This is a genomic window from Comamonas avium (assembly GCF_014836675.1).
GTDB classification, from domain to species: domain Bacteria; phylum Pseudomonadota; class Gammaproteobacteria; order Burkholderiales; family Burkholderiaceae_C; genus Comamonas; species Comamonas avium.
The window spans coordinates 182,763-240,433 of sequence record NZ_JACSQK010000003.1 but is presented as its reverse complement, the minus strand read 5'-3'; the positions used below and the strand labels follow the sequence as shown (position 1 = coordinate 240,433).

Annotated in this window: 46 protein-coding genes, 1 pseudogene and 1 riboswitch (1 of these 48 only partly in view); of the genes and pseudogenes, 24 read left to right on the top strand and 23 right to left on the bottom strand. The window is 57.4% G+C overall.

All coding sequences use genetic code 11. The features are described 5' to 3' along the window. Positions 1–150, bottom strand: the 5' portion of a protein-coding gene (locus H9646_RS06395) for a M81 family metallopeptidase (RefSeq protein ID WP_191722511.1). Its footprint begins 1,401 nt before the window's first position; the window shows 150 of its 1,551 coding nt (coding positions 1–150); it begins with the start codon at positions 148–150; its stop codon lies beyond the left edge, outside the window. Positions 151–289: 139 nt separating this feature from the next. On the opposite strand from H9646_RS06395, the gene H9646_RS06390 reads away from it, so the two are divergent. The 4 genes from H9646_RS06390 (at position 290) to H9646_RS06375 (ending at position 6,334) form a co-directional block, all read left to right on the top strand. Continuing rightward, positions 290–1,174 carry a LysR family transcriptional regulator gene (locus H9646_RS06390; RefSeq protein ID WP_191722510.1) on the top strand — a complete coding sequence of 295 codons (885 nt, stop codon included), beginning with the start codon at positions 290–292 and terminating at the stop codon, positions 1,172–1,174. Positions 1,175–1,430: 256 nt separating this feature from the next. Then, positions 1,431–1,913, top strand: a complete 483-nt coding sequence (locus H9646_RS06385; protein WP_191722509.1) for a GreA/GreB family elongation factor — start codon at positions 1,431–1,433, stop codon at positions 1,911–1,913. Positions 1,914–2,559: 646 nt separating this feature from the next. Next, positions 2,560–4,443, top strand: a complete 1,884-nt coding sequence (locus H9646_RS06380; RefSeq protein ID WP_191722508.1) for an AAA family ATPase — start codon at positions 2,560–2,562, stop codon at positions 4,441–4,443. A 481-nt stretch (positions 4,444–4,924) separates the two neighbouring features. Continuing rightward, the gene (locus H9646_RS06375; RefSeq protein ID WP_225214023.1) at positions 4,925–6,334 is read left to right on the top strand and encodes a hypothetical protein; all 1,410 of its coding nucleotides are present in this window, start codon (positions 4,925–4,927) and stop codon (positions 6,332–6,334) included. A gap of 545 nt (positions 6,335–6,879) precedes the next feature. Here the strand turns inward: H9646_RS06375 and glmS are convergent. Then, positions 6,880–8,778 (bottom strand): glutamine--fructose-6-phosphate transaminase (isomerizing), encoded by a 1,899-nt coding sequence (glmS, locus tag H9646_RS06370; RefSeq protein ID WP_191722507.1) that lies wholly within the window; start codon positions 8,776–8,778, stop codon positions 6,880–6,882. A gap of 133 nt (positions 8,779–8,911) precedes the next feature. Here glmS and H9646_RS06365 point away from each other — a divergent pair, with 133 nt between their 5' ends. After that, the gene (locus H9646_RS06365) at positions 8,912–9,424 is read left to right on the top strand and encodes an Lrp/AsnC family transcriptional regulator (protein WP_191722506.1); all 513 of its coding nucleotides are present in this window, start codon (positions 8,912–8,914) and stop codon (positions 9,422–9,424) included. Positions 9,425–9,528: 104 nt separating this feature from the next. Here H9646_RS06365 and H9646_RS06360 read toward each other — a convergent pair whose 3' ends face one another. Together H9646_RS06360 and glmU are read right to left on the bottom strand one after the other, a co-directional pair. Next, entirely contained in the window at positions 9,529–10,320 is a 792-nt protein-coding gene (locus tag H9646_RS06360; protein WP_191722505.1) for a sensor histidine kinase, read from the bottom strand. Between the two features lie 12 nt (positions 10,321–10,332). Beyond that, positions 10,333–11,775, bottom strand: a complete 1,443-nt coding sequence (glmU, locus tag H9646_RS06355; RefSeq protein WP_191722504.1) for a bifunctional UDP-N-acetylglucosamine diphosphorylase/glucosamine-1-phosphate N-acetyltransferase GlmU — start codon at positions 11,773–11,775, stop codon at positions 10,333–10,335. A gap of 264 nt (positions 11,776–12,039) precedes the next feature. Between glmU and H9646_RS06350 the strand changes: the two genes are divergently transcribed. Further along, positions 12,040–12,471: a bacteriohemerythrin gene (locus tag H9646_RS06350; RefSeq protein ID WP_191722503.1), complete on the top strand. Its 432-nt coding sequence runs from the start codon at positions 12,040–12,042 to the stop codon at positions 12,469–12,471. Positions 12,472–12,642: 171 nt separating this feature from the next. Here the strand turns inward: H9646_RS06350 and tyrS are convergent, their stop codons facing one another. Next, on the bottom strand, positions 12,643–13,875 hold the full coding sequence (gene tyrS / locus H9646_RS06345) for a tyrosine--tRNA ligase (protein WP_191722502.1): 1,233 nt from the start codon (positions 13,873–13,875) through the stop codon (positions 12,643–12,645). A 184-nt stretch (positions 13,876–14,059) separates the two neighbouring features. Here tyrS and H9646_RS06340 point away from each other — a divergent pair, with 184 nt between their 5' ends. Together H9646_RS06340 and H9646_RS06335 are read left to right on the top strand one after the other, a co-directional pair. Further along, complete coding sequence (locus tag H9646_RS06340; RefSeq protein WP_191722501.1) at positions 14,060–15,418, top strand: M23 family metallopeptidase; 1,359 nt, start codon at positions 14,060–14,062, stop codon at positions 15,416–15,418. Positions 15,419–15,484: 66 nt separating this feature from the next. Further along, the gene (locus H9646_RS06335; protein ID WP_191722500.1) at positions 15,485–16,654 is read left to right on the top strand and encodes an anhydro-N-acetylmuramic acid kinase; all 1,170 of its coding nucleotides are present in this window, start codon (positions 15,485–15,487) and stop codon (positions 16,652–16,654) included. A gap of 20 nt (positions 16,655–16,674) precedes the next feature. Here the strand turns inward: H9646_RS06335 and mdtD are convergent, their stop codons facing one another. From mdtD to rplM, 4 genes are all read right to left on the bottom strand, one after another. Further along, entirely contained in the window at positions 16,675–18,078 is a 1,404-nt protein-coding gene (gene mdtD, locus H9646_RS06330; protein ID WP_191722499.1) for a multidrug transporter subunit MdtD, read from the bottom strand. Between the two features lie 135 nt (positions 18,079–18,213). Continuing rightward, the gene (gene erpA, locus H9646_RS06325; RefSeq protein WP_191722498.1) at positions 18,214–18,579 is read right to left on the bottom strand and encodes an iron-sulfur cluster insertion protein ErpA; all 366 of its coding nucleotides are present in this window, start codon (positions 18,577–18,579) and stop codon (positions 18,214–18,216) included. A 236-nt stretch (positions 18,580–18,815) separates the two neighbouring features. Then, on the bottom strand, positions 18,816–19,208 hold the full coding sequence (gene rpsI / locus H9646_RS06320) for a 30S ribosomal protein S9 (RefSeq protein WP_191722497.1): 393 nt from the start codon (positions 19,206–19,208) through the stop codon (positions 18,816–18,818). Between the two features lie 10 nt (positions 19,209–19,218). Next, a complete protein-coding gene (gene rplM / locus H9646_RS06315; protein WP_191722496.1) occupies positions 19,219–19,647 on the bottom strand; it encodes a 50S ribosomal protein L13 in 429 nt (142 codons plus the stop codon). A 333-nt stretch (positions 19,648–19,980) separates the two neighbouring features. On the opposite strand from rplM, the gene H9646_RS06310 reads away from it, so the two are divergent. Then, positions 19,981–20,883 carry a 23S rRNA (adenine(2030)-N(6))-methyltransferase RlmJ gene (locus H9646_RS06310; RefSeq protein ID WP_191722495.1) on the top strand — a complete coding sequence of 301 codons (903 nt, stop codon included), beginning with the start codon at positions 19,981–19,983 and terminating at the stop codon, positions 20,881–20,883. Between the two features lie 122 nt (positions 20,884–21,005). Here H9646_RS06310 and H9646_RS06305 read toward each other — a convergent pair whose 3' ends face one another. Next, on the bottom strand, positions 21,006–21,518 hold the full coding sequence (locus tag H9646_RS06305) for a septal ring lytic transglycosylase RlpA family protein (RefSeq protein WP_225214022.1): 513 nt from the start codon (positions 21,516–21,518) through the stop codon (positions 21,006–21,008). On the opposite strand from H9646_RS06305, the gene H9646_RS18555 reads away from it, so the two are divergent. Beyond that, positions 21,517–21,651 (top strand): hypothetical protein, encoded by a 135-nt coding sequence (locus H9646_RS18555; RefSeq protein ID WP_255501784.1) that lies wholly within the window; start codon positions 21,517–21,519, stop codon positions 21,649–21,651. The genes H9646_RS06305 and H9646_RS18555 overlap by 2 nt on opposite strands. A gap of 63 nt (positions 21,652–21,714) precedes the next feature. Here H9646_RS18555 and metF read toward each other — a convergent pair whose 3' ends face one another. The 4 genes from metF to dtd all read right to left on the bottom strand — a co-directional run bounded on the left by metF (position 21,715) and on the right by dtd (position 26,180). Further along, positions 21,715–22,548, bottom strand: a complete 834-nt coding sequence (gene metF / locus H9646_RS06300; protein ID WP_404813084.1) for a methylenetetrahydrofolate reductase [NAD(P)H] — start codon at positions 22,546–22,548, stop codon at positions 21,715–21,717. Between the two features lie 111 nt (positions 22,549–22,659). After that, positions 22,660–23,823 carry a TlyA family RNA methyltransferase gene (locus H9646_RS06295; RefSeq protein WP_191722493.1) on the bottom strand — a complete coding sequence of 388 codons (1,164 nt, stop codon included), beginning with the start codon at positions 23,821–23,823 and terminating at the stop codon, positions 22,660–22,662. A 134-nt stretch (positions 23,824–23,957) separates the two neighbouring features. After that, complete coding sequence (gene ahcY, locus H9646_RS06290) at positions 23,958–25,388, bottom strand: adenosylhomocysteinase (protein WP_191722492.1); 1,431 nt, start codon at positions 25,386–25,388, stop codon at positions 23,958–23,960. 75 nt (positions 25,389–25,463) lie between these two features. Then, a riboswitch (S-adenosyl-L-homocysteine riboswitch) is annotated at positions 25,464–25,573 on the bottom strand. 151 nt (positions 25,574–25,724) lie between these two features. Beyond that, positions 25,725–26,180 (bottom strand): D-aminoacyl-tRNA deacylase, encoded by a 456-nt coding sequence (gene dtd, locus H9646_RS06285; RefSeq protein ID WP_191722491.1) that lies wholly within the window; start codon positions 26,178–26,180, stop codon positions 25,725–25,727. A gap of 298 nt (positions 26,181–26,478) precedes the next feature. Here dtd and H9646_RS06280 point away from each other — a divergent pair, with 298 nt between their 5' ends. From H9646_RS06280 to H9646_RS06270, 3 genes are read left to right on the top strand one after another with little or no spacing between them, the layout of a single operon-like run. Further along, complete coding sequence (locus H9646_RS06280; protein WP_191722490.1) at positions 26,479–28,563, top strand: putative bifunctional diguanylate cyclase/phosphodiesterase; 2,085 nt, start codon at positions 26,479–26,481, stop codon at positions 28,561–28,563. A 3-nt stretch (positions 28,564–28,566) separates the two neighbouring features. After that, positions 28,567–30,066, top strand: a complete 1,500-nt coding sequence (locus H9646_RS06275) for an AMP nucleosidase (protein WP_191722489.1) — start codon at positions 28,567–28,569, stop codon at positions 30,064–30,066. A gap of 29 nt (positions 30,067–30,095) precedes the next feature. Next, positions 30,096–31,304, top strand: coding sequence for a GGDEF domain-containing protein (locus H9646_RS06270; protein WP_191722488.1), 1,209 nt, complete (start codon positions 30,096–30,098; stop codon positions 31,302–31,304). Here the strand turns inward: H9646_RS06270 and H9646_RS06265 are convergent. From H9646_RS06265 to H9646_RS06245, 5 genes are all read right to left on the bottom strand, one after another. Beyond that, positions 31,301–32,527 (bottom strand): acetate/propionate family kinase, encoded by a 1,227-nt coding sequence (locus H9646_RS06265; RefSeq protein ID WP_191722487.1) that lies wholly within the window; start codon positions 32,525–32,527, stop codon positions 31,301–31,303. The two genes, H9646_RS06270 and H9646_RS06265, sit on opposite strands and share 4 nt — an antisense overlap. 19 nt (positions 32,528–32,546) lie before the next feature. After that, positions 32,547–33,980, bottom strand: a complete 1,434-nt coding sequence (locus H9646_RS06260) for a bifunctional enoyl-CoA hydratase/phosphate acetyltransferase (protein WP_191722486.1) — start codon at positions 33,978–33,980, stop codon at positions 32,547–32,549. Positions 33,981–34,058: 78 nt separating this feature from the next. Beyond that, positions 34,059–34,835: an enoyl-ACP reductase FabI gene (gene fabI, locus H9646_RS06255; protein WP_191722485.1), complete on the bottom strand. Its 777-nt coding sequence runs from the start codon at positions 34,833–34,835 to the stop codon at positions 34,059–34,061. Positions 34,836–34,943: 108 nt separating this feature from the next. After that, positions 34,944–36,734, bottom strand: coding sequence for a PHA/PHB synthase family protein (locus H9646_RS06250; protein WP_287915593.1), 1,791 nt, complete (start codon positions 36,732–36,734; stop codon positions 34,944–34,946). 163 nt (positions 36,735–36,897) lie between these two features. Continuing rightward, positions 36,898–38,547, bottom strand: coding sequence for a GMC family oxidoreductase (locus tag H9646_RS06245; protein ID WP_191722484.1), 1,650 nt, complete (start codon positions 38,545–38,547; stop codon positions 36,898–36,900). Between the two features lie 107 nt (positions 38,548–38,654). Between H9646_RS06245 and H9646_RS06240 the strand changes: the two genes are divergently transcribed. Then, positions 38,655–39,503 carry a 3-hydroxybutyryl-CoA dehydrogenase gene (locus H9646_RS06240; protein WP_191722483.1) on the top strand — a complete coding sequence of 283 codons (849 nt, stop codon included), beginning with the start codon at positions 38,655–38,657 and terminating at the stop codon, positions 39,501–39,503. A 182-nt stretch (positions 39,504–39,685) separates the two neighbouring features. Beyond that, positions 39,686–40,105 carry an organic hydroperoxide resistance protein gene (locus H9646_RS06235; protein ID WP_191722482.1) on the top strand — a complete coding sequence of 140 codons (420 nt, stop codon included), beginning with the start codon at positions 39,686–39,688 and terminating at the stop codon, positions 40,103–40,105. Between the two features lie 7 nt (positions 40,106–40,112). On the opposite strand, the gene H9646_RS06230 is transcribed toward H9646_RS06235, so the two are convergent. Continuing rightward, positions 40,113–40,787 carry a 2'-5' RNA ligase family protein gene (locus H9646_RS06230; RefSeq protein WP_191722481.1) on the bottom strand — a complete coding sequence of 225 codons (675 nt, stop codon included), beginning with the start codon at positions 40,785–40,787 and terminating at the stop codon, positions 40,113–40,115. A 217-nt stretch (positions 40,788–41,004) separates the two neighbouring features. Between H9646_RS06230 and H9646_RS06225 the strand changes: the two genes are divergently transcribed. From H9646_RS06225 to H9646_RS06205, 5 genes are all read left to right on the top strand, one after another. After that, on the top strand, positions 41,005–41,760 hold the full coding sequence (locus H9646_RS06225; protein ID WP_191722480.1) for a metallophosphoesterase family protein: 756 nt from the start codon (positions 41,005–41,007) through the stop codon (positions 41,758–41,760). Continuing rightward, positions 41,757–43,220 carry a serine/threonine protein kinase gene (locus tag H9646_RS06220; RefSeq protein WP_191722479.1) on the top strand — a complete coding sequence of 488 codons (1,464 nt, stop codon included), beginning with the start codon at positions 41,757–41,759 and terminating at the stop codon, positions 43,218–43,220. Before H9646_RS06225 ends, H9646_RS06220 begins: the two co-directional genes overlap by 4 nt. A gap of 169 nt (positions 43,221–43,389) precedes the next feature. Then, on the top strand, positions 43,390–44,130 hold the full coding sequence (locus H9646_RS06215; RefSeq protein WP_191722478.1) for a response regulator transcription factor: 741 nt from the start codon (positions 43,390–43,392) through the stop codon (positions 44,128–44,130). Positions 44,131–44,719: 589 nt separating this feature from the next. Beyond that, the gene (locus H9646_RS06210) at positions 44,720–47,533 is read left to right on the top strand and encodes a HAMP domain-containing hybrid sensor histidine kinase/response regulator (protein ID WP_191722477.1); all 2,814 of its coding nucleotides are present in this window, start codon (positions 44,720–44,722) and stop codon (positions 47,531–47,533) included. Beyond that, complete coding sequence (locus H9646_RS06205) at positions 47,530–48,477, top strand: GGDEF domain-containing response regulator (protein WP_191722476.1); 948 nt, start codon at positions 47,530–47,532, stop codon at positions 48,475–48,477. Before H9646_RS06210 ends, H9646_RS06205 begins: the two co-directional genes overlap by 4 nt. Here the strand turns inward: H9646_RS06205 and H9646_RS06200 are convergent. Continuing rightward, a complete protein-coding gene (locus tag H9646_RS06200) occupies positions 48,474–48,902 on the bottom strand; it encodes a hypothetical protein (RefSeq protein ID WP_191722797.1) in 429 nt (142 codons plus the stop codon). The two genes, H9646_RS06205 and H9646_RS06200, sit on opposite strands and share 4 nt — an antisense overlap. Positions 48,903–49,168: 266 nt before the next feature. Beyond that, the gene (gene htpG / locus H9646_RS06195; protein WP_191722475.1) at positions 49,169–51,115 is read right to left on the bottom strand and encodes a molecular chaperone HtpG; all 1,947 of its coding nucleotides are present in this window, start codon (positions 51,113–51,115) and stop codon (positions 49,169–49,171) included. A 235-nt stretch (positions 51,116–51,350) separates the two neighbouring features. On the opposite strand from htpG, the gene H9646_RS06190 reads away from it, so the two are divergent. The 4 genes from H9646_RS06190 (at position 51,351) to aqpZ (ending at position 56,606) form a co-directional block, all read left to right on the top strand. Then, on the top strand, positions 51,351–53,648 hold the full coding sequence (locus H9646_RS06190; RefSeq protein ID WP_191722474.1) for a TonB-dependent receptor: 2,298 nt from the start codon (positions 51,351–51,353) through the stop codon (positions 53,646–53,648). A gap of 144 nt (positions 53,649–53,792) precedes the next feature. Beyond that, entirely contained in the window at positions 53,793–54,473 is a 681-nt protein-coding gene (locus H9646_RS06185; RefSeq protein WP_191722473.1) for a Fe2+-dependent dioxygenase, read from the top strand. Further along, positions 54,473–55,624, top strand: a complete 1,152-nt coding sequence (locus H9646_RS06180; RefSeq protein ID WP_191722472.1) for an alpha-hydroxy acid oxidase — start codon at positions 54,473–54,475, stop codon at positions 55,622–55,624. Before H9646_RS06185 ends, H9646_RS06180 begins: the two co-directional genes overlap by 1 nt. A gap of 277 nt (positions 55,625–55,901) precedes the next feature. Then, a complete protein-coding gene (gene aqpZ / locus H9646_RS06175) occupies positions 55,902–56,606 on the top strand; it encodes an aquaporin Z (protein WP_191722471.1) in 705 nt (234 codons plus the stop codon). 111 nt (positions 56,607–56,717) lie between these two features. Here aqpZ and H9646_RS06170 read toward each other — a convergent pair. Next, a pseudogene (locus tag H9646_RS06170) lies at positions 56,718–57,671 on the bottom strand (hypothetical protein); the annotation flags it as partial.

The following is a 57,671-nucleotide window of genomic DNA, read 5'->3' as shown; positions in this document are numbered from 1 at the left end:
ACTGTTGGTGCCTTCGCAGGCTTGACGAGCAAGTGCGCCGAAGGAAGGGCCATGCGGGTTGCCAGTGCCGCGCCGAAAGTCCGACAACTGCGTGGAGACAGGAGAGAACGTGTTGGTCTCATGGCGGATCATGGCAATGACGAACTTCATGGTGCTGCGCTTTCGGTGAGTGTGCTGGGAGGGTTTCAGCGCGGTGGATGAAGCCCGCGGCTACCCGTTCAACGAAAGTTTAGAAAGCATGAAAAGCAATGTCTAATATATAGTTAGTCTTTCAATATATATTTTTTATATGGATGAGCATCGTCTCAAATGCTTTGCTGCTGTGTATGAACTGGGCAGTGTCTCAGCGGCTGCAGTGCGCCTGCATATGACACAGCCGCCGCTGAGCATGCTGCTGCGTAAACTGGAAGATGAGCTGGGCGTGCAGCTTTTTGACCGCAGCAGCAAGCGCCTGGTGCCTACCGAGGTGGGTCAGCTTTTTTATGTACGCGCCAGGGCTATGTTGGCAAACATGGAGTCCACCCGGCGTGAGCTGCGCAAGGTGGAGCGAGGCGCAGGCGGTGTGGTCAATATTGGTTGCCCCACGGCGGGCAGCCTGTTTGTGATTCCGTCCGTGATGGAAGAGGTTAAGCATGAATGCGCCATCCATGTGCATGAGGGTGAGGCAGGTCTTATGCTGCAGCGCTTGCGTGAGCGCAGCCTGGACTTGCTGATCAGCCGCAGCCGCTTGCACGCCCCGGAGATGGAGGTATGCCCCATCTTGCACGAACCTTTGCTGGTGGCGCTGCCGCCAGCACACCCGCTGGGCCAGCGCCACAGCATCCGGCTGGAAGAACTAAAGGGCGAGCGCTTTTTAATTCATCGCTCTTCGGCAGACTCGGGGCTGCACGAGGTGGAAATGCAGGCCTGCCAGCAAGCAGGGTTCGTACCCAATGTGGTGTATTTAGGGGGAGAAACAATCCCCATGCTGCTGATGGTGCAGCAGGGCCTGGGCGTGGCTTTTGCCCCGTACAGCTTTTCCCAGCTGCAACTGGCACAACAGATGCACATGGTGCCGCTGGAAGAGCCCGTGCTGACCACTTGCCTGAACCTGATCTGGAGCAAGCAGCATGTCCTGGCACCCGCCGCCGAGCGCGTACGCCGCTTTGTGATGCAAGCGTTTGGAAGTACGTGACCTTGCCCCTGAAAAGGGGGCTCTCGGCTTTTTCAAAATGCAGACAAGAAGCCAGGAAATGGTTACGGCCCAGTGTCAACGAGACCGGCAGCAGCCCAGCGCACTCCTATCGCGTTGAGGGTCTTGCAGGCTGCTCTCAGCAGCCTGCCATCAACAGCTTTTTCCTCCCCAGAGCTACTTGACCTGCAGCCAGCAGCAGCGTCAAAGTTGGCATGGCATTTGATAATCCAGAACTCACTCTCGATTTGCGTTGATTATGGATAAATTGTTTCTGCAAAAGCAGGTGTTAGAACGGCTGGCCGAAGACCTGCTACAAGTTGAAGAGGCAGCGCGCCAAGCACATGAAGCTGCGACTCACGAAGAAAATGTCGCTGAAAACAAATACGACACATTGGGTCTAGAAGCCGCCTACCTGGCCACAGGCCAGGCTCGACGCGCTGAAGCTATCCGTCAGACTATGGCCAATTGGCGCAGGTTTCACCCACACCCCTACAACGCCAGCAAAGGCATAGAGCTCGGCGCATTGGTCTGTCTGGTTGATTCCGACGAAAAGCAGCAACTACTTTTTCTCGGTCCCAACGGGGGCAGCATGAAGTTGGTCAGCGGCGCTGAACCCATTCAGGTCATCAGCAGCGAAACACCACTGGGCAGGGCCATGCTGGGAAAGTTCGAGGGTGATGAAGTGTCGATACAGATCGCTCAAATCCGACAGCAGTTTGAAGTGCTTAGAGTTCATTAGCCAGTGGAAAAGACGAATTGGTCTCCACCCCTTTGGAACAGCTGAAGGCTGCAAGCACACAGCCGAAAGTTAATCTGTGACTGCTTTCAGTGAAGATTCTGAAATGGAGCTACCGGCCAGAAGTCATCCTTGGAGGTCTTCCCATTTACGACTGCTTCAGGCTGATTGCGGTCGATCAATTCCGCAAAGCCAACGACTGCTGCATCCCAAAGCAGTGATTGCACAGGACTTTCGAGAAGGTCAGCTCTACCCCTTAAAGCTGCCAGTGGAATCCGAGCATCGCCAAGTGACTGCTTTGGTGTGTGCTGACCTTGTGCTATCGACCCATTGCGGTCGGTCGCAGTGTGGTCGATCAATGCCTGCTTTTCAGGACGGACATACGTAGGCTGACGATGTAATTAGGCGATCGAGCAGCGGGCGGCGCTCCGTGCCGTGTGCTTTCTGCAAAAGCAGGATGGACCGGAAGGCGGCGTCACCACCGAAGGCCAATCAGCCCGGTGGCATTGAAGCAGCTGTGGACTCGCATCTGTTCATTAACGGGCCTCACCTTCCGCTGCGACACGCGCTTGAAATGCGACGAACAAAATCTTTAAGGCTGTGTCAATTGGTATCATTGTGTTTCACGCCTACCCCCTCTCTCGACCCCATGCATGTCTCTAGTTTCGCTGTCAACGAACATATCGCGTCGCGCCTTGGTTTAAGGAACACCACTCTGAGCGATTTGGGGCCACTGGTCGTTCTGGTCGGTGAAAACGGCTGCGGTAAGACCCGACTTCTTGAAGCTATCGACTGGCTACTTCGTCGCACACGGCATGTCGGCTTTGATCGACTATCTGGGCTTCGAAAAGGTCGTGCAAAGAAGAAGGAGTTCTTTGACGCGCTAGCAAGCGAGCCGCCCGATGACCACTACACGTTTGCAGCCGCCGGCGACGACATTGATGCGTACAACGCCTTGCTTTCGCCCTTTGAGGGGTTTGAGCTGGCTGTCGAGAGCGGTGAGACTGTTGACGAGTCACTGTCGACGTACTGCGAACTCTCCGACATCCTCCGAAACTCACTCTCCTCCAACCGCGAGCACTTCGCGCGCCTTGCAATCGGCGTCCCGCGAGGCGACGACGAGACAGACCCGATCCTTATTGGAACACCGCTCGCTTATATCGACGACGTCTGCATACGGCAGGCCAGTGCCAGCGGCTACGAGACCGTCGGATTTCACAGTCCAAACAATGCAGTTGCGGGCGACTACGACCGGCTTCGCAAGCTGTTCAGCGACCTAGCTGGAATGGAGTTGGATATTGCAAGCGGCCATGGGAGCCTCGACGGCCGCAGTATCCGTAACACATCGTTCTCGGACGGGCAGATGGCGCTATTCCGTATCGTCGTGCTGCTGCACTCAAAGGTTCTCAAAAACGCGGCGATACCAATTCTTCTCGACGAGCCCGAGCGACACCTTCATCCCTCTCGGCTAATTGCACTCGTCGATGCACTGCGCGAGTACTTGCCGCACGCGCAGCTGTGGATCGCTACACACAGCCTTGCATTGACGGCCCATCTCGCTGCTGTGGAGCCGCGCGCGATCTGGTTCGGAGCAGATGGGCATTTCGAACGCGCGGGACTCACTCAGGAGAAAGTAGTGAATGGCCTTCTCGGCGGGCCAGCGGGAGCAGAGCAGATCAGCGATTTTTGTATCCGCGCCGACCAGTTTGCAGCATGTGCATTCTCGGCAGATTGCCTAAGTCCACCTGAGACCGCGGTCTACAAACCTAACGACCCGCAAGTCAAGCAAATCAACGACTTCCTAGCGTTTGCAGGCGCGAGACGCATAACCATCGTCGACATCGGTGCTGGACAGGGACGACTCCTCAACGGTTTGGCGGCGACCCTCGCAGGTAAGCTCACCAGCCGGGTGTCGTACTACGCTATCGAGCCTAATCCGACAACGCGGGCGGAGTGCACCAAGCAGGTTCGCCGCTATTTCGATGACGGAATCGAGCGAGTGTTTGTCTCTGCGTCGGACTATCTGGCCGCGGTGCATGAGCGTGCCGATGTTGCAGTTCTGATCAACGTTCTGCACGAAATCGAAGTACAGCACTGGGCGTCTGTGTTGAGCGACGCCCATTCCTTGCTAAGCGACGAAGGATCCCTACTGATTGTGGAGGATACGCGGCTACCGCGCGGAGAGCTCGCTCACGCGAATGGGTTCCTTGTTCTTGAATCCGACGCACTATGCGAGCTCTTTGGGACGCACAGCAGTGCGCAGGGGGTTCAATGCATCGTCTCATCTCGCGGCGGTACCCGACTTCAAGCCACCGCCTTCAGGAAAGAGCACCTGGCGATGGCGACAACACAGTCCATCGAGCGCGCATTGCAAATGCAAATGAAAAGCACTGCAATCAATATTCGCGACCTTCGCAAGTCACCTCGGAAGCCAGACTACCGTCTTGGCCATGAGCATGCCTACCACACCCAACTCTTTGCAAATATAACCCTTGCAATCGAGGACTTGCAGGCGTTTAAGCCTCAGGCTTGATGCGACGAGCCCGAAGCCTACCCGCAGACCGCAGTGGGTGTATTGGAGCTAGCCTTTCTAGTCGGATTAGTAAGAGCAAAGTCCTCTGCTAACACAGATGCTGTGCGGGATTGAGGAATACTTCGAGACGCTGCGCCCGTCGCGATCATGGCGAATTCCATTCGTTTCCTATGTCGCCCATTATGTCTCTTGTAACAACTTTGCACCGAGATCGGTACAACCGATGCCGCTGCGCGAGAGACCACAATCAGCTTAAAGCAGCCAACTGCGACAAAGCGTTGATCGGCTGCTTCCTGGCCGGTAGTGCCATTTCACTCATGTCCCCGAAAGCAGTCACTGAGTGGCACTGATGGGCACGCTTTGGGTAGCCATGACGATCGCGTACTTTCAGCCAAAAGTGGATGCTTTACGGAACGCAGCGACCAAATAAACTCGGCGTCAGCTTCATCACCGAGCGCATCGCACATTTTTTTGGAATGCAATGGACTCCTTTCTTAATGCAACACTTGGCACGTTTTTTACCCCTCGGTTGGAAATGCGCCTTTTCGATAAGGCGGAGAAATTTTCAAGGGAAGCCGCTACGAATGGGAACTTGCTCACATATTTCCATGAGCACGTTCACTATTTCCAGACATTGTTCACAGGTTACGGCCATATTCAATGGAGTAGTTACAGGCAAGCTTCAGGCTTCACTTTCCGTAAATGGAAAGAGATGTGGCCGGTTATGGGCGGACCTAGGATCCCTCTAGCCAACTGCAATACGAGGTTGGATGTACACCAGTACGCCCATTTCCTCTACAAAGTGTTCGAGGAGCAGAATAAGATGAACCAAGCTAGGTTCATCACTATCCCGGGCGCTAAGACACTTGACGCTTTGAAGCTGACGCTTATCACTCAATCTTGGCGAATCAACCCTGAGATCACAATCGCCCAGAGGGCACGAGAATTGTGTACCAAGGACATATTGGAAGGTCACGCCTTTTTCCTTGAACGCTCTTTCGGAAATCAGATCCTTGGAATGCCACAGGACGTTGCATGGGACAGATCAGGGGTCCCTGATGTTTACACAGCAGCATACGATTGGTTTGTGGAGCGGTGCGGAGAGTCCGCCAGCGAGCTATTCCCCATACTGTGCGATCTCTCTTTGCAGATAAGTTGGGAGCCACTGACACCCTCTACTGAAGAGGAATGGCGGGCATCGAACCCTTCATGGAGGTTCTATTTGCTAACCAATGCGCTCGCAGCTGCGCCAGAGATCTTCATAGATATGGAAGGGGACTGGCAAGAGCGCTATACGGCATTCTGCGATCAGTTACTAGAACGCTGCCAATTTAAAGGGCTCAATCAGATTCTTTCTGAGCGATTGCAAGCACTCACCGATCTTGAGCACCATCCTGGCATATCGCCTATGCAGCGCATCATGAAGAAAGCCTTGGAGCTCAGGATCGAGCAACCATGGATTTCGGTCTACCCCACAGGCACCGAAGTTGAACTCATGGAGCTCTTTGAGGAGTTTCGCATTCCGGCAGTGCTAGTTGAGGGGCGTTATCAGGCTCAATCACCGGTAAATGCCGACATGGTCACCGAGTTGATTGGTGAGCTGCACTACCAAGCGTTTAATGATCAGTTGCTCGGTAGCCCTTCTGCGTCTGCACGCCACACCAATAGCATTGAATGTGGGTTTTCGAAATTTAAAGTTTTCAACGGATGTCCTTTCCAAGTGAGCGGAGAATGCATTGGAAGGTTTGATCCTAGGACGGGCCTACCAATAGCTTTGTTACATGATTCCGCTGGGAACATTGAAGGGTGTACGTTTGGAGCACTATTTCAATCCTCAGGAATCCGCGTTGAAGATTTGCTAGTGGACTATGGTGCCCGGTTTGACACTTAAATTCGGTGCCTGTCGGAAATCAGTCAGAGTTCTTCATTAGGTGGACCCTCCGCTTTGAGTCGAAAGAACCATTAGCCCCCGCGTGATAACAGACAGTCAGCATCAACTTGACTCCTCTGTATCCGTTGACTGCTACTCACCCCAAAGCTGCCGTTGTAGATTCGTAGCCGTGATCCTCGGAACGGATGGTATCTGTGTGAAACCGGAATTTAGAGTTGCAGGCATGACCGACAGCAACCGCTGCATAACAGACCTACAACCAAAGTGCTTTGGCGATCTCAGACAACACATACAAGCCTAACTAAGCATCAAAACAAAAAGCGCTCCATTGGAGCGCTTTTTTCATAGCATTTAAGGTAACACCGTAAAGCCAGACGTTTAGATATTGCAAGAAAAAACACTCAGATGTTTCTGAGTTTACGACTTTGCAGTTACAAACCATCGCCCCGCAAAACCGCATGAATACTAGCCCGGGGTTTACGACTTTAATTGCGAGTTTACGACTTTAATTACCCAGAATAAAAGCAACGCTGGAAACTGAGTTTTCACTCCACGGTCACGCTTTTGGCAAGGTTGCGCGGCTTGTCTACATCGGTGCCGCGCGCCACAGCGGTGTGGTAGGACAGCAGCTGCAGTGGCACCACGTGCAAGATGGGGCTGAGAGCGCCGTAGTTTTCGGGCATGCGAATCACGTGCATGCCTTCGGCGTTTTCGATGTTGGTTTTGGCATCTGCCAGCACATACAGCACGCCGCCGCGCGCACGCACTTCCTGCATGTTGCTTTTGAGCTTTTCCAGCAGTTCGTCATTGGGAGCGACCGTGACCACGGGCATGCTGCTGTCGACCAGCGCCAGCGGGCCGTGCTTGAGTTCTCCAGCGGGGTAGGCTTCCGCATGAATGTAGGTAATTTCTTTGAGCTTGAGCGCACCTTCCATGGCGATGGGGTAGTGCATGCCACGGCCCAGGAACAAGGCGTTTTGCTGCTTGGCAAAGTTTTCTGCCCAGCTCACCACTTGAGGCTCCAGCGCCAGCACCGACTGCAGGGCCACAGGCAAATGGCGCATGGCGGTCAGATATTCCTGCTCCTGCGCTTCGCTTAGCTTGCCCTTGGATTGCGCCAGAGCCAGGGTCAGCAAGAACAAGCCCGCCAGTTGCGTGGTAAACGCCTTGGTGGAAGCTACGCCAATCTCCATGCCCGCACGGGTGATGTACGCCAGTTTGCATTCACGCACCATGGCACTGGTGGCGACGTTGCAAATGGTCAGCGTATGGTGCATGCCAAGGCTTTGCGCATGCCGCAGTGCGGCCAGGGTGTCGGCAGTCTCACCGGACTGGCTGATGGTGACCACCAAGGTTTTCGGATTAGGTACGCTGGTGCGGTAGCGGTATTCACTGGCCACTTCCACGTTGCAGGGAATGCCCGCAATCGATTCCAGCCAGTACTTGGCCGTGCAGCCGCTGTAGTAGCTGGTGCCGCAGGCCAAAATCAGCACGTTGTCGATTTCATTGAATACACGCCACGCTGCTGCACCCTCTGCGCCGTCGAACAGCTCGGGGGCGATGTTGACAATGCCTTCCAGCGTGTCACCAATAGCGCGTGGCTGTTCAAAGATTTCCTTTTGCATGTAGTGGCGGTAGGGGCCCAGCTCTACAGCACCGCTGTGCGCATGCACAGTTTTTACGGGCCGCTGCTCGGGCAGTACCGCATGGCCAGTTTTGTCTGCAATCCAGTAGCGGCCCGGCTGCAGGTCTACCAGATCGCCCTCTTCCAGATACACGATCTGGTCGGTCACGCCAGCCACCGCCATTGCATCACTGGCCAGAAAGAATTCACTGTTGTCGCGCCCCACACCCAGCACCAGAGGTGATCCGGCGCGGGCTCCCACCACGCGGTGTGGCTCGTCCTTGTGCATCACGGCAATCGCGTAAGCGCCATGCAGTTGTGCACGCGCTGTTTTGACAGCGTCAAACAGGTCGCCGTTGTAGTGGCTGTCCACCAAGTGGCAGATCACTTCGGTGTCGGTCTGGCTGGCAAACACATAACCCTTGGCTTGCAGCTCGGTGCGCAGTTGTTCGTAGTTTTCGATGATGCCGTTGTGTACCAGCGCTACGCGGGGCGGTTTGCCGCTGTCCACGGTTTCGCCCGGTCCGTAGCTGAAGTGGGGGTGGGCGTTGCGCACAGCAGGTTCACCGTGCGTGGCCCAGCGTGTGTGAGCAATGCCTGCCAGGCCTTGCAGGTCATCTTGGGTCACTTGCTCCAGCAGCTCCGATACGCGCGCTGTGCTGCGTGCGCGCTGCAGGCCCTGGCTGATGGGTGAGCCAGCCACCATGCGGTGTACAGCTACGCCGCAGGAGTCATACCCGCGGTATTCCAGGCGCTGCAGGCCTTGAACCAGAACAGGAACGATATTGCGCGTGGAAACGGCGCCGACGATGCCACACATAGGCTGTACTCCGAAAAGGTTGGAACGATGCACGATGCTAAAAGCAACGCAATAAAACTTATGATCTATTTTTTGATATTTAAGAAATTAAATTTCATAGAAAAACACCGAAGAAATTAAATTTCACAAATATATGAATGATGAAATTAATTTATCAGACTCTGCACTCGATCTGACTGACCTGCAACTGCTGGATTTGCTGCAACGCGATGCCGGGCAAAGCAATGTGCACCTTGCACAACAAGTGCACATTTCGCCCCCCACCTGTTTGCGGCGCATCCGCCGTCTGCATGCTTTGGGCCTGATTGAGCGCCAGGTAGCCATTGTGCGACCGCAGGCTCTGGCCCACCTGGTTGGCCATGGTTTGCAAGCCTTGGTTGAAGTGACGCTGGAGCGCCAGAACGCCGAAGCGCTGGATGCATTTGAAGCCGCAGCTGTGGCCCACGAAGGGGTGCAGCAATGCTGGCGCGTTTCGCCGGGGCCCGACTTTGTGCTGGTGGTGGCCTGCCGCGACATGCCGGCCTACTTGGCGCTGTCGCAGCAACTGTTCACGGCGCAGGGCAATGTGCGCAATGTCAAAACCTTTTTTGCCACCAAGCGGGCCAAGTTCAGCCCCCACTTGCCACTGCTCGCCACCAAGCCCTAAAGACTCAAGACTCAAGACTCAAGACTCAAGACTCAAGAGCAGCGTGATGGATCGCTGTTATCTGTTGCTGCACAAGTGCTGGAGACGCCTGCCGCCTGAAGCAGTCAGCGCGCACCCGGCCAGTCCAGGCTGACCGTGCAACCCATTCCGGGCTGTGATTGAACGCCCCAGCGTGCGCCATGGCGCTGCGCCACCGTGCTGACCAGGGCCAGCCCGCAGCCTACGCCGTCAAATTCGTTCTCGTGGTGCATGCGCTGAAACAGCTCACCCAGTTGCTGGGCACGGCTGTCGTTAAAGCCAGCACCGTTGTCCTGCACCACCAGGCGCCACCAGCCATCGGCCAGCGGCCAGGCTTGCACCTGCACTTGCGGTGGCTCCTGGCGGGCAGAGAACTTGATGGCGTTATCCAGCAAAGCTTGCATCGCCACGCGCAGCCACTCGGCATGCGCCAGCACGGGCACCTGAGCTGGCGTGGGCAAGCTCCACTGCACTTGCGGGTACTGGGCTTGCAGGGCCTGCACCAGGGGCACGGTCAATGCCACCCAGTCCACCAACTCGGGCTGCAGCTCGGCACGGGCTGCACGCGAGATGTGTACCAGCCCATCGAGCATGGCCGACATCTTGCGCGCAGCGCGCTCCATGGTGGATGCAAATTCGTGCGCATCTTCGGCGGCATGCACCGCTTGCGGCGCAGCGGCTGCCAGCTCATCCACCGATTCTTTGAGCAAAGGCGCAAACGACACCAAATGTCGCAACGGCGCACGCAAGTCATGTGCCACGGCACGCATCCACGACGCATGGGCGGCGTGCAGGCGCGCCATGTCTGCCTGCTGCTGCGCAATCAGGGCCAGCGCCTCGTTCAGCGTGCCGGGGGTGGGTGATTGCGCCTGCTGCATGGTGGTGGGCCTTCAGGGTTTGGGTTGTTTGGTGGGGCGCTTCCAGTTCGTAATCGATACCTGCTTGCCGCGCGAGACGGCCAAAACGCCTGCGTCCACTGACTTCGTTATGGTGGAGCCGCCGCCCACGGTGCTGCCCGCACCAATGGTGATGGGTGCTACCAGCACGCAGTTGCTGCCCACGTGCACATCAGCCTCAATCACGGTGCGATGCTTGTTGGCACCGTCGTAATTGGCGGTGATGGCACCCGCGCCGTAGTTCACGCGCTCACCCACCGTTGCGTCACCCAGATAAGCCAGGTGGTTGGCTTTGGCGCCTTCGGCCATGATGGAGTTTTTCACCTCCACAAAATTGCCGATGTGCACGTCCTTGCCCAGCTGTGCACCCGGGCGCAGGCGGGCAAACGGGCCAATCAAGGCACCTTCGCCCACGCTGGCACCGAGCTTTTCTCCGTCGATATGCGTGAATGGATGGATCACTGCACCCGCCGCAATGGTGGCATTGCTGATGTGACAGTGCGCGCCAATGCTGGCACCTTCACCAATTTGCACCTTGCCGGTAAAGATGCAGCCCACGTCAATTTCTACGTCTTGCGCGCAGACAAGCTGCGCCGCATTGCCACGCACGTCGTCACGCACATCAAAGCGTGCCGGGTCTGCCAGCCGCACGCCCTGCTCCATGTAATGGCTGGCTTGGCGCAGCTGGTGGGCCCGCTCCAGCTCGGCCAGTTGCAGCGGGCTGTTCACGCCTGCCACCTGCACCGCATCGCTGATGCGGTGCGCCACCACATCCACCCCGTCTGCCACAGCCATTGCGACAATATCGGTGAGGTAGTACTCGCCCTGGGCGTTGTGGTTGTTCAGTTGCGCAAGCCATTGCGCCAGGCGTCTGGCGGGCACGGCCATGATGCCGCTGTAAATTTCTTGGATGGCGCGCTCGGCATCGCTGGCGTCTTTTTGCTCGACGATGCGCTGCACCGTGCCAGCAGCGTTGCGCACGATGCGGCCATACCCGGTGGGGTTGTCCAGCGCCACGGTCAGCAATGCCATGCGCGAGCCGTCTGCAGCCTGCACCAGATCATGCAGCGTTTGCGCCTGCGTCAGCGGCACATCGCCCGACAGCACAATCACCATGCCGTCATCGGCCAGGGCAGGTACCGCCTGCTGCACAGCATGGCCGGTGCCCAGTTGCTGCTCCTGGCGCACAAATTTCAACTCCACCCCAGCTTTCGCACTGCTGCACTGGCTGATGGCAGCTTCTACCTCTGGCGCGCCATGCCCGGTAATCACTACCGCGGAACGCGCCTGCAATTGCACGGCCGTATCCAGCACATGCTGCAGCAAAGCACGCCCCGCCAGCTTTTGCAGCACCTTGGGCAAACGGCTTTTCATGCGGGTGCCTTTGCCGGCAGCCATGATGACGATATCAAGGGGGAGTGCGTTCTGAGAAGACATAAACATTCTTTGTGAGGTCTGACAACCCCCAGCGCGGAGGTGCGCAATTATCTCGCGCTCTGTCGGCGCTGAAAGCGAGCGTGCATACGGATTTACGTGGGTCGCACACGACAGCCCCTGATTAAGTGTTTGATTTTTATCAGACATCCCCAGCAACACCCTGCTTTACCCATTGGTGTGCGCTCGGGCTTTATGCATTCTGTACAGATCTTTGCGCTGGCAACGGCTGCACCCTTACCCCAACCACATCCAGAAGGAAGCTCCATGGCCTTCATTGCATGGTCCAGCGCGCTCATGCTGGGCATCCCCAAGATCGATGCCCAGCACCAGGTCCTGGTGGAATTGATCAACGCTTTGCACGATGAGCTGGGCAAGCCCACCCCTTCGCGCACCACCCTGGCCGAAGTGCTGGAGGGGCTGGTCGACTACACGCACAACCACTTCATTGAAGAAGAGGTGATGTTCCAGTGTTACGGCTATCCCCAGACCACCGCGCATACTGCCGAACACAGCCAGTTCACCGCCAAGGCCATGGACTGGCTGATGCGCTTTGAAGATGGCGAGGACATCAACCTTGAGGCCATGGACTTTCTCAAAGACTGGCTGCTGCACCACATTCTGCAAGAAGACCGCGCCTATGTGCCCTTTCTGAAAGCCGCCCTCACAGCACATGCACCAAGCCTCAGTACGGCATGAAGAAATAATAAAGATAGTTATCAGCGCTTTAAATTCAATGCTTTCAAATACAAAAGTATCCAAAAACACCAGCAGACAAGCGCTGTGCGCTCTTATTTCAGATACACCATCAAAAAGGCGGCTGCCTCATTGCGAGACAGCCGCCTTTTTTGCTGGTCGCAAAGGCTCTGCTTAGCTCAGCGTCACACGGGCAAACTTGCGCTTGCCCACTTGCACCACAAAGGTGCCCACGTCCAGCTTCAGACCACGGTCGCTGACCACATTGCCATCCACACGCACACCGCCACCGTCCATCAGGCGATTGGCCTCGCTGGTCGACGGAGCCAGATTGGCCTGCTTGAGCAGCGCACCAATGCCCAGCGGCGCGCCGCTCAGGCTCACCTCGGGAATGTCGTCAGGAATGCCGCCCTTGGAGCGGTTCATGAAATCTTGCTCCGCCGCATCGGCTGCCGCAGCACTGTGAAAGCGCGCAGTAATTTCCTTGGCCAGCACCACCTTGGCGTGCTTGGGGTTGCCGCCTGCTTCAATCTCGGCCTTCAGCGCCGCAATCTCGGCCAGGCTCTTGAACGACAGCAGGGTGTACCAGTCCCACATCAGCGTGTCAGAGATTGACAGCACCTTGGCAAACATGGTGTTGGCATCTTCAGTAATACCAATGTAGTTGTGCTTGGACTTGGACATCTTGTCCACGCCATCCAGGCCCACCAGCAAAGGCATTGTCAGCACGCACTGCTGCTCCTGGCCATATTCAGCCTGCAGATGGCGGCCCATCAACAGGTTGAACTTCTGGTCGGTGCCGCCCAGCTCCAGATCACTTTGCAACGCGACCGAGTCATAGCCTTGCAGCAGCGGGTACAAAAACTCGTGCAGACTGATCGAGCTGCCTTCGCTGAAACGCGTGTGAAAGTCATTGCGCTCCATCATGCGAGCCACGGTGTACTTGGCCGACAGCTCAATCATGCCGCGCGCGCCCAGCTTGTCACACCACTCGCTGTTGTAGCGCACTTCCGTGCGGGCAGGGTCCAGCACCTTGGCGGCCTGCGTGTAATACGTCTCGGCGTTGACCTTGATTTGCTCGGCAGTCAGCGGCGGGCGGGTGGAGTTGCGGCCCGAGGGGTCGCCAATCAACGTTGTGAAATCGCCGATCAGAAAGATCACGGTATGACCCAGGTCCTGCAGCTGGCGCATCTTGTTGAGCACCACGGTATGGCCCAGGTGAATGTCTGGAGCCGTCGGGTCCAGACCCAGCTTGATGCGCAGCGGCACGCCTGTGGCCGCAGAGCGGGCCAGCTTTTGCGTCCAGTCAGCAACTGGTAACAATTCGTCAACGCCGCGCAAGGTGATTTCAAGCGCTTGTCTTACAGCCTCAGTGACTGGGTATGTTGTAACAGCATTTTGATTCATAAGGGTTTTTTCCAGCGCGGGGATGTTCCTCCCCGGTATACTTCGGGCTCGATTGCAGTGATGAATTCTAGTCGGCAAGCCATTTACATACTGCTCAATGGCCACTATGCTGACAGATTACGTACCCCATCACTGACACGCTTTCCTGCCTTCAGGGTACACACCATTCCCGGGAACCCATGTTTTGAGCCACAAACTAGTTTCTGCCAGCACCGCTTTGCTTGCACAGCTGGCCCGGTCCATCCAGCGCCATCCAAAAAGGCTGACCGCCGCAATTGCCGCCCTGATGCTGACCGCAGGCGGCGGTGCGTTTGCCGTCGCCTCCCTGGGTCCAGACCCCGCCGACATGCCGGTGCGCACACTGACCCAGACCATCCCCTCTTTGGTAGATGGCAGCACGCTGGCGGATCTGACCGACCTCAACGACTTCTCGCTGTACCGCACGGATTACACCCGCTCCAGCGACACCCCTGAGTCCCTGCTGCAGCGTCTTGGCATTGCCGACCCCAGCGCTTCCGCTTTTCTGCGCAGCAATGAACTGGTTCGCCAGCACATCTTCAGCCGCAATGGCCGCCTGATCTCTGCCGAGGCCAGCAACGACCACCAGTTGCGCAAGCTGACAGTGCGCTGGATTCAAGACGAAACCAGCCAGAACTTCCAGCGCCTGGTGCTTGAGCGCAATGCCGAAGGCAAGTTTGCCGCAGACATCTCGACAGCACCCCTGACGGCAACCACACGCCTGACTGGCGGAACCATCCACAGCACCTTGTTTGCAGCCACCGACGCTGCAGGCCTGCCAGATGCAGTGGCTGTGCAGGTGGCAGATATCTTCTCGGACATCAACTTCCACCGCCTGCACAAGGGCGACCGTTTCTCCGTCATCTACGAAACGCTGGAAGCCGACGGTGAATTCCTGCGCTCAGGCCGCGTGCTGGCCGCAGAATTCCAAAACCGCGACAAGGTGCACAACGCCATGTGGTTCCAAGAGCCCGGTCAGCGTGGCTCCTACTACGCCATGGACGGCTCCAGTCTGCGCCGCGCTTACCTGAGCACCCCTGTGGAGTTCTCGCGCATCAGCAGCGGTTTTTCCATGCGCAAGCATCCGATTCTCAACACATGGCGCAAGCACCTGGGTACGGACTTTGCCGCACCCACAGGCACCAAAGTGCGCACCGTGGGCGATGGCTCGATTGAGTTTGCAGGCTGGCAAAACGGCTACGGCAACGTGATTTACGTCAAGCACGCCAACACCTCCCACGTCACGGTCTATGCGCACTTGAGCCGCATTGACGTGAAAAAGGGGCAGTCTGTCGAGCAAGGTCAATTCATTGGTGCAGTGGGCACCACAGGCTGGTCCACGGGCCCGCACCTGCATTTTGAATTCCGCGTGAACGGCGCGCACCAGGATCCGCAGACGGTGATTGCCAAGAGCGAAGCCAGCGAAATCTCTGAAAAGGTGCGCAAACAGTTCACCCAGCATGCACAGTTCATGCACATGCAACTGGCTTCTGCCGAGCTGATTCGACAAGCCAGCGCCCAATAAGCCTGTGCTACCCTCTCAAGGGCTTCGAGCAATCGAAGCCCTTTTTCTTTGCCCCTTGAAGCCCCTATGAGCACCCTGCCAAAGCCAGCCCAAGCCCACCATTGCGAGCTTTATATCGGCCTGATGTCAGGCACCTCACTGGACGGCGTGGATGGCGTGCTGGTGCAGTGGGATGGCGCACAGCCACAGCAGATGCACGTGCTGGCCTATGCAGCGCAGGCGTTTCCCGGCAACCTGCGCCAAGAACTGCTTGCCCTGAACAGCCCCAACGGAGCCAATGAGCTGCACCGTGCAGCTTTGGCAGGCAATGCCGTCAGCCGCGCCTACGCAGATGTGGTGATGCAGCTATTGCAGCAAAGCAGCACCACCGCCTCTCAAGTACGCGCCGTGGGCGCCCACGGACAAACCGTGCGCCACCAGCCCCAGCTGCACGATGGCACGGGCTACACCTTGCAATTGCAAAACCCCGCTTTGCTGGCAGAACTCACAGGCATTGCCGTGGTTGCAGACCTGCGCAGCCGTGATGTTGCCGCAGGCGGCCAGGGTGCTCCGCTGGTTCCGGCCTTCCACCAGGGCGTATTCAGCCGTGCGGATCAAGCAACCGTGGTCCTCAATATTGGCGGGATTGCCAATCTGAGTGTCCTGCCTGCATACAGCAGCCCCGCAGCACCGGTCTGTGGCTTTGATTGCGGTCCTGGCAACGCCCTGATGGACTGGTGGTGCCTGCAGCACACCGGCGCAAGCTATGACGACCAAGGCCGCTGGGCTGCTGGCGGGGTGGTCCACCCAGCGCTTCTGGCGCGCCTGCTGGCCGAGCCTTTTTTGCAGCAGCCTCCCCCAAAAAGCACGGGGCGTGACTTGTTCAACCCTACGTGGCTGCAGTCCCAGCTTCAAGCGGTGGCTTGCAACATTTCCCCCCAGGATGTGCAAGCCACGCTCACAGCCTTTACGGCCCATAGCTGTGCAGATGCCATTCGGCGCTACGGACAAGGCAGCTGCAGCCTGCTGGTCTGCGGAGGTGGCGCCTTGAATACAGAGCTGATGCGCCAACTGCAGGCTTTGCTGCCACAGGCAAAAGTAGAAAGCACGAGCGCGCGCGGCCTTCCTCCCCTGCAGGTAGAAGCTGCGGCTTTTGCGTGGCTGGCCCGCCAGTGCCTGCATGGGCTCCCGGGCAACCTGCCGGCTGTCACTGGCGCTCAGGGTCCACGCATCCTTGGGGCGATTTACCCCGCCTGAACCACAGCGCCAGTCAACGGTCAGTCATGGGTGTCTGGTGCCGGGCGCACGCGCTCATCAGGCTCGAGCTGACTGAATACCAACGTTGCAGCCAGCGTCATGACCCCCACCGTCACGAACGTGGCTTGCAACGCCATCAGCTTGTAACCCTCTTTGGCTTGCCACATATCGGCGAACCCCGCCAAAACAGCACCCGCCACAGCCACCCCCATGCTCATGGCAAGCATTTGCACCATGGACAGCAAGCTATTGCCGCTGCTTGCCGATTCACCACTCAAGTCTTTGAGGGTCACCGAGTTCATGGCGGAGAACTGCATCGAGTTCACACAGCCAAAGGCAAACAACTGCAGCAGAATCAGCCAATGCGGCTGACTGGGGCTGACCAGGCCCAGACAGGCGATCATGAGCCCCAGCAGAATCGAATTCACCTGCAACACACGCTTATAGCCAAAACGCATCACCGTGTGCACCGCAATCCGTTTGACAAGCATGCTGCCCAGCACTGTCGCCAGCATCATGGTGCCCGCGTGAAAGGGCGACAGCCCCAAGCCCACCTGCAGCATCAAAGGCACCAGAAATGGTGCGGCGCCACTGCCAAGGCGTGCAAACAAATTGCCCAGCAGCCCTACACGCAATGACCGTATGCCAAACAGCGCAGGCGCAAACAACGGTGTGGGGCTGCGCAATGCATGCATCCAGTACGCCGCCAGGCTGGCCATGCCAAAGACCAGCAGCACCGCCACCAAGGCGCGACCCATGCCCGCGCCAGACAAGCCATCCAGCGCCAGCGAAACACCCACCATGCCCAGTGCCAGCAGCGCAAAGCCCACGCCATCGAACGAGCGCCTGGGCTGCTGATCGTTTTGGGGCATCCACCGCCAAGCAGCACACACCCCCAGTACACCCACAGGCACATTGATCCAGAAAATCCAGTGCCACGATGCATATTCCACCAGCCACCCACCCAGGGTAGGCCCCAGCAGCGGACCAATCTGCCCAGGAATGGCAATAAAGGTCATGGCCCTGATAAAGGCCTCGCGCGGGTAGGCGCGCAGCACCGCCAGCCGCCCCACGGGCAGCATCATGGCCCCACCCACGCCCTGCACTACCCGTGCCATCACCAGAAACTGCAGACTGGGCGCCATGGCACACAAGACAGAGCCCAGAACAAACAGCGCCATGGCCACTGTATAGATGCGGCGCGTACCAAAGCGATCGGCCACCCACCCCGTCGCGGGAATCAGCATGGCCGTCGTCAAGGCATACGCCACGACCACAGACTGCATCTGCAGCGGGCTTTCTCCCAATGAGGCGGCCATGCTGGGCAACGCTGTATTGAGAATGGTGGCATCCAGTGTCTGCATGAAAAAGCCCACCGCGACCAGCCACAGCAAGGGCTCTTTTTCAATGGTTTGCTTGTTCATTTTTCTTGTTGATTCGTCTTATGTTCCATCGCCATCAATACCTGCTGGGCTGAGGCTTGAATGTGATTTGCACACAAAAAAGCCGCTGACTGGCAGCGGCTTTGATGGCACAAGGGACAAGCCCTCATTCGGTCATTAGGCCGAGAAGCTGGAGCCGCAACCGCAAGTGGTGGTTGCATTGGGGTTCTTGATCACAAACTGCGCGCCCTGCAGGTCTTCCTTGTAATCAATCTCTGCGCCCACCAGGTACTGGTAGCTCATGGCATCAATGAGCAGGGAAACACCATTTTTGGTCATGGTGGTGTCGTCGTCGTTGGTGATCTCATCAAAGGTGAAACCGTACTGAAAGCCCGAGCAGCCTCCGCCTTGCACAAACACGCGCAGCTTCAGGTCAGGGTTACCCTCTTCCGCAATCAAGTCCGCCACCTTGGCAGCTGCACTGTCGGTAAAGAGAATAGGGGCGGGCATTTCTGTGCTGATGTTTTCTGCAACGGCGCTCATGGGGATACTCCGAGTGTTCTTCTGAAAATCGGTTCGAATGGTACTGCAGTTTGCTCAGGAATTAAGCAAGCGCAGGGTTTGACGTCAGTACCAGTGGGGACATTGGCCGTGCAGACAAGCTGCTGCGCCACCGCATCTGAAGCCCACAAAAAAGCCGCCACACCCGAAGGCAAGGCGGCTTTTTTGTGGGCAGGCCATTCCCGAAGAAACAGCCTTTTCCGAAGGTCTGAAACGAATTAACGCTTCGAGAACTGCTTGGCGCGACGAGCACCACGCAGACCAACCTTCTTACGCTCGACTTCGCGGGCGTCACGTGTCACGTAGCCAGCTTGGCTCAGGACAGGCTTCAGCGCTGCGTCATAGTCGATCAAAGCACGGGTCACGCCGTGGCGGACTGCGCCCGCCTGGCCGGATTCACCGCCGCCGTGGACGTTGACTTGAATATCGAAAGCTTCGATATTGCCAGTCAGCACCAGAGGCTGCTTAGAGATCATGATAGAAGTTTCGCGGCCGAAGTACTCTTGAATGTCTTTGCCATTCACAGTAATTTTGCCGGAGCCCTTCTTCAGGAATACACGTGCGACGCTGGACTTGCGACGGCCGGTACCATTGTTCCAATCACCAATCATTCAAGTCTCCTTAGATTTCCAGAGCCTTAGGCTGCTGTGCGGTGTGGGGATGCTCAGCACCACCATAAACCTTCAGCTTCTTGATCATGGCGTAGCCCAGAGGACCCTTGGGCAGCATGCCCTTGACGGCCTTCTCGAGCGCACGGCCAGGGAACTTAGCCTGGAGGTCGCGGAAGTTGGTGGCAGTGATGCCGCCTGGATAACCCGAGTGACGGTAGTACACCTTGTCCAGGTTCTTGGTGCCAGTGACCTTGATCTTGGCAGCGTTGATGATGACGATGTAGTCACCGGTGTCAACGTGAGGTGTGTAGATTGCCTTGTGCTTGCCGCGCAGACGGAGTGCCACTTCGCTGGCGACACGTCCGAGCACCTTATCGGTGGCGTCAATCACAAACCACTCGTGTTGCACCTCAGCGGGTTTTGCGCTGAATGTAGACATGAGATTTCTCTTTCAAGAAGGTTTGAAGAATCCTTTTCTGCGGTCGGTGCTTCTTCTTAAATTCATTGCTGAACCAGGAAGCCTCTTAGGCAGTATGTATTGAAGCCAAGGCTTTACACCAGGGATTCAACACTTCGCCGCGGGACCCATAAAATCGCTGCGAAGCCCGCCATTATACGAAATAGCGTCCAATAGCGCCATCAGCACCTTGTGCTTGTGTGGAATTAGTCGCTCAAACTGAAATCGGCCCACACTGGTAAACCAACTGCGGCCTTGGGCCGCCCGCCCCGCTGCAGCCCGGCTGCCGCACTGAAACGAAAAGAATTACGACCTATGTTCAGCTACCGCCACGGCTTTCACGCCGGCAACCATGCCGACGTCCTGAAGCACACCGTCTTGATTGCTGCCTTGCAGCACATGGCACAAAAAGAAACCGCCATCAGCGTAATCGACACCCACGCGGGTGCTGGCCTGTACCGTCTGGACGGCGACTTTGCCAACACCAGCGGTGAATCCAAAGACGGCATTGCCCGCCTGCTGGACACCCCTGAAGAGGAATTGACTCCCGCCCTGCGCGCCTACGTACAGGCCGTGCGCAGCGTCAATCAGGGCAAGGGCGTCAAGACCTACCCCGGCTCCCCCTTCATTACGCAAAGCCTGCTGCGTCCCCAGGACAAGCTGCGCCTGTTTGAGCTGCACCCTGCTGACTGGCGCGCGCTGGACGGCAACATGTCTCAGCTGGATGCTGGCAAGCAGGTCGAAGTGCTGCTGGAAGACGGCTTTAACGGCGTCAAGCGTTTCTTGCCGCCACCTTCGCGCCGCGGCTTTTTGCTGTGCGACCCCAGCTACGAAATGAAAACCGACTATGGCCGCGTCATCAGCATGATGGACGATGCCTTGGTGCGCTTTTCTACTGGCACGTACGCCGTTTGGTACCCCATCATTCCGCGCCAGGATGCGCATGACCTGCCCAAGCGCCTGAAAACCATGGCCAACAAGGCTGGCAAAAGCTGGCTGCACGCCACGCTGACCGTCAAATCCAGCAAACTGCGCAGTGAAGTGAACGACTACGGCGACACCGGCGCTGCCAAGCGTCCAGGCCTGCCCGCCAGCGGCATGTTCTTGATCAACCCGCCCTTCACGCTGCGTGCAGCACTGAAAGAGGCTTTGCCTCAAATGCAAAAGCTGTTGGCACAAGACAAGAATGCCACCCACACACTGGAGTTTGGCGAGTAACTGACAGACAAAAAAAAGGAGCTGTCAGCGCCCGTGCTTACTTGTTTTTAAGGTTAAAACACCTTAAAAACCTTATAAACACTGCGCAAACAGCTCCTTTTTTATGTGCAACTGGCGTTCATTCAGCCTTTGGCTTGCAGCAATGCGTCAGGGCAATCGTCCTGGCCTTCATCGAGCTTGTAGATTTCCACCGCCTTCACGCCACGGTCCAGCATGCCAATTTCTTCAGCAGCGGCCTTGCTCAAATCAATCACACGGTTTTTCACAAAAGGTCCGCGGTCATTCACACGAACCACAACGGCCTGCCCCGTGGCCTTGCTGCGCACGCACAGTTGCGTACCAAACGCGTAAGTGGGGTGAGCGGCAGTGAGCTCATACTGGTTGAAACGCTCGCCATTGGCTGTTTTGCGGCCATGAAAGCCCGGCCCGTACCATGAGGCAACGCCTTGCTGGTCAACCTCTGGCAATTCAAGCTCATACAGGCTTTGCTTGAGCGCCTTGGCGGGATCACCCAGCCCGCGTGCAGGCGGTGGTGCAATTTTGGCCAGCAGCTCTGAGCCGAAACGCATGCCCACCCGGGTATCGGAGGTCGTATCTCCTTTGGTGGAGATAGCGCCTTCAGCAGAAGGCGGCATGGGAGCACAAGCACTCAACAAAGCAGCCACAAGCAGCGAGGCTGCGGGCATGGCACGACGGCGTGCCAAAGACAACAAAGACAAAGACGTATCAGCGCAAGCAGACTGGCACCCTAGTGCAGGCATGGTCTAACCCTTCTAACGGTGAGCGCACAAAAAGCGACACCAGGGGCCAGCGGCATCCGCAAAGTCTGAATTACAGGCCGAGGCGGTCGCAAAGCTCCAAAGTGGCTGCGCTCTGGTTCATCGTATAAAAGTGCAAGCCGGGTGCGCCTTGGTCACGCAACTGCTCGCACAAGCGAGTAACCACATCCATGCCGAAGGCTCGGATAGAGGTTACGTCGTCCCCGTAGGCCTGCAGACGCAGGCGAATCCAGCGGGGAATCTCAGCGCCGGTCGCATCGGAAAAGCGCATGAGTTGAGAGGAATTAAGGATTGGCATGATACCCGGAACAACCGGAGTCGACACGCCAAGTGCTTGAATCCCTTCACAAAAACGGAAATATGCGTCCGCATTGTAGAAGTACTGGGTGATTCCTGCACTCGCGCCAGCCTGAATTTTTGTAGCAAAAGCTTTCAGATCTGTCTCTGGAGACTTGGCTTGCGGATGGGTCTCTGGGTAGGCGGCAACCTCGATATGAAACCAGTCGCCAAACTCTTTGCGGATGAAGGCCACCAGATCGCTGGCGTAGTGAAACTCGCCTCCCAGCCCATAGCCGCTGGGCAAGTCTCCACGCAAGGCCACAATGCGCCGAACACCCATGTCTTTGAGCTCTTGCAGCTCTGAGCGCACCTTGTCGCTGGTCGCGCCAATGCACGAAAAGTGTGATGCAGCCTGCACCCCTTCTGCCTGAATATCGCGCACCATGCTGAAAGTGCCTGCCTGGGTGGAGCCACCCGCTCCGTAAGTGACAGAGCAGAACTCGGGCTTGCGCGCATACAGCGCCTGGCGCACCTGCACATGTTTGGCAGCGCCTTCAGCCGTTTTGGTGGGGAAAAACTCAAAGCTGATGGGAAATGTATTTGCCATGTTCATCACTCCTGTCGCCTGCCCTCCCGGCAAGCTGCTGACTGTCTCTGTGCGGCAAAGGTGACAGACACGGCACCTTTGCCCACCTCTTAGCACCGCTTTTCGTGCGGCTTAAGCCTTTTTGCGCTTGGGACGCGCAGGCCCCGGTACGTTGTAGCCATCTTCTTCGTCATCAATGACATCGATGCGCTTGAGCTCACGCAGCACCGTGCGCGAAACACGCTTGGTGGCAGTTGCCGCAGGCATATCAGGCAACGGCTGGTCTAAATTTTTGATCTGGGCGCCCTGTACCGCATGCACAAAGAACTCGTGGTTGCCATCGCCACCTTCGATGGCAGACTCCATCCAGGCCTTCACCTCCAGACCCAGCTCGGCCAAGCACGTGCGCACGCGTGCTTCTACCTCTTTGAACAAGGCAGGATCACGCACAATGCCGCCCTTGCCAACCTGACCAGGCTGCAGCTCAAACTGAGGCTTGACCAGCATCAGCAAATGACCGTGGGGTTTGAGCATGCGCACCACAGCAGGCAGCACCAGCGTCAACGAGATGAAGGAGACATCGCCGGTCACAAAGTCAAACTCGGGCGTAATGTTCACATCTGCGTACTCTGCCTTGCGGCGGCGCTCGGTAGGAACAGTGCCTTCCGCACGGGCTTTGGCCTTGGCGGCACGCTCAGCCTTGAAGGCTTCGATGTCCGAATCCTTGGCATCGCGGCTGTCGTCGTACTCCTCGTCAACCTGACCGCCATTGCGCATCCATGCATAAGGAGCCTGGGGCAAAGTCTCGTTGTCCTCTTCCTCTTCCCAGCGCTCAGAAATCACTTCTTCACAGGCATCTTCCAAAATGGCTGTGGTCATGAAACGGGCGTTCACCCCTTCCACGCAGATCACACGCACATCTTCACGCAAACGGTCATGCAGCTGGCCCTGACCCACGTCCACGCCAATCACCTGTGCGGCACCGCGCTGCAACAGACAGTCGGTAAAGCCGCCAGTGCTTTGGCCCACATCCAGGCAACGCAAGCCTTGCACTTTCAGGCCTGTGGCGTTCAACGCGCCTTCCAGCTTCAAACCACCGCGAGAGATGTATTTGACTTCCGCATCGTCGAGCAGCTTCAGCTCTGCACCTGCAGGGATGTCGTCACCATTCTTAGCAACTTTTTTCCATGGGGCCAACGGCGTCAGGCGCCATTCCACGCCCGAAGCGATCAGGCGCTGGGCCTGCGAACGGGTGGTGGCATGTCCGTGGTCCACCAAAAATACATCTGCGCGCATGGCGTAGTTTCCTTTTATTCACTCAAATTAGCCTCCAGCGCTGATCCAGACTGCGCAAGCCGCGCTCCATGTCTTCATATCAGCACCGAAGGTTGCAAAGCTGCAGCACGTGCTGCCGCTTTGCCCCGCCATGATTAATAGCGGTAGGTTTCAGGCTTGTAAGGGCCTTCCTTCTTCACACCGATATAAGCGGCTTGCGCATCGCTCAACTCGGTCAGCTGTGCGCCCACCTTCTTCAGGTGCAAGCGGGCTACCTTTTCGTCCAGCACCTTGGGCAGCACGTACACCTTGCCCACTTCGTAGGCTTCAGGGCGGGTGAACAGCTCGATCTGGGCGATGGTCTGGTTGGCAAACGAAGCACTCATCACAAAGCTGGGGTGGCCAGTGGCACAGCCCAGGTTCACCAGGCGACCCTTGGCCAGCAAGATGATCTTCTTGCCGTCGGGAAACTTGATGTGGTCAACCTGGGGCTTGATTTCTTCCCACTCGTACTGTTCGATCGAGGCGACGTCGATTTCGTTGTCGAAGTGACCAATATTGCAGACGATGGCTTCGTCCTTCATGGCCACCATGTGCTCGTGACGGATGATGTCCTTGTTGCCGGTGGTGGTCACGAAGATGTCGCACTTGTCGGCGGCATATTCCATGGTCACGACCTTGTAGCCTTCCATCGACGCTTGCAGGGCGTTGATGGGGTCAATCTCAGTCACCCACACTTGGGCGCGCAGAGCGGACAGGGCCTGCGCGCAACCCTTGCCCACGTCACCGTAGCCAGCCACCACAGCCACCTTGCCGGCGATCATGACGTCGGTGGCGCGCTTGATGCCGTCCACCAGCGATTCGCGGCAGCCGTACAGATTGTCGAACTTGGACTTGGTGACCGAATCGTTGACGTTGATAGCACGGAACAGCAGCGTGCCCTTGGCCGACATTTCGTTCAGGCGGTGCACACCGGTGGTGGTTTCTTCGGTCACGCCGCGAATCTCAGCCGACTTGCGGGTGTACCAGGTGCTGTCCACTGCCAGCTTGGCCTTGATGGCCGCGAACATGATCTTTTCTTCTTCCGAGCCGGGGTTGGCCAGCACGGAGATATCTTTCTCGGCCTTTTGACCCAGGTGCAGCAGCACGGTGGCATCGCCGCCGTCGTCCAAAATCATGTTGGGGCCTTCGCCTTCAGTGCCCTTGGCACCGAATTCAAAGATGCTGTGGGTGTAATCCCAGTAATCTTTGAGCGACTCACCCTTGATCGCAAACACTGGCGTGCCAGTAGCGGCAATAGCAGCTGCTGCGTGGTCCTGGGTCGAGAAAATGTTGCACGAAGCCCAGCGCACAGTCGCGCCCAGGTCCTTCAATGTCTCGATCAGCACGGCCGTTTGAATGGTCATGTGCAGCGAGCCAGTGATGCGTGCGCCCTTCAGGGGCTGAGCAGCAGCGAATTCTTCACGGATGGCCATCAGGCCGGGCATCTCGGTTTCAGCGATGCGAATTTCTTTACGTCCCCAATCAGCCAGATTGATGTCGGTAATGGCCGAATCGGCAGGGTTAAAGCGAACAGCAGCGTTCATGGTTTTCTCCAACAATTGAATGAAAAACCACGTTCTGAGGAAGAAGAGGGATAAGCCATCTCACCGCACAGAAAGCGTGGGTGAGCGTCGTTTGCCTAGAGGCCAAGCCACTGCAGGTGGCCGCCGTCTTTCCGAGCCTCACGCCACCGCTCAATGGGGTGGACGCTGCAACGCTCCTCGGAAAGGAAAAGAGGTGGGAGATTGTAATCGAGCCTGCTGGCTGGCATGCGGTGTCAGCGTTTTATACGGGCAAGCCGCTCAAATACACGGCCTAAAACGCAGACAGCCGTAGCTGGGCTTGGTACGCCCCCCACAGCCATCACCCGCCTCAGCACGCTATGCCGCTGGTGCCATGCGCAAAGGAATGGTCACCGGCCCGTCATTGACCAGGTGCACCTGCATATCAGCCCCAAAGGCCCCAGTCGCTACTGGCCCCACGTTGTGCAGCACTTTTGCTTGCTCTACCAGATAGTCATACAGGCGCTGTCCCTCTTGCGGATTGGCCGCCCTGGTAAAGCTGGGCCGGTTGCCACCGGTCGTATCTGCCGCCAGCGTGAACTGGCTGACGATCAGCAGCCCCCCTTGCACATCCTGCACGCTGCGGTTCATCTTGCCGGCGTCATCCATAAAGATGCGCAGCTTCATGAGCTTGGCGAGCAGCTTGTCAGCCTCTTTTTCGCTGTCGCCTTGTTCGGCGCACACCAGCACCAGTAGACCATGGCCAATCTGACCAACGGTGCGCCCTTCGATGTCGACACGTGCTTCGCGCACGCGCTGCAATACAGTGATCATGATTTAAATAAATTGATAGCTATCGATGCTTCCCACGTAAGCATCTTGAATACAAATAGGAGTAATCTCCATCAAGAGAGAGCGCTAACAGCTCCTATTCTTGCAGCACACGGAGCTGTTGGTCTGCCGCACCAGACATGCACTCGATTTTCTGCTCTTGCCGTAACGCAAAACAGGCACACATCGCCTCGGTTATACCCACAGCCATGTCCGAACTCTTTCATCCACCACCGTCTAGCACTGCTGCGCGCCTGCGTGGCCTGCTCAAACTCACTCGCTCCACGCCACAGGTGTCTGAATGATTCATGTGCTTCCCCGTGCGCCCAGTGAAATATCGCTGGACATTCTGCACGCCGTAGCCATTGCCACAGGTGCACCCATGGCCTATCTGCAATGGCCTGGCGGGCTCTGCCTGTGGGCCACGGCGACGTACGCCAAATTGCTGAACATGCCCTCCCAAGAATTGGTGGGTAAAGAGCCGCAAAACTACCTCTCTCCCTGCGAATGGAACGACTGGAAATGCGAACTGGAACGTCTGGCGCTTACACACGTGCATGGAGCCAGCCTGCAAACGCAGCTGCCATTTAGCAGCAATCAACGCATCCAAAGCCAGCTGGTGGCACATGCCAATGCAGAGGGTGTCTTCGCCATCGTGGTGACCCCTTTGCAAGACCTGTCACTGGTGGACGCGCGGCAGATGGTGCAGCAAAGCGATACGCGCATGCGTCGCTATGCCCAGGCCACCAGTGAAGCCCTCATTTTCTTTCGCCACGGACTCATTTTTGATGCCAACCCTGCAGCGGTCACGCTCACGGGTTACCCACTGAGTCAGTTGCTGGATCGCCCCGTTTTGCACTTGCTGCCCCATGTGCTGCGCGCCAACGCGCAGGTATTGATTGACCAGGGCACCACCCATGCCCAAGACACGCGCTTGCTGCACCACAGCGGGCAGGAGCTGGATGTGGCGGTATCCGTCACCCTGCTTCCGGAAGATGGCTGTGATTCAGGACATTTCGGGCTGGTAGTGCTGCGCGACATTACAGAGCGCAAGCGGGTAGAGGCCGACCGCCACTTTCTGGCCTACCACGACCCGCTCACCCGCCTGCCCAATCGCAAGGGCTTGATGCTGCAACTGCGCCAGATACTGTGCCACGCAGAACAGTGCCAGCAGCATGTTGCCGTGCTGTATGTGGATTTGTCCCGGTTCAAAGACGTCAACGACTCGCTGGGACACGATGCAGGCGACAAACTACTGATAGAAACGGCCCGCCGTTTGCGCAGCAAAGTACACCCGGACGATTGCGTGGCACGCCTGGGGGCCGATGAGTTTGTGGTGGTACTGGCCTCCCCACTTACAGCCTGCCAGCCTGACTGCATCTTGCGTGAAATCCGCTTCGTGCTCAACAAGCCCTATGCCTTGCACAACACGATGGCCAACCTGCCTGCGTGCATCGGCATCAGCCTCTACCCGGAAGATGGCAATTGCGCCGAGGAGTTGATGCTCAATGCCAGCGCAGCCATGGAAACAGCCAAGAGCCTTGGCCAAGGCAACCACCAGTACTACAGCACCCACATGGAAGTGCGCCCCAGCCGTTTGCTGGCGCAGGATCAGTTATTGCGCGAAGCTGTTGAAAAAGACCACGGCCTGGTCTTGCACTATCAGCCCCTGTGGAACCTGGCAACCAATCGACTCGAAGGTTTTGAGGCACTGGTGCGCTGGCAACACCCAGAGCGGGGTTTGCTGCCCCCCAGCGAGTTCATCAGTTTTGCAGAAGCGCGGGGGTTGATCTCCATCATCGATCGCTGGGTCATGCGGGCTGCCTGCAAGCAATTGCGCGCCTGGTGCGATGCGGGCCTGCCGTCTGTTGTAGTTTCCGTCAACATGTCTGCGATTGAATTCAATCAAAGCAATTTGGTGACCGAGGTGCAGCACGTGCTGTCTGACACGGGCATTGACCCCCAGTGGCTGGAAATTGAGCTGACAGAGACCACTCTCATGAAGCAGTCAGAGCATGTCCTTGCCACCCTGAACGCCTTGCAAAAACTGGGCGTTCGACTGTCGATTGATGATTTTGGAACGGGCTACTCATCCCTGGCTTACTTGAAGCGCTATCCGCTGGACAAAATCAAAATTGACCGCTCGTTCGTCAAAGACACGCCGGAAGATGCAGACGATGTCAGTCTGATCAAAGCCATCATTCAGATGGCGCACAGTCTAAGTCTGCGCGTCGTGGGTGAAGGTGTAGAAACCAAGGCGCAATGGGATTTGCTCAAGGCCATGGGGTGCGATTTGATTCAAGGGTACTACCTGTCTCGCCCCATGACCGCTGAAGACGCTCTGCGCTGGCAGCAACACCGTTGTCAAATGATTGCGCCACAATGAGGGATGCACTACACCCCATCGCCAGCCACTTCTTCTAGTACTGCCGCCACGGCGGTCTTCACGCATGCCAGAGATGCCATCCAGCATCTGCAGACGCTGTATCAGCAGCAGATTCAACATCTGCGCAGCGCCATGCAAGCCTATGTAGAAGGCCAGGACTTTCCTCGCGTCGTGCGCGCGTGGTACCCCATGCTGCGCATCCAGGCACACAGCGTGCGCAGGCCGGACACAGGGCTGGCATATGGTTTCCTTGACCACCCCGGGGTGTACGAAACCACGGTCACGCGCCCCGATCTCTTTGCCAATTACCTGCACACACAACTGGATTTGCTAGAGCGCAACCATGCCGTGCAATTTGAAGTGGGCCTGAGCACACAGCCCATTCCGATTCATTTCTCTTTTGCTGACAACGACCACGTCGAGGGCAGTCTCAGCGCCCAGCGCCGGCAAATGATGCGCGAGGTATTTGATCTGCCAGACCTGGCAGCCATGGACGATGGCATTGCCAACGGCACCTGGCAGCCACAGCCCGGCGGTGCGCTTCCCCTGTCGCTGTTTACGGCTCCACGTATTGACTACTCTTTGCATCGCCTGCGCCACTACACCGGCACAGCCCCTGAGTGGTTTCAAAACTATGTGCTGTTTACCAACTACCAGTTTTACATTGATGAATTCATTCGCCTGGGGCATGCCGAGATGGCCAAGCCCGACAGTGAATACATTGCATTCATCGAGCCGGGCAATGTCGTCACACGCCGTACCGGCTTAGCCGCAGAAGATGTAGATGCGTTGGGCAATACCCCGCCGCGCTTGCCCCAGATGCCGGCCTACCACCTCGTGCGTGCCGACCGTGGGGGCATCACCATGGTGAACATTGGTGTTGGCCCGGCCAATGCCAAAACCATTACCGACCACATTGCCGTACTGCGCCCCCATGCCTGGATGATGCTGGGTCACTGCGCCGGTTTGCGCAACAGTCAAAGGCTGGGCGACTATGTGCTCGCCCATGCCTATGTGCGGGAAGACCATGTCCTGGATGAGGAACTGCCTCTGTGGGTACCAATCCCTGCGCTGGCCGAAATTCAACAGGCGCTGCAACAAGCTGTGGCAGATGTAGCGCAAGTCTCAGACGACGACCTCAAGCGCATCATGCGCACTGGCACTGTGGCCAGCACCGACAACCGCAACTGGGAGCTGCTACCCGACAACCTGCCACAGCGGCGCTTTAGCCAAAGCCGTGCCGTTGCCTTGGATATGGAGAGTGCGACCATCGCTGCAAACGGGTTTCGCTTTCGTGTGCCTTACGGCACACTTCTGTGCGTGAGCGATAAACCATTGCACGGAGAGATCAAACTGCCTGGCATGGCCAATCACTTTTACCGTGAACGCGTTGATCAGCATCTGCGCATCGGCATGCGTGCCGTTGAGCTTTTGCGAGAGGGTGGTGCACAGCGTCTGCACAGTCGCAAGCTGCGCAGTTTCTCCGAAGTAGCTTTTCAGTAATTTCTCCATCCTGCCGGCACCCACCCATCATGCAGCTTGACTTCGCCTCCATGGCCATTTTGATAGCCATCAATTTGGCCGTTATTGGCGTGGCGCTGCCGCTTGCAATGGGGACCCCGATCAGCCGTGCTGCGCAGCACATGCAGGGCTACTTCCTGCTTCAGGCACTGGGCTGGGCACTTATCCTGGCTGCCAGCCGCATTCGTGGCACCACATGGGACCCCATCTTCAGTGTTGCAGCGACATGCGCAGCCTCTGCAGCGCAGTGGTTGATGGCCCAAACACTGCAAAGCTGGCTGGGCCATCACCCGCTGAGCCGGGTGGTACTCGGCTTGTGTGTCCTGGGGCCTCTGGGTTTCATCTTTTTCATAGACAGCACGGCACAGCGCATGGCCTGGTACAGCCTGTGCCACGGCCTGTCCATTGCATGCCTGGGGTGGATGTGCCTGCAACCACAACGCCCTGCAGCCCCTTACTGGCGCTACCTTATGGCAGGTTGTGCCTTGGTCATGAGCTGCAGCCTGTTCACGCGCGCCTATTTAGCAACTTACACGCAATGGCTCAATGCCTTTACACAGGATGGTGTCGCCAACCATGTGTTTGCCGTGATTGCACAGGTCTGTGGCAGTCTGGTGCTGGTGTGCATGCTGGTGGCCTGGCGTGACGAAACCAACCAGAAGCTGCGTGAGCTGGCAATGAACGACCAGCTCACAGGGCTGGCAAACCGCCACGCCTTGCTCCAGGCCGCGCCACTGATGCAGGCCCTGGCCAAACGCCAGCAGTTGCCTTTGGCCGTATTGCTTCTTGATATTGACCACTTCAAAGACGTCAATGACCAGCACGGCCACAGCGTCGGCGATCAAGCACTTCAGCTTTTGGCAAGGGCGCTGAAGTCCGAAGTGCGCTCCGACGAAATGGCTGCACGCTGGGGAGGGGAAGAGTTTTGCCTGCTGCTCTACGCCCATCCGGCCGCAGTGGATGCTTTTTATCAGCGCCTGTGCGTAATGGTGCAGCAGCAATCACTGCAAGAGCTGGGCTTCGCTCTGCATCTCAGTGGCGGCTGTGCGCTGCAGTCGCTGCAGCAGCCACAAAGCCTGCCACAGTTGCTGCAGCATGCCGATACCGCGCTGTACGAGGCAAAGAGCAATGGCCGTGGCCGGCTGGTGTTTGAACGAACCTCCATTGCGCCCGCACTGGCTCCTGCGCGCGCGGCACAGGAGCCATCCCCGGCACCCTAGGCCAGGGCAGATCCTGCCGCGACCAAAGGTGTACGCTGCTGCTCCAAAAGTGCGGCAGCTTCGCGGGCCGCCACACGCCCTTCATCGGTAGGAATCACCCAAACTTCCACCGAACTATCTGGCGCATGGATCGCGTAAGCGTGTTTGCCGGTTGCCTCCTGGTTGCGCTGCGCATCCATGCGTATGCCCAGCCACGACAGCCTTTCACACACGTGTGCACGCAGCTCCACATCGTTTTCACCAATCCCACCGCTGAATGCCAGCACATCCAGCCCCCCCAGACATGCCACCAGTGCACCTGTTTCGCGAATCACACGGTGCGTAAACTGGTTAATGGCGCGTTGTGCGTTCTCGCTGCCATCTGCACGCAGCTTGCGCATGTCAGCGGAAATACCTGAGACCCCCAGCAAACCGCTTTGCTTGTAGAGCAGCTTTTCCATCTGCGCATGCGTCCAGCCTTGCTCCATGAGATACAGCAGCACACCGGCATCGAGAGCGCCGCTGCGTGTGCCCATCATCAAACCATCCAGTGCAGAAAACCCCATGGTGGTGGCCACACTGCTGCCAGCGAGCGCGGCACACAGACTGGCGCCATTGCCCAGATGCGCCATCACAACACGGCCACGTCCGCGCAGGGTCTGCTCTTGCAGCACAGACATGATGTACTGGTAGGACAGCCCATGAAAGCCATAGCGGCGCACACCCTGCGCCTGCAAAGATTGAGGCAGTGCAAACGCAAAATCCACCTCAGGCATGGACGCATGGAACGCTGTATCAAAGCAGGCAATCTGCGGCAAATGCGCAAACGCAGCACGGAACTGCCGAATGCCTTCCAAATTGTGCGGCTGATGCAGTGGCGCCAAGGAGTTAAAGCTGGCCAGCCGCTGCAGTACCTCATCGGTCACCAGCACTGACTGAGTAAAGACTCCGCCACCGTGCACCACCCGGTGAGCAATAGCTTCAATATCTGGGGCCGCTTCAAGGCGATTTACCAAAGCACGCACATTGTGCAAAGCAGCCTCAAAAGAAGAGCTGCCTGCGCTTACAGCAAGTGGTTCCGAGTGCTTCTTGCCTCTATAGGTCCAATCCATGCATGGTGACCCTTGGGGCTCCAGACCTTGAATATTGCCGGACAGAACAAATGGCTGCACCTGCCCGTCTTGCAGAGGGTGCAAGGAAAACTTCAGTGAGGACGACCCCGCATTCACTGCCAAAATGGCCATTTCCATCTCCTTACCGTAGTTAGCCTTGCTTCCAGGCATTGGCCGCTTTGCGCTGGCGTTGATCATGCGCTGACAGCACGGCCAGCACACACGAGGCGACGCGCGCGCGTGGGCCATCTGCACGGCTGGTGAGCGCAATCGGCACACGTGCACCCAGCACCAGACCAGATCCCGATGCACCGGCAAAATACTCCAGCTGCTTGGCCACCATGTTGCCGCTTTCCAGGTCTGGTACGGCCAAGATGTCGGCCTGCCCAGCTACCCCAGAAGCAATGCCTTTGATGCGCGCAGCCTCCATGGAAATGGCGTTGTCAAATGCCAGCGGCCCATCCAGCTGTCCCCCTTGAATCTGGCCCCGATCAGCCATCTTGCACAGCGCAGCGGCATCGAGCGTCGAAGGGATGCTAGGGGTCACCGTTTCGACAGCAGACAAAATCGCAACCTTGGGGGTCTCGGTGCCCATCACCCGAGCGAAATCGATCGCGTTCTGAATGATGTCCGCCTTTTCCTGCAAGGTCGGACGTATATTGATTGCGGCGTCTGTAATCAGCAAGGGTTTGGCATACAGCGGCACATCAAAACGGAAGACATGCGACAGGCGTCGCCCCGTGCGCAAAGCAGGCTGCGCCAGCACCGCCTTGAGCAGTTCATCTGTATGCAAACTGCCCTTCATCAAAATTTCCACCTCTTGCCGCGCAGCCATGCCAGCGGCAAGCTCGGCTGCCGCGTGGCTGTGCTCTACCGAGATAATTTCTGCGCCTTCAAGGCTGATGCCTGCATCCAGCGCTACCTTGCGAATACGACCTTCTGGACCGATAAGCACCGGATGGATCAAGCCATGGCGTGCCGAATCCATGGCACCACTGAGCGAGCCTTCATCGCAAGGATGTACCACGGCACAGCGCACCGCCTCCAGAGACTGTGCACGAGAGAGCAAATCTTTGAAGCGCGCTTCTGGATCGAACAACTGAATCTGCGGCGCATCGATTTTTGGAACTTTGACCTTTTGCGATGGAGGCATCAGCTTGGCCTCACCCTTGAGTACCACCTCCCCCTTTTGGTTGGTGACTAGGCAGTCCATCTTGACGCGCTTTTTCTCATCGTCCTTTTCAGCCACCGTAGCTAGCACGGTCAAGGTGTCGCCAATACGCACAGGCTTGGTGAACTTCAGCTCTTGCCCCAAGTAAATGGTGCCGGGGCCAGGAAACCGCGTGCCAAACAAGGCGGAAATCAATGCCGCACCCAGCATGCCATGCGCAATCACACCATGAAACATGGTGGCATCGGCATATTCGGCATTCAAGTGCGCGGGATTGATGTCACCAGAAACCGCTGCAAAGGCCTGAATGTCTTCCAACGTTACGGTCCGTAGCAAGCGCGCACTGTGACCAACTTGCAGCTCGTCGTACGTTACGTTTTCCATCCATTCGATGGCAGGTGCCTGGGTATTCATACTGCTCTCCTGATTCCGTCAAACTTGCCAGCCTTGCTAGCGTGTTGTGTGTAAATTGATGATCGAAAGAAAGGGCAATCAATCTACTGCGTGCACACCACCATCGACATAAATGGTTTGCCCCGACATGCCAGAGGCAGCGTCTGAACACAGGAAGGCACTGAGCTGTGCAATTTCTTCCAACGTCACCAAACGCTGCAGCGGCGCCTTCGCCTGGGCCGTTGCCATCAGACCATCAAAGTCTGCAATACCCGAGGCTGCGCGCGTCAAGATCGGGCCTGGCGAGACCGCATGCACTCGAATATTTCGAGGACCCAATTCCATGGCCATGTAGCGCACCATGGACTCCAGCGCTGCCTTCACGGGGCCCATCAATCCATAGTTGGGCACAGCCTCGCCCGAGCCCAGATAGCTCATCGAGAGCATGCTGCCACCATCGGGCATATGCGGCGCGCACAGTTTGGCCAGTTCCGCAAAAGAGTGGCACGACACACTCACCGCCCGTGCAAAACCTTCACGTGAGCTGTCCACCACATCGCCGTGCAGGTCATCCAAAGGAGCCCATGCAATCGAGTGAATGACAAAGTCCAGCTTGCCAAACTTTTGCACCGCATGCTGCACCAAAGCTTCCAGCTCACCGGGCTCCTCAACGTTGCAATTCATGAGTTCTGCACCAATAGGTGCTGTCAATGGCTCCACCCACTTGCGGGCTTTTTCGTTCAGACAAGAAACCACAACGTCTGCACCCTGTGCACGTGCCAGCTCGGTGCATCCCCAAGCAATGGATCGCTCATTGGCCACACCCAGTATCAAACCTTTTTTCCCAGCCAAGCTGAACGCTGCTGCTTTACTCATACTTCTGCTCCCTCATTGTTTTTTCTGTGCACAGCACCGCCCACGGTGCTGTGAATAAATGACTGATTGACAACGCACGAATGTGCGTTGAATGACTGCGGCCAGTGCTTAATCTGCGTAGCGCACCATGACGTATTCGCCCGGGGCATCAGCCAGCACATGCTCAGCTTTAATAGGCTTGGCTTTGACAGGTGTGCCAGAGCGCTGCTTGATCCACTGGTCCATCGCCTCCCACCACGAGCCCTGCACCACAGGCGTCTGTGCGACCCAGTCATCCGGGTCCACCCAGCCGTGGCCTTCTTCAACGCTGGCAATCTGATAGCTACGGCGCGGGCGCCCTGGCTCAGAGACAATGCCGGCGTTATGTCCCCCTGCTGCCAAGACGAAGGTGACATGGGTATCGGTCTGCAGGTGAATTTTGTACACCGATTTCCAGGGGGACACGTGATCACGCGTCGTACCCACGACCATCATCGGAGCATCAATATCCATCAGCGCCACCGTCGCACCCGCAAACCGATATTGGCCGGATGCCAGGGCGTTATTGAGGAACATTGATGTCAGGTACTCGTTGTGCATGCGTGCAGGCAAACGGGTTTGGTCAGCGTTCCAGCTCATCAAATCGAAGCTGGCATCGTCTTCGCCCATGAGATAACGGCGTGTATTGCGCGACCACACCAGGTCCTTGGATGCCAAAAACTGGAAAGAGCCGCCCATTTGCTTGCCGGACAAATACCCACGCTCATTCATGCTTTGGCGCAGGTTTGCCAATTGCTCTTCGTCGATGAAAACGCCCAGCTCACCCGGCTCTGAAAAGTCCGTCTGTGCTGCCAGCAGCATGACCGAGCTCAGGCTGGGCATGTCTGCGGGGATCAGCGCCTGCTCTTTGGCAGTCAGCGTTTTCTTGCGCTTGACACGACCCAATGCGGCTGCAGCAATCGCAAGGAAAGTGCCGCCCAGGCAATATCCCATCGTGTGAATGCTGGCTGCGCCTGTGAATTTTTTAACAGCCGCCATGGCTTGCAGCACCCCGGTACTGAGATAGTCCTGCATCTTCAGGTCACGGTCCGAAGCATCTGGATTGCGCCAAGAAACAATGAAAACCGTGTGCCCCTGGCCGACCAAGTACTTAACCATGGAATTGTGCGGAGACAGATCCAAAATGTAGTACTTCATGATGCAAGACGGCACGATCAGTACAGGCTCTGGCAACACCTTATCGGTACTAGGGCTGTACTGGATCAGCTCGATCAGGTGGTTGCGAAATACCACCTTGCCCGGAGTGCAGGCGACGTCTTTGCCTACCGCATACTCCAGCGGCTCTAAATCCTTGGCTGCAGTTTCTGCCTTGGCTTTTTGCGCGGCTTGCTGGTCCTGCATGTACAGCTGCAGCCCCTTGCGCAGGCTTTCTCCGCCGGTCTCTTTGGCTTTCGCCAGCACTTCCGGATTTGTGGCCGCCCAGTTCGAGGGGGACAACGCATCCATCCACTGGCGCGCAAAAAAATCGATCAATTGCCGGTGGTGACGCGTCATGCCCTCCACCTGTGCGGCTTCATGCCACCAGCTATCGCTGGCTTTGAAGCCTTCTTTGAGTGCGTTGTAGGGCCACTGCTGCCAGGCGGCATCTTTGAACCGCGCATCGCTCTCCCCGACCGGCTGCAAACTGGCTTGCGCTGCCTGCTGCGATAACTGCATGGCACGTTGCGCCAGAGTCATTTGCTTGCCGGGCGACGTTGCCAGGTGCATCAGCCAGTCTGCGCTGGCCAAGCCCAATGCCACAGGCGACAAGCCCATGGTGGTTGCACTTAATGCGGCACGGACACGGTCATCAAGCGCCTGAGCAGCTTCTGCCTGCATGTCTGCACCTTGCGTGCATGTCGGGGTATTTTCGGTAGTCACATTCACCTCAAAACGGGGTTACAACTTGTAGCAGCCAACGTCATTCTCGGGAAAACCATGCCTTCCATCAAATACGAAGCCTTGCGGCTTGATGCGGATCAAGCCTTCTCATAAAGGAGGGTGTGAAACCTTGACTATCTTCCTCAGCCCCCTGGCTTGCGTCTCAGGCCAGCACTGCGCTACCTGCTTGAGATACTGCTTGCTGTGTGGCTTCCAGCACCATATGGGCCGCCTTTTCAGCCACCATGATCGTGGGGGCGTTGGTGTTGCCGCTGGTGATGCGCGGGAAGATCGACGCATCCACCACACGCAGGCCCTGCACACCGTGTACGCGCAGCCGGCTGTCCACCACATCCATGGGGCCAGGCCCCATACGGCACGTCCCTACAGGGTGGTAGATGGTGTCCGCAGTTTGCTTGACCCATTGCGCGATTTGCTCAGGTGTTTGTGCAGCGGCAGAGGCGGCCAGCTCTTTGGCGTTATGCCGCGCCAGCGCTGGTTGCGCCAGGATGCGGCGCACCATCTGCACGCCCTGTACTGTGCGCTGCAGATCAGCGGCATGCCCCAAGAAATTGGGGTCAATATCAGGCAGGGCCAACGGATTGGAGCTGCGCAAGCGCACCTTCCCGCGGCTTTGGGGCTGCAACACACAGACGTGACATGAAAAACCATGCCCCCACACTGTTTTTCGACCATGGTCCAGCAACTTAGCAACGACAAAATGCAACTGCAAATCAGGCTGCGCCAAATCTGGGTGACTGCGCAGGAAAGCACCCGCCTCTGCAAAATTGGTCGTCAACATACCTGTGCGCTTGCGGTGCCACTCCCAGGCACCACGGGCGATATGCATCAGCCCAGGCGCAGACAAGCCAAACGACTGCGTGAGAGCTGGTGCATCTGCAACCAAGACGGCGTCCAGATGGTCGTGCAGATGGCTACCCACACCCGGCAGTTCATGCAGCAAAGGCACACCGGTGTCCCGCAAATGGTCCGCTGGACCGATGCCCGAAACCATCAAAATTTGCGGTGAAAGCAAGGCCCCGGCGCTGAGCAGAACTTCACGGCGCGCATGCACTGTCCGGCGCACACCGCCACGTACATATTCCACACCAGTGGCACGACAGCCTTCATCCGTCTGTGCCAACAAAATTCGCAGTACTTGCGCCCCCGTGCGCACATGCAAATTGCTGCGATGCAGATGGGGCGTGAGATAAGCCTTGGCTGCACTGCAACGCTCTCCGTCCTTTTGTGTCACCTGATAGAGACCAATCCCTTCCTGGCTGTGTCCGTTGAAGTCCGTGTTGTGTACATGCCCAGCCTGAACGCCCGCCTCGATGAAATCCATGCTCAATGGGTTGGGTTGCTGCAAATCAGCCACATTCAAGGGACCACCCTTGGCATGAAAGGCATCTGCTGCGCGCTCATTGTTCTGCGCTTTTAAAAACCAAGGTTTGACATCCTGCCAAGACCACCCGGGGTTACCTTGGGCTGCCCACCAGTCAAAGTCTTGCGGCTGGCCCCGCAGGTAAATCATGGCATTGACCGAGCTGCTCCCCCCCAGCACCTTGCCCCGAGGCTGAAACCCTCTGCGACCATTCAAGCCCGGCTGCGGTACTGTCTGCATGGACCAGTTCAAGCGATGGCTCTTGGCGATACCGGCGATGCCTGCAGGGCATTGCACCAGGCTGATGTCATCAGAGCCTCCAGCCTCCAGTACACAGACCTGGTACTGCCCGCATGCACTCAATCGTCCCGCCAGAACACTGCCTGCAGAGCCTGCACCAACGATGACAAAGTCAAATGTTTCATCCATGCTGACCGCTCCCCATGTAGAAGGCACCTACGTTACGTGACCTGTCAGAGAATTTGGATACCATCTTCCCCGTATACCAATCATGAATTAACCAGGGAGATGAGATCGTGAGCATTCAAACCGTAGGCATCGTGGGTGCGGGCACCATGGGCAATGGCATTGCGCAGGCTTGTGCTGTGTCTGGCGTGGCTGTGGTGATGGTGGATATTTCCGAGGCTGCCGTACAAAAGGGCCTGGCCACCATTGCAGGCAGTCTGGACCGCTTGATCAAAAAAGAAAAAATGACTGTCAGCGACAAAGAAAAAGCCTTGTCGCTGATCAAAACCTCCACCAACTACGATGACCTCCAAGCAGCCCAGCTGGTGATTGAGGCGGCCACTGAAAACTACGACCTGAAGGTCAAAATTCTCAAGCAGCTGGACACGGTCTTGCCCGCTGAAGTATTGATCGCAACCAACACCTCCTCGATCTCCATCACCAAGCTGGGCGCGGTCACCCAGCGCGCTGACAAGTTCATCGGCATGCACTTTTTCAACCCTGTGCCCATGATGGCGCTGGTTGAAATTATTCGCGGTCTGCAAACCAGCGATGCCACACACGACACGGTCAAGGCACTGTCTGAAAAGCTGGGCAAGAGCCCTATTACCGTCAAGAACGCCCCCGGCTTTGTGGTCAACCGCATCCTGGTGCCCATGATCAATGAAGCCTTCTATGTGCTGTCTGAAGGCACCGCCACCGCACAAGACATCGACGCTGGCATGAAACTGGGCTGCAACCAGCCCATTGGCCCTCTGGCGCTGGCTGACATGATTGGCCTGGACGTTTGCCTGGCCGTGATGGAGGTGTACCTGGAGGAGTTTGGCGACAGCAAATATCGCCCTTGCTACTTGCTGCGCGAAATGGTGGCCGCTGGCCGTCTGGGCCGGAAAACGGGACAAGGCGTGTACACGTACTAACCCCCCGCTGCAGCCCCTGATCACAGGGGCCATGCATATTTTCCCATGCGCCCAGCAATCCTGATTGCTGGGCGCATTTTTCTTTGGCATGCCGGCCTACGCGTCTTGGCGGCATATGCCCTTAGATTGGTCGCCTGCAACGCGGGGTACCCGTGTTTTCACACCCACTCAAGGAGATCGTCATGACTCAACCACTGGACAAAGTGCTTTACACCGCCCACGCGCACACCACAGGCGGGCGCGAAGGTGCCTCACGCACCAATGATGGCAAACTTGATATCCAACTGTCCCCGCCCGGTGGCAGTGGTGCAGGCACCAACCCCGAACAGCTATTTGCAGCCGGCTATTCCGCCTGCTTTATTGGGGCGCTCAAAGCAGTCGCTGCGCGTCAAAAAATCAATCTTCCCCAAGACCTGTCGGTGGATGCTGAAGTCGACCTGGGCCCCGTCGGCCAAGCCTTTGGCATTGCCGTGCGCATGCACATTCACTTGCCTGGCATGGACAAAGCCCAGGCCCAGCAACTGGTAGATGCCGCCCACCAAGTCTGCCCGTACTCCAACGCGACACGCGGCAACATACCCGTGACGCTGACCCTCGCCTGAACGCGCGTTACAGCACAATCAGCGCACCCGGCTCTGCGTGGTAAGTCTGGGTGCGCAGGTCAAAACGCCCTTCAAAATGCAGTGCACCCGCAATGTCGCTGGTGCGATAGCGGGCCAGCCACAGTGCATCCACAGGCACCGGCAAGCCTAGCGCTTCAGCTATACAGGCTTGCAACGGCTGCAGCACCCTGTGCATGGGCATCTGACAGGCGTAATGCCCCAGTGTCAGATGCGGCACATAGCGCCAGCCTGGGAAGGGCTCAGAGGCCGCGACCGCATCGTGCGCCTGCTGCAAGCGGGCATTCGCGCTGACCGCCAGATAAGGCACGGTCGAAAAACTCCCCACGCCCTGCAGCATCAGCGAAAAAGGAGCCAGCTCTGCCGCCTGAAAAGCAGCAATGTCAGCACCCAGCTGAGTGGTGCCAAATGTGGCTTGCGGGCATGCATGCAGGGGCTGCGCATCCACCATCAGCCCACGGTAGGCCACGGTGACGTGCGGCTGCCGTTCGTAGCGCGGCAGCAGCCAAGGCTGTATGGCGGCACGCAACTGGTCTAACAAAGCCTGCACTTGCATACCATCCACACGCACCACCCACACGGCACACCATGGGCAGCCGCCGTGCCACTCTGAAAAATCACGGTCTTCGCAGGCCTGTGTTTGCAACGGTTCAGAACCTCTCATCAGTGGCTCCCCGTGGTTGCACGCTTTGGGGCATGCCAAGGCATATGCACATTAAAGACAATAGCTGCCAACGCAAAGCCAACAACACTTTCCATATCAAATATATCTCAAACACCCGTACTACAAGCGACAGCAGCTATCTTTTCAAATAATCATCGGGTAAGCACCAGTACATGCTGCAAGTCTGCCGCCAGCTTGAGCCGTGAATATAGCGGCTATGAAACTGGCTCTGTTTTCCGATATTCACGCCAACATCCAAGCACTACAGGCTTGCATGGAACACGCGCGCTCACAAGGCGCCACACAATTGGCATTTCTGGGCGACCTGGTGGGCTACGGGGGCAGTCCCGCAGCAGTGCTGGACACCATCATGCATGCCGTACAAGAAGGCGCATGGATTGTGCGGGGCAACCACGACGATCTGGCACTGCACCCGCCCAGTCACATTCAGCACACGGGCGAGCAAGGCGCGCAGTGGACACATGATCAGCTTGCGCCCGTACACACCCAATTTCTGGCACAGCTGCCTTTGCTGGATCAGCACGGCAGCGTGCTGCTGGTGCATGCCAGCGCCCATCGGCCTGAGCGCTGGCCCTATGTAGAAAACAGTGTCATGGCCGAACGCAGCATGACTGCGGCCAGCGATATCGACCCCAGCATCCGCTACGTCTTTAGCGGCCATGTGCACCAGCAATCGCTGTACTACCTCACTCCCACCGCCAAGCTCATGCGCTTTGTGCCGCAACCGGGCGTTCCCATCCCCGTGCCGACACACCGGCAGTGGCTGGCGATTGTCGGCTCATGCGGCCAGCCGCGCGATGGCGATTTGCGCGCCATGTATGCCCTGTATGACGACAGCGCGGCCACCATGACGTTTCACCGCATTGCCTATGACCACGCCGCCGCCATTGAAGCGGTGCAAAAAAGTGGCATGCCCAGCACTTTTGCAGAACGCCTGGAGCAGGGCCGATGAAAAAACTGACACCCGGCACCGAAATTGATGGTTTTTTAGTCGAAGACTGCATTCATGCGGGAGGCATGGCCCACATCTACAGCGTGCGCTATGCACAGGCGCTGCGGCCCGCCACAGCCCCCGGCTTTCCCATGGTGATGAAAATCCCGCGGATGACCGCCGGAGACGGGGCAGAAAACATTGTCAGCTTTGAGATGGAGCTGCAAATTTTGCCCACCCTGCACGGGCCTCACGTCCCTCGCTTTGTGGCCGCAGGAGATTTGATACGGCTGCCCTATCTGGTCATGGAACACATGGCGGGCCACACGCTGCAGCACTGGCTCGATCAACCCTCTGCACAGCCCATCACCACCATTGCCCAGCTGGGCTCTGCCATGGCCCAGGCAGCACACAGCTTGCACCAGCAAAACTGCTGTCACCTGGACCTCAAGCCCGGCAACGTACTTATTCAAGACAGCGGCAATGCCGTGCTGCTGGACTTTGGGCTCTCCAGCCACGCGCACTACCCTGATCTTCTGGCCGAAGAGCTGCGCAAGGCCGTCGGGTCTCCAGCATGGATTTCACCGGAACAAATCGTAGGTGTGCGCGGTGACTTGCGCAGCGATATTTTTGCCATCGGGGTCATGCTCTATGAGCTCACCACACGCGAACTGCCGTTTGGCAGTCCTGCCACTGACGGCGGCATGCGCCAGCGCATGTGGATGGCCCCCACGCCACCCCGTGCTTTGCGCGCCGATGTCCCAGATTGGTTGCAAGAAATTATCTTGCGCTGCCTGGAACCAGAAGCAGCGCAGCGTTATGCCACCGCTGCAGAGCTGGCATTCGATCTGGCCAACCCCGAGCAAGTGCCCATTACCCAGCGCGGCATGCGCCTTCACGGCATCTCCTTCTTTGGAAAGATGCGCCGCTGGATCAAAGCTGCGGGCATGCAATACCATCCCAGCCCCCTGCCGTCACAGCAAATCACCGAAGTGCCCATCCTCATGGTGGCCGTTCCGCACAAAGACGTCAGCGATGCCACTCTCTACAGCCTGCGCCAAGCTGTCGCCCGGTCCCTTTCCACCCGCCCCGGTGCACGCCTGGCCGTGGTGACTGTCATCTCGCCCTCAGCCAGCAGCGCCACTGACAGCAGCCGCAGTGAAACGCAGCTGCACCGCACGCACTTGGCGCGGCTTAAACAATGGGCACAAGGCCTGCAGGTGGGCGGACACGGTGTGAGCTACCACGTCCTGGAAGCATCTGACGTGGCGCAGGCCATCGTTCGCTACGCGCAAGGCAATAACGTAGGCTTGCTGATTCTGGGCGCAGCCACCCATGGCTTGCAGATGCAGCGCTTGATTTCCACCGTCCCCATGCGCGTAGCACGCGATGCGCCTTGCACCGTCATCCTGGTCAAGCAGCAATTACCTTTCGAAGCACTCAGTCAGTTGCAAACTTCGCACACTGAAATCACAACATAGAAGTTTGCACACACTCCCTCTAAACTCTAGCAATTGCAATGGAATTTCGCATTCGTCTACTCAAATCTGCGAAAAGCATGTAACCACCAATGGATACATCCTCTGACGTTTTGCATTCATTTGCATTAACGGGCACCATGATGTGAAATTCTTTGTTACAACCAACGCCATGCGCATTGCTGTTCTCGACGACGACCCAATCTTTCTTCGGCTGGTAGAAGCCACCATTCACCAAATGGGGCACGCAACCATTTTGTTCGAGACAGGAGAAGATTTGCTGCGCGCCATGCGGCGCGAAAGCTTTGATCTGTTGATCGTCGACTGGCTCCTGCCTGGGCTGAGCGGCATTGAAGTTGTGCGCGCCCTGCGTGAAGCTGGAGGCTGCAAACAGCCGATTCTGTTTGCCAGCCAGCGCCACGAAGAACAAGACATCGTGGCGGCCTTTCATGCCGGTGCGGATGACTTTATGGTCAAGCCTTTGCGTGTTCAGGAGCTCATGGCTCGCATCACCGCCTTGATGCGCCGCGCCTATCCGGATGCCACCACCATGCGACTGGAATTTGAACCCTACCGTCTCGACCCGGTGGCACGCACGGTGTACCTGCATAAACAGCCCATCGAGCTCAAACACCGCGAGTACGAGCTGGCGGAATTTTTGTTCCAGAACTGCGGCCGCTTGCTCTCACGCAATCACTTGACGGAAGCCGTTTGGGGGAACATCACCCCCACACCTTCACGCACACTGGATACCCACGCCTCGCGCCTGCGAACCAAGCTGCAGCTCAATCAGTTCCACGGTGCTGGGCAGATTTACCAGCTCAGCGCCATTTATGGCTTGGGCTATCGAATGGAAATACTACCCGCGCCAGAACACGCGGCAGCCAGCGGCAGGCAGCTGCAAACTTCATGACACTGGCATCGCACGGTTAGCTCACTCCGTGCCAGGCCAGATCCTCTAGCCAGGAGAGCGCCTTCACTCATGCGCGGCGTGTACGCTGGAGACAAAAACCTGCACCGTCTACTTGATTTACCCATCAGGTAGATTGCGTGCACAATTTTTCAAGCATTCGCCATGCCTGAAGCTGTTTGGCTCAACATCCCGTTGCCAAGTAACGCAATGAAGCTGCACCTCCGCGACTGGCCTTGCAGCCCAAGCTAGCAAGGCAGCGCATGACCTCAGACAACCTGTCCCACGGTGCACTGATTTATTTTTTGGCTGATACGTCCCACAATACAAAAAGCCATCTATCGCACGATGATGGATTTACTATCCTACGTTGATGCTGCAGTGGCTCGGGCTAAGCTGCCTTGGCAGTCAATGCCCGCCCCTCCTGTGTGCATGAACGACAAGCGATACATTGTTATCTCGCTGGATATACAAACTCCGCTCTAAACATGGGTCTGCAGAATATTTTTTGGCGCTCAGTGGCCCCGCTCTGCCAAGCACACATGCGCGTCGAATCCGTGACTGTCGTGCTTTGCGCCACCCAGTCCCAGTCATGAAACGGCCACTCCTTAGTCTGACCACCAAAATTGTGCTTCTGGTCGCCTGCATGGGCATCGCCTCTGCACTCATCACGGCTTATGCCACATGGCATATGCAGCACATTGAGACCCAATACCACGAGCTTTTGGGGCAGCAGGCTATGACCTCGAGCAAAGTGAGCACCGTGCGGCAGCATTTGAGTGATGCATCAGCCCTGGTGCATGCAGCTCTGACGTCCAACGATGAAGACCAGTTGCTACTGGCCAAAGAGCGCCTTACGGAAATACAGACACAGTTTGAAGCTGATTTAGCGGCTATTTACCCGCTTTTGCCTCAGCACGAGCTGGTACTGGATGGCATCTTCACGCAGGCACGCCACGTGTTTACAGCGGGACATCACGTCATTACCTGCGCGTTGCGCTGGCAAAGTGACAGTGCCTTGCTCGTGCTTTCTCAAAGCTTCACACCCGCCTTGGATCGCCTGCAGACAGAAGTAGACACCCTGCGCCTTGACGCACAAAAAGTCTTTGCGCTGGCCTCCAAGGAGTTAACCCGCAATACCCAGGACACCATCTCCAAAACGACTTGGGCCGGCTGGCTCAGTGTGCTCTTGATTTCAGCTTGGGCGGCATGGATTGCGCTGCGCTACATTTCACGCCCGATTGGCCGCCTGACGCGCAGCATGCAACGCATGAGCTTGCACAACTACGATACGTTGATTGCAGACCAACATCGCAATGACGAAATTGGCAGCATGGCGCGTACCTTGAAAAGCTTTGGTACATCCCTGCAAGAAGCCGAAAGACTTGAGAAAGAGCTCACGCAGCATCAGAAAAACCACTTGCTCATTGAGCAGCTCCAGCAGCTCACCAGTGCACTGCCTGGTGCGGTTTTTCAAATGCAATTGAGGCCCGGAGCTGCGCTCAAGCTGCACTTTGCCAGCCCTCAATGGGCGCAGCTCATGGGCATGCCCGTTCATTCAGACACCAGCATAAGCTGTGCAGCGAGTGTCATCCGTCACCACGATGAACATGCCACGGCTATTGCGGAAAAACACTTCGCACAAAGTGCAGAGACCCTGGAGCCTGTAGATTTTGATGTCTCCATCCAAATGCTCGATGGCGTGACACGCTGGATCAAGACCCGTGCTAATCCACACAAAAATGCCGATGGCAGCATCACCTTTAACGGTGTGTGGCTGGATGTCACCAAAGAAATGCTGCAGTCGCGCGCACTGGAAAAAGCCAAGAGAGAGGCGGAACAAAGTGCCAATGAAAAATCCGTACTCCAAGCCAGTATCAGCCACGAAATACGCACTCCACTCAACGCCATTCTGGGATTAACGCAGCTGTTATTAAAAGCGGATCTACCGCAAACCCAGCGCGATCAATTGCACAACGTACTGCGCGCTGGCCAGCACCTGCGTGGCATCGTGAACGAAGTGCTGGATTTTTCAAAAATTGATGCCGGCCAACTACAGCTGGAAAGCACGGATTTCAGCCTGGAAAATGTGGTGCTGGATGTCCTCAGCATGTGCCATGAAGAGGCCAGCAAAAAGGGCCTGTCGCTCAATTACAAAATGGCACGCGAGGTCCCCGACAGTTTGCGCGGTGACCCGCACCGGATCGCCCAGATTCTGCTCAATTATGTGAACAACGCCATCAAGTTCACGACCTCCGGACACATCCATATTTCGCTGCGCCTCGACCCCAGCAGCACCTTGCATCGCATTGTGTTGCATGCAAGCGTTAAAGATACGGGCCCCGGCATTCCAGCAGACCGCATGCCCTTGCTGTTTGAGGCATTCCAGCAAGCCGACAACTCCATCACTCGACGTTTCGGCGGCACCGGCCTGGGCCTTACCATCTCCCGTGCGCTGGCACAGCTGATGGGAGGCACTGCCGGCGTGCACAGCAGCATTGGCCAAGGCAGCACCTTCTGGTTCACCGCCGTACTGGAGCCAGCACGCATGCTGGTGCAACGCGAATCGCTGCTCATGCCCCACCATCACAGCATCGCATCGGCGTGGCAAGGTTTGCGTATCTTGGTGGCCGATGACAATCCTCTGAACCGCGCTGTTGCTGAAGGCATGCTTCACGCTTTGGGATTGCAAACAGAATGCGCAGAAGATGGGGCCCAAGCCCTCCAGAGACTGCAGTCTGTGGGGCCCGACTATTACAGCTGCGTTTTAATGGACATTCAAATGCCGCAAATGGACGGCATCAGCGCCACGCGAGCATTGCGCAAACTGCCCGGTTTTGGCGTTTTACCAGTCATTGCAATGACTGCACATACGGGCGTCCAGGACAAAGAGCGGGCGCAAGCAGCGGGCATGAATGCCCACTTGAGCAAGCCGCTGCTGGAGTCCGCCTTGCACCAAGTGCTGCAGCAATGGCTGGGCGCGTGCACCCATCAGCCCTTGCCCCACACACCAGCGGCCCCAGATGCTGAGCACCAGCAACCTGATTTTGATGCCACGGCCATCGATGCACTGGCACAGCTTTTTGATGACAGCAAACGCCAGCAACTGGTCTCGCAGTTCACCCATGACAGTTTGCAACGCGCAAAGCTGCTGGCGCAGCTTGCCGACCAACATGACTGGCAGGCCGTGCGTGGCGAAGCGCATAAGCTGACAGGCACAGCAGCCACCTTCGGGCTGATGCGTTTGGGCGACCTGTCCTGTCAGCTATCCGCTGCATTAAAGGCCGCTGACTTTGAGCTTGCCACCGAGCTTGCACGCAGCATTGCACACGCTGCAGAGACCGGAGTCGCTCAGCTTGAAGCATATTGCCCTGTCATCACACCCCAAGACGAAGCCCTGCCATGACCTACGCGAGTTTGCTTCCCATCCATCCCCACTTGCTCTCCGCACCTCATCCCCAAAAGGTACTGGTGATCGATGATGTGGAAATGAATGCGACGCTGATTGCCAGCGTGGTAGGCACTTTGTGTGATGTACAAATTGCCACGTCCAGCCAGCAAGGTCTGGACATGGCCATACAACACAATCCTGATCTGATCTTGCTGGACATCCTCATGCCCGGCATGGACGGTTTTGAGGTGTTTCGCAGACTCAGAAATGACTCCAGAACGGCGCACATTCCTGTCATCTTCCTCACCGCTGTATCAGATGCCAGCGCTGAAGAAGTGGGCCTCAACATGGGGGCCGCAGACTTCATTGCCAAGCCTTTTCGCACACCGGCGCTGCTTGCACGCGTTCGCAATCATCTGGAGTTAGCACACCAGCGGTATTTGCTCGAACGCCTGTCTCACTGCGATGGCCTGACCGGCATTGCCAACCGCCGTTACTTCAACACCATGCTGTCCCGTGAGTTCAGCCGCATGCAGCGGCAGCAGCAACCTTTGGCTTTGCTGATGCTGGACGTCGATGACTTCAAGGCTTTTAACGACCACTACGGGCACCTGCATGGCGACGAATGCCTGCAGAACGTGACACAGACGATCGCGCAATGCCTGCAGCGCCCGGGCGACATGGTGGCTCGCTATGGCGGTGAAGAATTTGTCTGCTTGCTGCCAGAAACGCCCCTGGAAGGCGCTCTCAAGCTGGCCCACGACATTCAGGCGGCTATTGCAGCGCTCAAAATGCCGCATGTTCAAGCGCAAGCTGCCGAGTTTGTCACTGTGAGCATGGGGGTAGCAGCAGCATTACCCAGCTCACTGACCGACGGCCAGCAACTGCTTGCGTCTGCCGATGCACGCCTGTACCGGGCCAAGCGCAGTGGGCGCAACCGCATTGTCTATAGCGACTAGCAAGTACCACGCACACGGCATTCGGGCACAACGTTGCCATGGGCATCACGCCACTGCACAGCACCAGAGGCTGGCACCGGTGATGGAGAAACGGGTGCTACAGAGGCTTTGTCAGACGGCTGTTGAGACCGGCTCTGGGGATCATGCAGTACGGTAGAAGTACCAACTCCTGCCCCCACTCTGGCTCCACCTACGGGTACCGAGGCACCGACGCCCGCGTTGCCCGTCACTTGCCCACGCTGGTTGACGCCAACTCCAACCCCTACAGGCCCCACCCCTGTACCGACGCCAGCAGAGACTCCGCCAGAGCCTAGCCCGACACCCACACTAAAAGGTCCAACTGGCACGCCGATGCCCACACCTGCGGAGGTTGAGCAACCCGCCAGCACAGAGACGAACATCAAGGGCAGAAATAGCTGTTTCATCGCTCTATTGTCTGCAGCTGAGGGCAACCCCACAAATGGCTAAGCTTAGAGCCACTCCCGCCACCATTGATACGTGATTGCCAGGGCTTGCCTTGACATGCCTGGACGTAGTGCACAGGCAGCAGCAGACTTCGCACACACGGCCACAGCCGAGCAACTATCACTGCATGGCGCACTACGCTTTGTATGTAACGGCTAAAGACTAAAAACATAAAAAGGCCCGATGACAAAAGTCATCGGGCCTTTTATTTCATCACTTATCCGCGTTACACCAGCAATGCATTGACACGCTTGACATAGGCCGCAGCATCTTCAGGCAGGCCACCTTCAGCCAGCAATGCCTGGTCAAACAAAATATGCGCCAAGTCGTGGAAATGCACGCTGCCATCCAGCTTTTTTACCAGCGCATGCGAAGGGTTCACCTCCAGCACCGGCTTGGACTCTGGCGCAGGCTGGCCTGCTTGCTTGAGCAGGCGTGCCAGCTGAGCGCTCATGCCATCTTCAGTGACGACCAGACAGGCGGGGGAGTCCACCAAGCGCGTTGTCACGCGGACGTCCTGGGCCTTGTCCTTGAGTGCGTCCTTGAGCTTGGCCAGCACGGGTTTAAAAGCCTCAGCGGCTTCTTCTGCGGCCTTTTTCTCCTCTTCATCCTGCAGTTTTCCCAAATCAACGGCGCCCTTGGCCACAGATTGCAGCGGGGTGTCATCAAAGTGTGTCAGATAGTTCAAGGCCCACTCGTCCACACGGTCGGTCATCAAGAGCACTTCAATGCCCTTTTTCTTGAACACTTCCAGCTGCGGGCTGTTCTTGGCTGCCGCCAAAGTCTCTGCCGTGATGTAGTAGATGGCCTCCTGGCCCTCTTTCATGCGCGCCTTGTATTCCGCCAGTGACACGTTCACGGCATCGGAGGTGGTCGATGCAAAACGCAGCAACTTGGCAATGCGCTCCTTGTTGGCCACGTCTTCACCCAGGCCTTCTTTGAGCACGGCGCCAAACTCGGTGTAAAACTGGCTGAACTTGCCTTCCTTGGCCTTGTCCTCTTCACTGACCACATCAGTGACGTCTGCTGCATCGGCCCCGGCATCGTGCTTGTCGTGCCGGGCCAGATCTTCCAGCATGCCCAGCACGCGCTTGACCGAGCCATCACGGATCAGCTTCACATCGCGGCTTTCCTGCAGCAGCTCACGGCTCACGTTCAAGGGCAGGTCTGCCGAGTCGATCACGCCCTTCACAAAGCGCAAGTAACCGGGCAGTAGCGCTTCCGCATCGTCCATGATGAAGACACGCTTTACATACAGCTTGACGCCCGCCTTCTTGTCACGGCTGTAGAGATCAAACGGAGCCTTGGCCGGAATAAACAGCAACTGCGTGTACTCGGTATTGCCTTCAACGCGGTTATGGCTCCAGCTCAGCGGGTCTTCAAAATCATGGCTGATGGCCTTGTAGAACTCTTTGTACTGCTCTTCAGTGATATCTTTTTTGGGGCGTGTCCACAGTGCACTGGCTTTGTTGATGGTCTCCCATTCGCCTGTTTTCACCATCGCACCGGGCTGGTCGTTTTCGCCCTCTTTCCACTCTTGCTTTTCCATCAAGATGGGCAGGCTGATGTGGTCCGAGTACTTGCTGATGACTTGCTTGAGTTTCCAGGCATTCAGAAACTCTTGAGCCTCTTCGCGCAAGTGCAGCGTAATGCTGGTTCCGCGCTCAGCGCGCTCAATCTGCTCGACCTCAAACTCGCCCGTGCCACCGCTCACCCAGCGCACACCTTCCGATGCAGGCGCGCCTGCACGGCGCGTTTCCACGGTGATTTTGTCTGCAACGATGTAGCCAGAGTAAAAGCCCACACCAAACTGGCCAATCAACTGGGCATCGCTCTTTTGGTCACCAGACAGTTTGTCCATGAAAGCCTTGGTACCGCTCTTGGCAATGGTGCCCAAGTTGTCGATCGCCTCTTGCTGGCTCATGCCAATGCCGGTATCGGCGATGGTGATCGTCTTGGCATCCGCGTCAAACGAGACGCGCACCTCCAGATTGGGCTGATCGCCGTACAGGCTGCTGTCGTTCAGCGCTTCAAAACGCAGCTTGTCGCAGGCATCTGAAGCGTTAGAGACCAACTCGCGCAAGAAAATTTCAGGGTTCGAGTACAGCGAATGGGTCACCAAATGCAGCAGTTGCGCAACTTCAGCTTGAAAGGAATGGGTTTGCTTGCTCATGTATTTGTCTTGTGCAGTCGTAAGTTGAAACCAATGGTGCAAAGCCAGTTTCCCGGCGCCTTGGCCCATATCTGGTCAACAGTGCCGATTTCAAGATGTATCGCCCCCGCTCGCGCTGTTGCCCAAAGGCAACGCCCAGTCACACCAATACAAAAGCAAAAAAGAATTGTTCTCAGTCAAGATTAAAATTCGCCACCCTGTGTCTTCGCACAGGCTTTATCACTGCTAATTTCCTATGCCTCACGCCACAAAAACATCTAACAAGGCGGGACTGCACTGCGAACTCACCCAATTGGCCTTGGCCACTGGTCTGTGCTTCGTGGGTGCGTCCGCTTTCGCCCAAGCTACCGCTACGCTGCCGACGGTGACCGTACAGGAAAGTGCGACCTCGCCATTGAAGACAGATATCGCGCCTTCGGCCAAGTTCACTGCACCGTTGATTGATACCCCCAAGACAGTCACGGTAATCAATGAAGAGGTCATGAAGCAAACTGGCGCGACCAGCCTGGCCGATGCTCTGCGTGCAAGTCCTGGCGTCACTTTTGGTTCTGGCGAGGGGGGCAATCCATCGGGTGATCGTCCTTTCATGCGTGGCAGCGACGCACAAGGGAGCATTTTTGTCGATGGCATGCGAGATATTGCAGCCGGTTCGCGCGAGGTTTACAACCTGGAATCGGTGGAAGTCGTCAAGGGCTCTGACTCTGCCTATGCAGGTCGTGGTGGAGCAGGCGGCTCGATCAACCTCTTCACCAAAAAAGCAAAAAATGACAACTTTGTCTCTGGCGATGTAGGCCTTGGCACTGACAAATACAAGCGCACGACACTCGATCTGAACCGCAAGCTCAGCGACACCATTGGTTTCCGCCTGAATGCAATGGCTCACGATGCCGATGTTCCCGGCCGCAATGGACCTGAGAACCAGCGCTGGGGTATTGCACCTACCGTGACATTCGGCATGAATACGCCGACGCAGATCACCCTTTCTTATGAACACATGCAGTCTGACGATATGCCAGACAGCGGAGTGCCTTTTGCAATTGGAAAACCGGCAGGTTTAACCCAGAACACAACCATCCGCCCCACATTTGGTGGCAATCGTGAAAACTGGTACGGATTGAAAGCACGTGATTTCCGCAAAGAGAAAAGTGATGTTTTCACTGTCGCTGCGGAGCATAAATTCACAGACACGAACAAGATTCGTAACGCTACGCGCTTTAGCAAATCCAAGCAGGACTATGTCTGGACGCAGCCTGATGACAGCCAGGGCAATGTGGAGAAAGGCCAAGTGTGGCGCCGCTTTAACTCTCGCTACAGTGAAACTGAAACGCTGCAGAACATCACGGAACTTACCGGTCAAGCAAACACAGGGAGCGTCAAACACCAATTTGCAATTGGCCTAGAGCTGTCTCGTGAAAAGTCTGATGTTGACAGCTACAAAATGGTAGATGCGAACGGCACCGACATTGCTAACAGCAACCAGTGCAAAGCGGGTGGATCCCCGTACATGTGTACGACACTCCCCAGCCCCAACGGCAATGACCCTTGGACTGGACGCATGGTGCGCAACAATGCTTTCACGCACTACAAGACAGAAACCGTCTCACTGTATGCCTTTGACACACTCACGTTGAGCCCTCAGTGGCTGATCAACGGTGGCATTCGAATGGATGACTACCGCACCAAACAATGGGATAGCACCGCTAGCTTCAGCCGCAACGACACACTATTCAACTACCAGTTAGGCGTCGTCTATAAGCTTCAACCCAATGCCAGCATCTACGCCAGTATCGGCACCTCATCCACCCCAGGCGGAGGAGCAAACGGACAAGGCCTCGAAAACCAAGGTATTACGCCTGGTGGCCGCGCGCCCACACTCAACGCAAGCGACCTGTCTCCTGAAAAGACACGCTCCCTTGAGTTGGGTACTAAATGGGATGTGCTTGACCAGCAACTGTCTCTGACAGCAGCGCTGTTTCGCAACGAAACCACCAATGCACGTGTGCGCGACCCCAATACTTCATTAGCTGCGATGGCAGGTGACAAAGTGGTCAATGGCCTAGAGTTAGGATTTTCGGGGCGCATCACCAAACAATGGGACGTATTTGGCGGCTATACCTACATGGATAGCGAGCAGAAAAAGATTGGAAATGTTGCACTGAGCGACAAGTTCAACCCCGGAAGGCCGAGCGCAGGCACAGGCCTGGCTTTCCCCAACACCCCCAAGCACAGCGTCAGCTTGTGGAGCAGCTACAAGTTCACACCTAAACTGAATATTGGTTTTGGTGCAACCGGCCAAAGTGATGTCGTTGCGGCTTATTCATATACTGAAAATGGCTCATTGATCAAGAAAGGGACTGCTGGCTACGTACGCTATGACGCCATGCTGAGCTATATCTTCAACCCGAATGTCAGCCTACAAGTGAATGTGTACAACCTGACCGACAAGGTCTACTACGCCTCCACCTACTCAGCCCACTACGCCACGCTGGGCTCCGGCCGCTCGGCAGTTGCAACCCTCAAGTTCACGTACTGAGGACTCCCGGCAACACCTGAGTTTGACTTAGACATAACGCCCCCCTGAAAGCCCCGCCAGCCCGTGCTGTTGCGGGGCTTTTACATAGATACTGCCAGCAGCGCTAACGCGCTGCTGGTTGATATTTGAAAGGTTGCTTTCACCATGATGCTGCGTATCCCCTCCCTGCTGACTGCCGAAGAAGTACGCGAATGCCGCCAAGCCCTGCAAGAGGCTGACTGGCAAGACGGACGCCTGACCGCAGGCCATCTGGCCGTCAAAGTCAAAAGCAATTGGCAGTTACCGATTGACAGCCCTTTGGGCGCCAAGATGGGCAATCTGATTCTCGACAAATTGGGGCGCAACCCCCTGTATCTTTCTGCAGCCCTGCCCCTGCGTGTACTCCCCCCGCGCTTTAACCGCTATGAAGGCGGCGGCACCTATGGCAACCACATTGATAACGCGCTGTTTGTCATTCCGGGCACTGCCATCAAAGTGCGCACAGATGTCTCGACCACCGTGTTCTTCAGCGACCCCGATGAATACGAAGGTGGCGAGCTGATCGTGGAGGACACCTACGGCCACCAAAGCGTAAAGCTGGCTGCGGGCGATGCGATTGTCTACCCCGGCACCAGCTTGCACCGCGTGAACCCTGTGACACAAGGCACGCGTTACGCGTCGTTTTTCTGGACGCAAAGTCTGGTCAAGTCCGATGAACAACGCCGCATGCTGTTTGATCTGGACCAGTCCATTCAGCAGCTGAGCATGGACCACCCTGACCACCCCAGGCTCTCGGCCCTGTCGGGCACTTATCACAACCTGCTGCGCATGTGGTCGGAGGCCTGATGAACGCCGGAATGCTCAACGCTCTGGGCGAGCCACTGCGCCCTGCACACAGCCAGATTCCAGCAGACATTGCCTGTGCCGCTGATTACGAACGCCATGCTGCCCACCACATCGAAGCGCAGGCGTGGCGGCACATTCAGGGTGGGGCCGACCAGAACCTGACGCTGGCGCACAACCGTACGGCGTTCAATAACCTGCGACTGCTGCCCCGCCCTTTGGCGGACATGCAAGGTGCCCACACGCGCACCGAACTGCTGGGCCACACGCTCTCCAGCCCCATCTTGCTTGCACCCGTGGCCTACCAGCGCCTGGTACATCCGGAGGGTGAAATTGCCACCATACGCGCTGCCGTGGCCCTGCAAACTGGCATGGTGGTGAGCACTCTTTCGAGCTGCACCCTGGAAGAAATTGCCCAAACAGGTCAAGCCGCTGAGGCAGAAATGGGCCAAGCCGCGCCGCGATGGTTTCAGCTGTATTTGCAACCCGACCGCGCCCACAGCCTGCAGTTGCTGCGCCGTGCCGAAGCGGCTGGCTACACCGCTATTGTCTGGACGGTGGATGCCAGCATCAAACGATCTGGTTTTCCGCTGCCCTATGGGGTGGAAGCGGCCAACCTGCACGGCATGCCTGCCACACAGCACACCAGCCCCCTGCAGGGGCCGATTCTGTTTGGCACCCCCTTGATGGCGCAAGTGCCCTCCTGGGATGACCTGCGCTGGCTGCGCGCCCACACGGCACTGCCCTTGATTGTCAAAGGTGTACTGTCACCTGCACAGGCGCAGCAGGCCGTGTCACTGGGGGCTGACGCCCTCATCGTCTCCAACCACGGCGGGCGTGTACTGGATGGCGTAGTCAGCCCACTCGACGTACTGCCTGCCATTGCCAGCAGCGTTGGCCCACACGTGCCTTTGCTGCTGGACAGCGGGGTGCGCTACGGTACTGACGTGGTCAAAGCGCTGGCCATGGGGGCCAGCGCCGTTCTGATTGGCCGCCCCCAAGTACATGCCCTGGCCACTGCAGGTCTGCTGGGTGTTGCCCACATGCTGCATTTGCTGCGCGCAGAGCTGGAGCTGACCATGACCCATCTGGGCTGCACCACCGTGGACCGCATCACTCGGGAAGTGCTCTGGAGCGTTGCGCCCGCATCCTGAGAACGGCTAACGCTACCAAGCCCCCGGGCCATGCAAGATGGGTGATGAAGGCAAGGCAACAACGTACCCAATGCCTATGCCCGCGCCGCTTAAACCGCCCCGTGCTTTGAGGTGCCTGGGGCTGCCACATGCTGCAACCTCTGTCGCTTGCGCACGGCACGCCGGTTGATATTTCTTTGCAGTTACACATGAACCACGATGGACCCAATATGCCTAGCATAGCGAAGGCTGACAGATGGTCTGCCGGCTCTCACCTGGCGCTTTCACAGGAGGCGATATGCATACGTCGGTTCAAAAATGGTCGGCCGAATTCATTGGCACGTTCTGGCTCACCCTGGGCGGTTGCGGCAGCGCCGTACTGGCGGCGGCTTTTCCTGAAATTGGCATTGGCCTGGTCGGTGTCTCCCTGGCTTTTGGTTTGACAGTGGTCACTGGTGCCTATGCGCTGGGCCCCATCTCTGGCGGGCACTTCAACCCTGCTGTGTCCGTGGGTCTGGCCATGGGCGGGCGGTTTTCCTGGGGCGAGTTGCCCGGCTACGTGATTGCACAGGTGCTGGGTGCCATCATCGGCGGCGGCATCCTGTACGTGATTGCCACGGGCAAAGCGGGCGCACAGCTGGGTGGTTTTGCCACCAACGGTTTTGGCACGCACTCACCCGGTGGCTACAGCATGACTGCAGCGCTGGTGACCGAAGTGGTCATGACTGCACTGTTTCTCATCGTCATCCTGGGTGCCACAGCCAAGCGTGCAGCCCCCGGTTTTGCAGGCCTGGCCATCGGTCTGTGCCTGACGCTGATTCACCTGATCAGCATTCCCGTCACCAACACATCGGTTAACCCAGCGCGCTCCACAGGGGTGGCAGTGTTTGGCCCCGACATTGCCATGCAGCAGCTGTGGCTGTTCTGGCTGGCACCCATTGTGGGAGCTCTGATTGGTGCGGTGATCTACAAAACCTTGCTGTCTGGCCGCACCGACGACTGACCGCAAAAAGCGCTCTTCCAAAAAAAAGGAGCTGCTAACGCGCTCCTTTTCTTGTTTTCAAGGTGTTTCTACCTTGAAGTCTTTTAAATACCAGCGCTAAGCGCTATGTTTTTACCACTTCTTCTTGGGAGCCTCATCACCCTCTTCAGGGCGAATCACCTTGATCGGTGCTGGCTTGCCTTTGAGTTCTGCGGGCGCACGGTAGGTGCGAATACCGCTGAACGAACGGCGTACTTCACCCACGCTGTTGGCGTAATCGGGACGCTCTTCGCGGGGTGCATTCGAACGTGCACGGTCACCGCCAAAGCTGCGCTCTTTGTTAAAACGTGGACGATCGCCGCCTGCGCTATCTTCGCGACGGGGGCCGCGGTCACCACCAAAATTGCGCTCAGGACGGGGGCCTCGGTCGCCGCTGCTCACGCGAGGACGATCGCCGCCTGCACCACCTTCACGGCGGGGAGCACGGTCGCCACCACCAAAGCTGCGTTCGGGACGAGGGCCACGCGGGCGATCACCGCCCCCAAAGCCGCCTTCTTCACGGCGAGGGCGGTCGCCAAAGTTGCGCTCTGGGCGGGGGCCACGGTCGCTGTTAAAGCGTGGACGGTCTGCGCCTTCCGCACGAGGGCCGCGCTCACCGCTGTTAAAACGGGGGCGATCACCACCGCCAAAGCCACCTTCACGGCGTGGGCCACGGTCGTCGTTGTTGAAACGGGGGCGATCTGACTGACCAAAGCCGCCTTCTTCGCGGCGCGGGCGGTCGCCAAAGCTGCGCTCTGGACGGGGGCCTCGGTCGCTGTTAAAGCGTGGACGGTCTGCGCCTTCAGGGCGAGGGCCGCGCTCACCGCTGTTAAAGCGGGGGCGATCACCGCCGCCAAAACCACCTTCACGGCGTGGGCCACGGTCGTCGCTGCTGAAACGGGGGCGGTCTGACTGGCCAAAGCCGCCTTCTTCGCGGCGTGGGCGGTCGCCAAAGCTGCGCTCTGGACGCGGGCCTCGGTCGCTGTTAAAGCGTGGACGGTCTGCGCCTTCAGGGCGAGGGCCGCGCTCACCGCTGTTAAAGCGGGG

Coding starts and splice junctions, on each gene's coding strand:
- H9646_RS06390 (WP_191722510.1), top strand. CDS start 290: ATGGATGAGCATCGTCTCAAATGCTTTGCTGCTGTGTATGAACTGGGC.
- H9646_RS06385 (WP_191722509.1), top strand. CDS start 1,431: ATGGATAAATTGTTTCTGCAAAAGCAGGTGTTAGAACGGCTGGCCGAA.
- H9646_RS06380 (WP_191722508.1), top strand. CDS start 2,560: ATGCATGTCTCTAGTTTCGCTGTCAACGAACATATCGCGTCGCGCCTT.
- H9646_RS06375 (WP_225214023.1), top strand. CDS start 4,925: ATGGACTCCTTTCTTAATGCAACACTTGGCACGTTTTTTACCCCTCGG.
- glmS (WP_191722507.1), bottom strand. CDS start 8,778: ATGTGTGGCATCGTCGGCGCCGTTTCCACGCGCAATATCGTTCCTGTT.
- H9646_RS06365 (WP_191722506.1), top strand. CDS start 8,912: ATGAATGATGAAATTAATTTATCAGACTCTGCACTCGATCTGACTGAC.
- H9646_RS06360 (WP_191722505.1), bottom strand. CDS start 10,320: ATGCAGCAGGCGCAATCACCCACCCCCGGCACGCTGAACGAGGCGCTG.
- glmU (WP_191722504.1), bottom strand. CDS start 11,775: ATGTCTTCTCAGAACGCACTCCCCCTTGATATCGTCATCATGGCTGCC.
- H9646_RS06350 (WP_191722503.1), top strand. CDS start 12,040: ATGGCCTTCATTGCATGGTCCAGCGCGCTCATGCTGGGCATCCCCAAG.
- tyrS (WP_191722502.1), bottom strand. CDS start 13,875: ATGAATCAAAATGCTGTTACAACATACCCAGTCACTGAGGCTGTAAGA.
- H9646_RS06335 (WP_191722500.1), top strand. CDS start 15,485: ATGAGCACCCTGCCAAAGCCAGCCCAAGCCCACCATTGCGAGCTTTAT.
- mdtD (WP_191722499.1), bottom strand. CDS start 18,078: ATGAACAAGCAAACCATTGAAAAAGAGCCCTTGCTGTGGCTGGTCGCG.
- erpA (WP_191722498.1), bottom strand. CDS start 18,579: ATGAGCGCCGTTGCAGAAAACATCAGCACAGAAATGCCCGCCCCTATT.
- rpsI (WP_191722497.1), bottom strand. CDS start 19,208: ATGATTGGTGATTGGAACAATGGTACCGGCCGTCGCAAGTCCAGCGTC.
- rplM (WP_191722496.1), bottom strand. CDS start 19,647: ATGTCTACATTCAGCGCAAAACCCGCTGAGGTGCAACACGAGTGGTTT.
- H9646_RS06310 (WP_191722495.1), top strand. CDS start 19,981: ATGTTCAGCTACCGCCACGGCTTTCACGCCGGCAACCATGCCGACGTC.
- H9646_RS18555 (WP_255501784.1), top strand. CDS start 21,517: ATGGGAGCACAAGCACTCAACAAAGCAGCCACAAGCAGCGAGGCTGCG.
- H9646_RS06305 (WP_225214022.1), bottom strand. CDS start 21,518: ATGCCGCCTTCTGCTGAAGGCGCTATCTCCACCAAAGGAGATACGACC.
- metF (WP_404813084.1), bottom strand. CDS start 22,548: ATGGCAAATACATTTCCCATCAGCTTTGAGTTTTTCCCCACCAAAACG.
- H9646_RS06295 (WP_191722493.1), bottom strand. CDS start 23,823: ATGCGCGCAGATGTATTTTTGGTGGACCACGGACATGCCACCACCCGT.
- ahcY (WP_191722492.1), bottom strand. CDS start 25,388: ATGAACGCTGCTGTTCGCTTTAACCCTGCCGATTCGGCCATTACCGAC.
- dtd (WP_191722491.1), bottom strand. CDS start 26,180: ATGATCACTGTATTGCAGCGCGTGCGCGAAGCACGTGTCGACATCGAA.
- H9646_RS06280 (WP_191722490.1), top strand. CDS start 26,479: ATGATTCATGTGCTTCCCCGTGCGCCCAGTGAAATATCGCTGGACATT.
- H9646_RS06275 (WP_191722489.1), top strand. CDS start 28,567: ATGCACTACACCCCATCGCCAGCCACTTCTTCTAGTACTGCCGCCACG.
- H9646_RS06270 (WP_191722488.1), top strand. CDS start 30,096: ATGCAGCTTGACTTCGCCTCCATGGCCATTTTGATAGCCATCAATTTG.
- H9646_RS06265 (WP_191722487.1), bottom strand. CDS start 32,527: ATGGCCATTTTGGCAGTGAATGCGGGGTCGTCCTCACTGAAGTTTTCC.
- H9646_RS06260 (WP_191722486.1), bottom strand. CDS start 33,980: ATGAATACCCAGGCACCTGCCATCGAATGGATGGAAAACGTAACGTAC.
- fabI (WP_191722485.1), bottom strand. CDS start 34,835: ATGAGTAAAGCAGCAGCGTTCAGCTTGGCTGGGAAAAAAGGTTTGATA.
- H9646_RS06245 (WP_191722484.1), bottom strand. CDS start 38,547: ATGGATGAAACATTTGACTTTGTCATCGTTGGTGCAGGCTCTGCAGGC.
- H9646_RS06235 (WP_191722482.1), top strand. CDS start 39,686: ATGACTCAACCACTGGACAAAGTGCTTTACACCGCCCACGCGCACACC.
- H9646_RS06230 (WP_191722481.1), bottom strand. CDS start 40,787: ATGAGAGGTTCTGAACCGTTGCAAACACAGGCCTGCGAAGACCGTGAT.
- H9646_RS06225 (WP_191722480.1), top strand. CDS start 41,005: ATGAAACTGGCTCTGTTTTCCGATATTCACGCCAACATCCAAGCACTA.
- H9646_RS06220 (WP_191722479.1), top strand. CDS start 41,757: ATGAAAAAACTGACACCCGGCACCGAAATTGATGGTTTTTTAGTCGAA.
- H9646_RS06215 (WP_191722478.1), top strand. CDS start 43,390: ATGCGCATTGCTGTTCTCGACGACGACCCAATCTTTCTTCGGCTGGTA.
- H9646_RS06210 (WP_191722477.1), top strand. CDS start 44,720: ATGAAACGGCCACTCCTTAGTCTGACCACCAAAATTGTGCTTCTGGTC.
- H9646_RS06205 (WP_191722476.1), top strand. CDS start 47,530: ATGACCTACGCGAGTTTGCTTCCCATCCATCCCCACTTGCTCTCCGCA.
- H9646_RS06200 (WP_191722797.1), bottom strand. CDS start 48,902: ATGAAACAGCTATTTCTGCCCTTGATGTTCGTCTCTGTGCTGGCGGGT.
- htpG (WP_191722475.1), bottom strand. CDS start 51,115: ATGAGCAAGCAAACCCATTCCTTTCAAGCTGAAGTTGCGCAACTGCTG.
- H9646_RS06190 (WP_191722474.1), top strand. CDS start 51,351: ATGCCTCACGCCACAAAAACATCTAACAAGGCGGGACTGCACTGCGAA.
- H9646_RS06185 (WP_191722473.1), top strand. CDS start 53,793: ATGATGCTGCGTATCCCCTCCCTGCTGACTGCCGAAGAAGTACGCGAA.
- H9646_RS06180 (WP_191722472.1), top strand. CDS start 54,473: ATGAACGCCGGAATGCTCAACGCTCTGGGCGAGCCACTGCGCCCTGCA.
- aqpZ (WP_191722471.1), top strand. CDS start 55,902: ATGCATACGTCGGTTCAAAAATGGTCGGCCGAATTCATTGGCACGTTC.